Source organism: Microbacterium hanjuni (assembly GCF_043556395.1).
In the GTDB taxonomy this organism is placed as follows: domain Bacteria; phylum Actinomycetota; class Actinomycetes; order Actinomycetales; family Microbacteriaceae; genus Microbacterium.
In genome coordinates, this window is record NZ_JBIGIK010000001.1 from 56,741 (window position 1) to 112,311 (window position 55,571).

Genomic DNA, 55,571 nt, shown 5'->3' on the forward strand with positions numbered 1-55,571 from the left:
AAGCTGGGTCCTTCGACGACGCCCGAGACCGTGCTCCAGCTCATCAAGAAGCTCGATCCCGAGCGAGAGCCCGGTCGGTTGACCTTCATCACGCGCATGGGTGCGGGCAAGATCCGCGACGCCCTGCCGCCGCTGCTCGAGGCCGTGCGCGACTCCGGAGCGACTCCGCTCTGGGTCACCGACCCCATGCACGGCAACGGCATCACCACGCCGACCGGGTACAAGACGCGTCGTTTCGACGACGTCGTCGACGAGGTGCGCGGCTTCTTCGAGGCCCACCGCGCCACGGGCACGTTCCCCGGCGGCATCCACGTGGAACTCACCGGCGACGACGTGACGGAGTGCCTCGGCGGTTCGGAGCACATCGACGAAGCGAGCCTCGCAACGCGCTACGAGAGCCTCTGCGACCCGCGCCTCAACCACATGCAGAGCCTCGAGCTCGCCTTCCTCGTGGCTGAGGAGCTCGAGAAGCTCTGAGGCCTCGCGCCCACTGAGAACCGGAAGATCGCCGGGATCAGGCCGATTGCACGAAAATCGTCCTGATTCGGGCGATCTTCCTGTTTCAGGGTGAGCGGATGCCGGCGCGACGCCGGGGTCAGCCGGTGACGGTGAGCTGCAGGTAGACGTTCGTGCCTTTGACGCGCTGCGCGCCGGCGGCCGGGTCTTGGCTCGTGACTTTGGTCAGCCCATCGGGCGCGGCGTTCCAGAACAGCGCCCACTCCACGGTGAACCCGTCGCGCTCGAGGGCGGCCTTGGCCGCGTCGCGGCTCATGCCCACGACGTTCGTCACGGGGAACAGCGGCGGTCCGAGCGAGACGGTCAACGTCACGGTGTCACCGGGGCGCCAGTTGCCGCCGCCGTCGCGGGAGACGATACCGATGACCTCGCCCTTGTCGACGCTGTCGCTGTACTCCTGGCGCGTGTCACCCGAAACGGTGAGACCGACGCCGGTCAAGGCGTCGGTCGCCCCGCTCACGCTCATGCCGCGCACTCCGGGGACCGATCCGCTCGACACGAGGAAGGTGACCGTGTCGCCCTCGAACGCGGAGCAGCCGGGGGTGCAGTCGATGGGAGCGCCGCCGGAGCGCGGCACCAGCGAGGCCGACACGATCGCCCCCGCGTCGCTGTCGGTGAACTCGCGCTGCTCTTCGCCCGCGACGAGGTTCTTGCCGACGAGGATGCCCTTGGCCTGGTCGATGTTCATACCCCCGAGTGCCTCCACCTGCTGCGGCCGGGGGCCCTGTGACACCTGTACGGTGACGGAGGCGTCGCGGTCGAGGCGTTGGCCGGGGTCGGGGTCGGTGCCGACGACGATGCCGGCGGCCACGTTCAGGGCGTACACGTCCTCCTGAACGGCGACGAGCGATTGCGCCTGCAGAGCGGCCTGCGCGTCGGCGAAGGGCAGACCGTTGACGGCCGGCACGGCGACGAGGGAGCCGGGACCCGAGCCGAACCACCACCCGGTGCCCCCGGCGACGCCGGCGAGCACGAGCACCAGCACGAGCAGCCACGCGCCGCGAGCGGTGCGCCGGCGCGCGCGCACGCGCAGCTGAGCGGCGTTGTCGACCTCGTCGACGGATGCTGTGGGCCCGGTCGAGTTCGAGGGGAGCACCTTGGTGAACTCGCCCGAGTCGAGGGTGTCGTCGTCCACGGCGGTGCCGACCGAGACGGCGCGGGCCACCTGGGGTGCCACGCCGAGCTCGCGCTCGATGTCGCGCAGGCGCTGGAGCATGACCGAGGCGTCGAGCGGCCGGTCGTCGGGCACCTTCTCGGTCGACCACAACACGAGCTCGTCGAGCTGCTCGGGCACGCCGGGGTTCTTGGCGCTGGGCCGCGGCACGGATTCGGTGGCGTGTTGGAAGGCGATCTGCATCGGCTGCTCGCCCTGGTAGGGCTGCTCGCCGACGAGCATCTCGTACAGCAGGATGCCGAGGGAGTAGATGTCGCTGCGCGCGTCGGCGGTGCCGCGGGTGACCAGCTCGGGTGCGAGGTACGCGATCGTGCCCATGAGCATCGCGCCGCTCGCGGTGTTCGCCGTCGTCGCGCGGGCGAGGCCGAAGTCGCCGATCTTGATGCGTCCGTCTTCGGCCAGCAGCACGTTCTCGGGCTTCACGTCGCGGTGCACGATGCCGGCCCGGTGCGCGGCAGCGAGGCCCGAGAGCACAGCATCCATGATCGTGATCGTCTGGGCGACGTTCAAGCGCTTCTGCTCGCGCATCAGCTCGCGCAGCGTGATGCCGGGCAGGTACTCCATGACCAGGTAGGCCATATCGCCGTCCTGGCCCTGGTCGAACACGTTGACGACGTGCGGGTCGGCGAGCCGGGCGGCCGAGCGGGCCTCCTGGATGAACCGGCTCTGGAACACGGTGTCGTCGCTGAGGTGGCCGTGCATGACCTTGAGCGCGACCCGGCGTTCGAGACGCAGGTCGGTCGCCACGTACACGGTCGCCATACCGCCGCGCGCAATGCGCGCGCGAACCCGGTATCGGTCGTCGACGAGACGGCCGATCAGCGGGTCGGTCTGCTGACTCGTGCTCACGCTCCGAGTCTACGGAGAGGCCCCTGTGAGCCGGGGGAGCGGCTCACCCCCGTTATCCAGCTGTTCCCGAGTGGATGCTGCCGCTCAGCCGAGTGCCGCGAGCCACAGCGCGGCGGGGGCTTCCCACTGCGCGTAGCGCTCGGGATAGGCGGAGATCTGCACGGACTGGGCAGCGTCGGCGTAGGCCATCGCCTCCCAGCCGGGGATGTCCAGCAGTCCACGCGTGAGCGCGCCGTTGGGATCACCGGCGCCGCCGAAGAAGGCGCGAGTGGCGCGGACGGGGTCGCTCACTTCGGCCTCCGTGCCCCATCCGCTGCTCGGACGCTGTTGGAAGAGTCCGAGCGAGTCGCGGTCGCCCCAATCGAGGTTGCGCAGCCACGACTCCTGCATCGCGGTGCCGAGGGCGATCTGGATGCCGCGGGAGGACACGCCCAGTTCGCGGCCGACGCGCACGATGACCTGGGCGTTCGCGATCTGCTCGGCGTCGAGGCCCGCCACGACCGGGGTGACGGCGGCGGCCGGTGCGAGCGCGGCCGGGAGGGCGATCGTCTGCCCCGGGTAGATGATCGACGAACGATCGAGCCCGTTCGCCGCGAGGACTGCGTCGGTGGTGGTGCCGTGGGCGCGGGCGATCGCGCTGATCGTGTCGCCCGCTTGCACGGTGTAGCCGGTGGGAGCCGCCGGCGGCGCGGGCGCCGCGGGCGGGGGAGTCGGGGCGGGCGCGGCCGCGGCCGAGCCGACCAGGCGGATCGTCTGACCGGGGTGGATGACGCTCGACCATCCGAGCGCGTTGCCGGCGAGGATGTCGACCGTGCGCAGCCCGTGACGGGCGGCGATCGCGCTCACGGTGTCGCCGGGCTGCACGGTGTAGTCCTCGGCGGCGTGGGCGGCCTCGGGCAGGGCGGTCAAGGCGAGGGCGCCGACGAGGGCGACGGGCAGGCTCGTACGGGCGCCTCGCAGGGCAGGACTGATCGCGTGTCGACGCATGGGGGGGACATCCGTTCTTCCGACTCCGGCCACCGTGTCACGGATGTATACCTCTGTCAACGAAAGTGGCTGGTGTGACAGATGGGACGAGCCGGGGCCGCCGAGCGGTGAGATAGTGGCAGGGTGACCGGCAACACCACTGAAACCACCTGGCTGACCCTTCCCGATCTGGCGGAGGTGCTGGGCGAACCGCTCGGACGCGTCCGCCGACTGCTCGACGATCACTACCTGATCGGTTCCCGCCGGGAAGGTCCGGTGAAGGTGCCCGAGGTCTTCCTCCTCGACGGCGAGCCGTTGACCTCGCTCCGCGGCACCATCATCGTGCTGCTCGACGCCGGATTCACCGACGACGAGGCGATCGACTGGCTGCTGAATACCGACGACATCATCGGGATGCCCCCGATCGAAGCCCTCCGGGCCGGACGCAAGTCCGAGGTCCGCCGGGTCGCGCAGGCTCTGGCCTGATGGCCTGACCCTGCCGCGCGGTTCAGGCCGTGCGAGCGGTCGCGGCGCGTGCCAGGTCGCGCAGCTCGCCCACCGCGGCGTTGCCCAGTCGAGCACCCGACAGCGAGCGGTCCGCCGTGTGCGCGTATTGGGAGATGAGCTCCTCGACGCGGGACAGCGCGCCGGTGTCGACGATGGTCGACTGCAGCGAGGCGATCTGAGCGTCGTCGAGGGTCGGGTCGCCGACCAGTTCGTCCACGACGCGCCGTGAGCCGGCCGGCATCGCCTCGCGGGCGTAGGCGATCAGCACGGTGCGCTTGCCTTCGCGCAGGTCGTCGCCGGACGGCTTGCCGGTGACGGCGGCATCGCCGAACACCCCGAGCACGTCGTCGCGCAGCTGGAACGCCATCCCGACGGGATGACCGAACGCCGACAGCGCAGCGCTCTGCGTGTCGTCGGCACCCGCGAGGGCGGCTCCGATGAGCAGGGGCTGCTGGATGCTGTAGCGCGCCGACTTGAGCGACGCCACCCGCAGCGCCCGCTCGGCGTGCACGTCGTCGGGTTGGGTGGCGAACGCCGATTCTTCGGCGATGTCCAGGAACTGACCCACCGTGACATCGCGCCGCATGCGTGCGTATTCGGCGCGGGCCGCTGCTGCCTGAACGGGTGCGGTTTCGGTGAGGCCCTCCTCGAGCAGGTCGTCGCTCCAGGCGACGAGCAGGTCACCGAGGAGGATCGCTCCCGAGCGGCCGAAAGCCGCGGGGTCACCGCGCCACCCGCGGGCGCGGTGCGCGGCCTCGAGAGCGCGGTGCGCTGCCGGGCGACCGCGGCGGGTGTCGGAGTTGTCGATGACGTCGTCGTGCACGAGGGCCGCGGCGTGGAAGACCTCGAGCGCGGCCGCAGTCGCCACGACGCCGTCCGGCACGGGAGAGACGCGACGGCCGTCGGCCTCCGAAACGGCTCGCCACCCCGTCAGGCAGAAGCGCGCGCGGAGGCGTTTGCCGCCGCGCAAGGTCTCGGCGGCAAGGGAGGCGACGAGTTCCGCCTCCTCGCCCATTTCGCGGGCGTCGGCCAGTCGGGCGGCGAGGAAGTTGTCGAGTCGCTGGGAAACAGCCTCGATGGGATCCGGGGAAGGCTGCACGGGCCTAGCCTAGTGATCAGCCGCGCGCGTAGAATCAACGCCACAAGTCACCCGAGGGGGATGCATGCCACTGTCCGAACAGGAGCAGCGTCTGCTGGACGAGATGGAACGTCATCTCATGCGCAACGACGCCGATGTCGTCACGACCCAAGGTCGTGCCCTCAGCTATCGCAACATCGTCTACGGCACGATCCTCGTGCTCGTGGGTCTCGGTGGTCTCATCGCCGGCGTGACGATCGGCGCAGACGTCCTCGGCATCATCGTCGGCGTCGTCGGGTTCCTGGTCATGGTCGGTGGCGTGATCCTCGCGGTCACCCCGCTGAGAGGTGCGGTGCCGACGGTTCCGTCCGCCGCCAAGCGCCCCGCAGCGTCCCGTGCCGGTTCGTCGTTCATGGATCGCATGAACGACCGCTGGGACCGCCGCCACGAAGGCCCCTGACCCCACTTCGCATTCCTGAAAAGCGCCGACTCTTGCGAGTCGGCGCTTTTTCGTTGCGCGGGCGATCCTCCACTCGCCCCCACCGCGGCCTTCGCTGCGCCCGCAGCATCCCGTCCCCGCAGGGATCACGCCCCCTCCGCGACGAGCTCGCAGGCCAGCACCTTCGGGGAGGGGAGCGGCGAATCCCCGGGTTTCGGGGGCAATAGCGCGCAAATGATGGTGAAGTGGAGGAGTGTGGAGTAAAGTGGGGCTTACTTCGCAGGCCGGACGAAGGGGGGAGAGCGGATGCTGCTCGGCACGCACACCCCCAAGCTCGACGACAAAGGGCGAGTCATCCTGCCGGCCAAGTTCCGCGATGACCTCGGCGCCGGTGTCGTCATCACCCGCGGTCAGGAACGCTGCCTCTACGTCTTCAGCGAGGCCGAGTTCGAGCGGGTGCACGAGCGGATCCGGGAGGCCCCGCTCAGCAACAAGCAGGCCCGTGACTTCCTGCGCATGTTCCTCTCGGGGGCCAGCGCTGAGAAGCCCGACAGCCAGAACCGCATCACGGTTCCCCCGGCGCTGCGTTCCTACGCCGGCCTCGAGCGCGAGCTCGTGGTCACCGGCGTCGGCGCCCACGCCGAGATCTGGAACGCCGACGCGTGGAACACCTACGCCGACGACAACGAGGAGTCGTACTCGGAGATGGAGCAGGAGGTGATTCCGGGCCTGTTCTGATCCTCGGCCGTGATTCCCAGCCGCTCGCCCTGACACACTTCCCCGGTGCCAGGTCGATGCGGAGGGGGATCAGGGTCCGGGATCGCGAAGCCCCCTCATCATGGAAGCCCGCGACCTCCACACTCCCGTGCTGCTCGAGCGATCCGTCGAGCTGCTTGCCCCCGCTCTGCAGCGTGAGGGCGCCGTCTTCGTCGACGCCACGCTCGGCATGGGCGGGCACTCCGAAGCGTTCCTCGAGCGGTTCCCCGGTACGCGCCTCGTCGGTCTCGACCGTGACACCGACGCCCTGCGCATCGCGGGCGAGCGCCTCGCGCCGTTCGGGGATCGAGTCACCCTCGTGCACACCGTCTACGACGGCATCGCCGAAGCCGTGGCCTCGGCCGGTGTCGATCGCGTCGACGCCATCCTGTTCGACCTCGGCGTCTCGTCGCTGCAGCTCGACGTCGCCGACCGCGGCTTCGCGTACGCGCAGGACGCGCCACTCGACATGCGTATGGATCAGACCGGCGGCGTAACGGCCGAGGAGATCCTCGCCACCTACGGCGAGGGCGACCTCCGCCGCATCTTCGAGCGCTACGGCGAAGAGAAACTCGCCGGGCGCTACGCCCGGGCCATCATCGCCGCCCGCCAGGTGGAGCCCATCGTGCGCTCCGGCCGGCTGGTGTCGATCCTCCACGACGCCACCCCGGCAGCGCTGCTGCACTCGGGCCACCCCGCCAAGCGCGTCTTCCAGGCGTTGCGCATCGAGGTCAACCGCGAACTCGCCGTACTCGAACGAGCCTTGCCCGCGGCGCTCAGCGTGCTCGGCGTGGGCGGGCGCATCGTCGTGCTGGCCTATCAGTCGCTCGAGGACCGCCTCGTCAAGCGCGTGCTTGCCGAAGCCACATCGTCCACGGCTCCTGCCGGGCTGCCGATCGAGCTGCCCGAGCACACGCCCCGCTTCAAGCTCCTGGTCAAGGGGGCCGAGCTCGCCGACGACGACGAGCGCGCGATCAACCCCCGAGCCACCCCGGTGCGCCTGCGCGCCGCCGAACGTGTGAAGGCGGCGGCATGACCGATCTGGCTTACGACCTCTTCCCGGCGTCCCCGCGCCGGGACGACGCACCCGGGCGCCGACTGCACCCGGTCGAAGCGCCCGCGCGTCGCCGACCGAAGCTCGCCTACGGCGTGATCGCCGTCGCCGGCGCGGTTGCGATCGCCCTTGCACAGATGCTCCTGTCGATCCTCACCACCCAGGGTTCCTTCGAGGTCGCCGCCCTCAGCCAGCAGCAGCGTGACCTGAGCTACGAGAAGCAGATGCTCTACGACGACGTCGCCGGTCTCGGTTCCCCGCAGTATCTCGCGGCCAACGCCGCCGCGCTCGGCATGGTCGTCGCCGACGCCCCCTCGTACCTGCGCCTCAGCGACGGCGCCGTCATCGGATCGAGCCAGCCGGCGACGGATGCCTCGTCCATCGACGCGATCGGACGCGCGGCCGTCGGAAACGCCCTCATCACCGACACCCCGCTGGTCACCGACCCCGACTCCACGATCCAAGGAGCCCCGATGGCCGAGACACCCGCCGGCGCGGATTCCGCGACACCCCCGCCGATCGCCGACGGTCTGCCCACGCCGGCGACACGATAGCCCCATGACGACGCGCAGCACTCGCAGCCCCCGCCGTCGCACCGTCGTCGCCCTCGCGGTCGTCCTCGCCGTGCTGGCGGGATTCGTCGTGCGCCTCGTCGACATCCAGGTCGTCAACGCGCGCGAGCACATCGACGATTCCCTTTCGCTCGGACTCGCCGGATCGCAGAAGCTTTACGGCGCGCGGGGCGCGATCGTGGATGAGAACGGCGCGACCCTGGCCGGCAGCATCCTGCTCTACGACGCCCAACTCGACCCGAAGCTCGCGAAGGACGGTCTGGCGCGCGACGACGCCGACGGCGTGCGGGTGGAGGTCACCTGGCCCGAGCTCGCCGCGCAGATGGCCCAGATCACGGGTCAGGATGCGGCGGAGGTCGAGAAGATCGTCACCGACGCCCTCGCTGAGAACCCCGACTCGCGCTTCGCGTACCTGAAACGCGGCGTCACCACCGAGCAGTTCCAGGCTCTCCAAGCCCTGAAGATCCCCTACCTCTCGTTCGTGCCGCACCCCGCGCGCACCTACCCCGATGGTGCCGTCGCCGGCAACCTCGTCGGTTTCGTCGGCAGCGACGGCACGCCCCTCGCTGGTATCGAGAAGATGGAGGACAGCTGCCTGCAGTCCTCCGACGGCGAGCGCACCTACCAGCGGGGCAAGGACGGCGTCGTGCTGCCCGGCACCGAGACCGAAGCTCCCGCCGTCGACGGCGGCACGGTGCAGCTCACGATCAACCGCGACCTGGAGTGGTACCTCCAGCAGTTGATCGCCGAGCAGGCGCAGAACGTCGGCGCGAAGTCGGGCAATATCACCGTGGTCGAGGTCAAGACCGGCAAGGTGCGTGCGGCCGCGGAGTGGCCGAGCGTCGACCCGAACGCCGTGGACGCTTCGGCCGACGGCGACCGGTACAGCCGCATCTTCACGAGCACCTTCGAGCCCGGTTCGACGTTCAAGGCCCTGACGGCGTCCACCGTGATCGATGCCGGGGGTCAGACCCCGCAATCGACGGTGATGGCCTCGAGCAGCGAGACGATGTCGAACGGGGCGCGGCTCCGCGACGCGTTCGTGCACGGGGTGAACAAGTACACCCTCACCGGGGTGCTCATCGATTCCTCCAACGTCGGTATCGCCAAGTTCAGCGACACCGTCCCCGCGGCGACCCGCTACGACTACCTGCAGAAGTTCGGCATCGGCCAGGGGAGCTCGATCGGCTTCATCGGCGAGGCGAAGGGACAGTTGTACCCCGTCGAGCAGTGGGACAACCAGACGCTGTACAACACCGCCTTTGGGCAGGGCCTCACGACCACCGTTCCCGAGCTCGCCGGCGCCTATCAGGCGATCGCGAACAACGGCGTGCGGGTACCGCTCTCGCTCGTCGAAGGCTGCACGGCCGCCGACGGCACCGTGACGGACGTTCCCGACGCGGCCGGTGTGCAGGTCGTCTCCGAGCAGACGGCCGATCAGGTCTCGCAGATGCTCGAGAACGTCGCCACCCAGGGATCCCTCGCCAAAGAGGTCGCCATTCCCGGGTACCGCATCGCGATCAAGACCGGTACGGGTGAGAAGACCGACGGTCAGGGCGGCTACAAGGCCGGCGTGTATTTCACGACCATGATCGGGTTCGCACCGGCCGAAGACCCCGAATACGTCGTCGCGGTCACGCTCGACGAGCCGGCGACGGTAAAATCGTCTGCGGCCAACGCTCCGGCGTTCCAGAAGGCCATGACACAGGTGCTCAAGACGTACCGCGTCATGCCGTCGGACTCCGCCTCACCCGAACTGCCCAAGTTCGGCTGACCAGCGCCGGCCCCTCACACATGATCCCCCTCACTCTCGCCCAGCTCACCGATGCCGTCGGCGGCACCCTCGTGCTCGCCGACCTCGACACCCCCGACACGATCGTCTCCGGGGCGGTCGACACCGACTCCCGCGCCATCGCGGCGGGAGGGGTGTTCGTCGCCAAACCCGGAGAGCACACCGACGGGCACCGCTTCGTCGATGCCGCCGTCGCCAACGGCGCCGCCGTCGTGATCGTGGAACACACGGTCGAGACGCCCGTCTCGCAGGTGATCGTGCCCGACGCTGTCGGCGCCCTCGCCGACCTCGCCCGCGTCGTCGTCGCCCGGGTCCGCGAACGTGGCGACCTGCGGGTGGTGGGCATCACCGGCTCCAACGGCAAGACCACGACCAAGAACCTGCTCGCGCGGATCCTGCAGGACGAGGGCGAGACGATCGCCCCCCGCGCCTCGTTCAACAACGAGGTCGGCGCTCCGCTCACGATGCTGCGCGTCACCGAGAACACCCGCTTCCTCGTGAGCGAGTTCGGTGCGAGCGGTCCCGGCGAGATCGCCCGCTTGGCCGGCCTCGTCACCCCCGACATCGGCGTCGTGCTCATGGTCGGCATGGCGCACGCGGGCGGCTTCGGCGGTATCGAGGCCACCTTCGCCGCGAAGAGCGAGCTGGTGCACGCCGTCCGCGACGGCGGACTCGCCGTGCTCAACGCCGACGATCCTCGGGTGGCCGCCATGGCGCCGCTCGGAGCGCACCGCGACGTGGCCGTCCGCTGGTTCGGACGATCGGATGCTGCCGACGTCCGAGCGACCGATGTCGAGGTCACCGCCTCGGGAACCCGCGCCGAGATCCTCGTCGACGGCGTGGCGCTCACCCTGCATCTGCAGGTGCTCGGCGCCCACCATGTCATGAACGCACTGGCCGCGATCGCGGCGGCGACCGCGCTCGGAGTCGACGCAGCATCCGCCGTTCGACGACTCGAGACCGTCGAGCTCGCCGAACGCTGGCGCATGCAGCCCCTCGGCTCGGAGCGGGTGCGCATCATCAACGACGCCTACAACGCGAGCCCCGATTCGATGGCCGCGGCCCTGCGCACCCTCGCGCAGATCACGACGCCCGAGCAGCGCACCGTGGCCGTGCTCGGCGCGATGAGCGAACTGGGGGAGTACGCCGAAGAGGAGCACGACCGGGTCGGGCTGCTCGCCGTGCGACTGGGCATCCAGCGCATCGTCGTCGTGGGCGCCGATGCCCGACGGATGTACCTCGAAGCGATCGCCCAAGGCTCGTGGGATGCCGAGGCGGTCTTCTTCGCCACGGCCGACGAGGCCTACGACTACCTGATGGGCGAGCTGCGCGACGGCGACAGGGTACTGGTCAAATCCTCCAACTCGGCGGGCCTGCGTTTCCTCGGAGATCGTCTGGGAGACTCGTTCTCGTGAGATCACTCCTGACCGCGGCGGCGATCTCGCTGGCTTTCACCCTCTTCCTCACTCCGGCGTTCCTGCGCCTGTTCCGTAAGTGGGGCTGGGGCCAGGTCATCCGTACGCCCGAGAACGTGCACAACCCCTCGCACGGTGAGAAGCGCGGCACCCCCACCATGGGCGGGACGATCTTCATCGTCGGCACCATCGTGGGTTACCTCGTCGGCTCGTTCACCGGCAACAACCCCCCGACCATCTCCGGCCTGCTCGTGCTGTGGATGATGGTCGGCTTCGGCGCGGTCGGTTTCATCGACGACTACATGAAGGTGCGCCGCCAGCAGAGCCTCGGGCTCGAGGGATGGCCGAAGGTTATCGGGCAGATCCTCGTCACGATCCCGTTCGGCATCGTCGCGCTGAATCTGCCCAACGCGGTGGGACAGACCCCCGCGTCCGCGTACATCTCCGTGTTCCGCGACGTGCCCGGTCTGTGGTTCATGGCGCTCGGCCCCATCATCGGCTGGCTGCTGTACCTCGCGTGGATCTCGCTCATCGGCGTCGCGGCGTCCAACTCGGTCAACGTGACCGACGGCCTGGACGGCCTCGCCGCAGGTTCCGGCATCTTCGTGGTCGGCGCCTATACGCTCATCGCCTTCTGGCAGGTGCAGCAGGTCTGCACGAACGTCGCCTCCGCCGTGTCCACCGCCTGCTACGGCACGCGCGATCCCTTCGACCTCGCGATCATCTCCGCCTCGTTCGTCGGCGCGCTCGTCGGCTTCCTCTGGTGGAACGCCCCGAAGGCCAAGGTCTTCATGGGCGACGTGGGCTCGATGTCCATCGGCGGCGTCATCGCCGCGATGGCGATCCTCACGCGCACCGAGCTGCTGCTCGTGCTGGTGGCCGGCGTCTACGTCATCGCATCCGGCTCCGTCATCCTGCAGCGGCTGTACTTCAAGATCACCCGCGGCAAGCGGCTGTTCCTCATGAGCCCGCTGCACCACCACCTCGAGATGCGCGGGTGGTCGGAGATCACGATCGTCGTGCGCATGTGGATCATCGCCGGCCTCCTCGCCGTCTCGGGTGTGGGCTTCTTCTACGTCGAATGGCTCGTCAACGCATGAGCGCCGAGCGCCTCGACACGCTGAACAGCTGGCGCGCTGACTGGCGCGGCCTGCGGGTGGCCGTGCTCGGCCTCTCCGTCACCGGTTTCTCGGCCGCCGACACCCTCGCCGAACTCGGCGCCGAGGTGCTCGTGGTGACCGAGAAGGCCGAGGATGAGTACGCGCGCCTGCTGCCCGTCATCGGCGCTCGGCTGCACGTCGGACCCCTCGACATCGTGCCGACCGAGCTGGAGGACTTCGCGCCCGAGGTGGTCGTGGCCTCGCCGGGCTTCTCTCCCCGGCATCCGCTCATCGTCTGGGCGCTCGAGAACGGCATCGCCCTGTGGGGCGACATCGAGCTGGCCTGGCGGGTGCGCGACAAGGTGGTGCGCGCCGACGGTACGCCGGCCGACTGGGTGCTCGTGACCGGTACGAACGGCAAGACCACCACCACGCGCCTCGCGGCGACGATGCTCGTGGCGGGCGGTCTGCGGGCAGCGCCCGTCGGCAACATCGGCGTGCCCGTGCTCGATGCCGTGCGTGATCCTGCGGGCTTCGACGTGCTGGTCGTCGAGCTGTCGAGCCACCAGCTGTACTACCTCGGGTTGCAGAGTGGCCCGCAGCCGGTGTCGCCGTGGGCGGCCGTCTGCCTCAACCTCGCCGACGACCACCTCGAGTGGCACGGGTCGTTCGCGGCCTACCGCGATGCCAAGGCCGTCGTCTACAACCACACCCGCGTGGCATGCGTCTACAACAAGGCGGATGCGGCGACCCGGGCAATGGTCGAGAACGCCGACGTCGTCGAAGGTGCCCGCGCGATCGGTTTCGACCTCGGGGTTCCGGGCCCGAGCGACCTCGGGGTCGTCGACGGGATCCTCGTCGACCGCGCCTTCCTCGCCGAGCGCGCCACGTCTGCTCTCGAGCTCACGACCGTGGCCGATCTCGCGGCCGAGAACCTCGCCGCACCTCACGTCGTCTCCAACGTGCTGGCCGCTTCCGCCCTTGCGCGCTCGCTCCACGTGACTCCCGAGGCGATCCGCTCGGCGCTGGCGGATTTCACCCTCGACCCGCACCGTATCGAGATCGTCGCGGTCGCCGACGGGATCACCTGGGTCGACGACTCCAAGGCCACGAACCCCCACGCCGCGGCCTCCTCGCTCGCGGCGTTCCCGGGCGCGGTCTGGATCGTGGGGGGCCTCCTCAAGGGCGTCGACATCGCCGCACTCGTCCAGGCGCGGGGCGCCGGGGCGAAGGCCGCCATCGTCATCGGCGCCGACCGCAGCGAGATCGTGTCCGCGTTCGCGCGACACGCCCCCGCGGTGCCGCTGTTCGAGGTGGACGACGCCGAGACTGAGAACGTCATGGCACGGGTCGTCGAACTGGCGGCCGACGTCGCTGAAGACGGGGACGTGGTTCTTCTCGCCCCCGCAGCGGCATCGTTCGATCAGTTCGCCTCCTACGCAGACCGCGGCCGGCGTTTCGCCGAGGCCGTCACCACCCGGATCGCCGGGCAGCCGCAGGGGGAGGGATCGCGTGACGACGACGACGCCCCCGACGCGGGCCACCCCCGATCTTCCTGAACCGCCCCGCGGCGGCCTCGCCGCCCGCGTGTCCCTCGGGCGCGTCTTCGCGCCGGTGCCGAGCGAGTTCCTCCTCATCGCTTCGACCGCCCTGCTGCTGACGGGCTTCGGTCTCGTGATGGTGCTGTCGGCCACGTCGGCTTTCGGCGGCGGTGAGAATCCCTACGAGCACGTGATCAAGCAGGGTGTCTTCGCGGTGATCGGCGTGCCGCTCATGTTCGTCGCGAGCCGCATGCCCGTGGTGTTCTGGCGCAAGATCGCGTGGGTCACCCTCATCGGGGCGACGGCGTTCCAGTTGCTGGTGTTCGTGCCCGGGCTCGGCATCGAGTCGAATGGAAACCGCAACTGGGTGCAGATCGCCGGTTTCCAGTTCCAACCGGCCGAATTCCTGAAGATCGCCCTCGCCCTGTGGATGGGCGCCGTGCTGTACCGCAAGCGCACGCTGCTGACCAAGTGGGCACACGTCTTCATCCCCGTGGTGCCGGTCGCGATCATGGTGATCGCCACGGTGCTCGGCGGTAAAGACCTCGGTACCGCGATGATCCTCGTGCTCGTGGTGCTCGCCGCCCTGTTCTTCGCCGGCGTCCGCCTCCGCATGTTCCTCCTGCCGGCGATCGGTGCGGTCGTCGCCGTCGTCGCCCTCGCGGTGACGAACGAGAACCGCCTCGCTCGCATCATGAGCTTCCTCAACGCCGGCACGCTCGACTGCTACTACGACGACTGCTATCAGGCGCTGCACGGCATCTGGGGTCTCGCCTCCGGGGGAGTGTTCGGCCTGGGCCTCGGCAACTCCAAGGAGAAGTACGACTGGCTGCCCGCCGCCGCGAACGACTACATCTTCGCGATCGTCGGCGAAGAGCTCGGCCTCATCGGCTGCGCGGTCGTGCTCGCCCTCTTCGCCCTCTTCGCCGTCGGCGCGTTCCACATCATCCGCAAGACCGACGACACCTTCGTGCGCATCGTCGCCGGCGCGATCGCGATCTGGATCGTCGGGCAGGCCCTCATCAACATCGGCGTCGTGCTGCGCGTGTTCCCCGTCCTCGGGGTGCCGCTGCCGTTCATGTCGCAGGGCGGCACCTCGCTGCTGTCGGTGCTGCTCGCTTCGGGCGTGCTGTTGTCGTTCGCGCGTTCCCTGCCCGTGCGCTCGCGCTGACAGCATCCGACCGCTCGCGAACTAGGGTCGGAGGGTGACGACCTACCTCCTCGCCGGCGGCGGCACCGCCGGGCATGTGAACCCTCTGCTCGCGGTCGCCGACGGGCTGCGCGCCCGCGACGCGGCGGCCGACGTGCTGGTGCTCGGCACCGCGGAGGGTCTCGAGGCCCGGCTCGTTCCGCTGCGGGGCTACGAGCTGCTCATCGTCGACAAGGTGCCCTTCCCGAGACGACTGGATGCTGCGGCCGCGGCGTTTCCGGCTCGGTTCCGCCGTGCGATCGCCCAGGTCAGGGGCCACCTCCGCGAGCGCGGCGTGGACGTCGTGGTCGGCTTCGGCGGCTACGCCTCGGCCCCGGCCTACGTGGCGGCGCGGCGCGCGGGCGTGCCGTTCGTCGTGCACGAGGCGAACGCGAAGCCCGGACTCGCCAATGTGCTCGGCGCGCGCGCCGCGTCGGCGGTGGGCGTGGCGTTCGCGGGCACCGCGCTTCGCGGCTCGAGCGTCGTGGGCATGCCGCTGCGACGGGAGATCGTCGAGCTCGACCGCGCCGGGTTGCGCGCCGAAGCGGCCGCGCACTTCGGACTCGACCCCGACCGCCCGACGCTGCTGGTGTTCGGCGGCTCGCTCGGCGCGCTGCGGCTCAACGAGGCGTTCGGGGGAGCGTGGAGCGAGGTGCTCGATGCGGGGTGGCAGCTGCTGCACGTCACGGGGGAGCGTTCGGAGCTGGCCGATCCCGGCGTCGCCGGGTACGCCCTCCGTCGCTACGTCGACCGGATGGACCTGGCCTTCGCCCTCGCCGACGCGATCGTGTCGCGTTCGGGGGCGGCGACGGTGAGTGAGATCAGCGCGCTGGGCATCCCCGCGGTGTACGTGCCGTACGCGGTCGGCAACGGCGAGCAGCGACTCAACGCGGCCTCCGCCGTCGACGCCGGGGCCGCGGTGCTGCTGGACGACGCCACCTTCGACGCCGAGCGGGTGCGGGAGCAGGTCATCCCGCTGCTGCAGGACGCGCAGCGCCTCGCGCAGATGCGCGAGGCTGCAGCATCCGTCGGCACCCGCAGCGGCACCGAGAACGTGATCGGCCTCATCGACGCCGCCCTCGCCGCCGCGCGCTGACCTTTTTCACCTGCTCCCCTGTCACGAACTGCGGGTGGCACCCGCGTTTTGCGACAGGGGAGCTGCGGCCGCGCGCTGAGCCGCGCGCCGAAGCCGGGCTCGGAGGCGGGCGTCTTAGGATTGACGCGCCATGATCAGACCCGACCTCACTCTTCCCCTCCCCGAGAACATCGAGGCCGCACACTTCATCGGCATCGGCGGATCGGGCATGTCGGGCCTGGCACGGATGTTCCTCGCCCGCGGTATCCGCGTCTCGGGGTCGGACCGCGCCGACAGCCCAGGGCTGCGAGAGCTGGCGGCACTCGGCGCGACGGTGCACGTCGGACACGACGCCGCGCACCTGGGCGATGCCGACACGGTCGTTCACACCGGTGCGATCTGGCCCGAGAACCCCGAGTTCGTCACCGCGAAGCAGCGCGGTCTTGCTGTGATCCACCGCTCGCAAGCCCTGCACTGGCTCATCGGGGGCCGTCGCCTGGTGTCCGTCGCCGGCGCCCATGGCAAGACGACCTCGACGGGCATGATCGTCACCGCGCTCCGCGAGCTCGACCTCGATCCCACCTTCGTCAACGGCGGCGTGATCGCCGATCTCGGTGTTTCGAGCGCCACCGGATCCGACGAGCTGTTCGTCATCGAGGCCGACGAGTCCGACGGCACGTTCGAGCTGTACGACACCTCGATCGCTCTCATCACGAACGTCGATCCCGACCACCTCGACCACTACGGCTCGAACGACGCCTTCGACGCCGCCTTCGCCCGCTTCGCCGACGCCGCCCGCGAGGGCGTCGTGATCTCCGCCGACGACGCGGGAGCTCAGCGCGTGCGCGAACGCCTCACGCACGAGAACGTGCTGACTTTCGGGGAGGCCACGGACGCCGACCTGCGCGTGGGAGATCTGCGCACCGACGGGTTCGTCACCTTCTCGCTGACCTACCGGGGCGAGAGCGTGTCGGCGGGGCTGCGCATCCCCGGCGCGCACAACGCCCTGAATGCCGCGGGCGCTGTCGGAGTGCTGCTGCAGCTCGGGATCGCGCTGGAACCGGCGGTCCGCGCGGTCGAGAGCTTCGGCGGCACCGCGCGCCGCTTCGAACTGCATGCCGTCGAGCGCGGCGTCAGCGTCTACGACGACTACGCCCATCACCCGACCGAGGTCGCGGCCGCGCTGTCCGCCGCCCGCACGGTGATCGGCGGAGGTCGCCTCATCGCGTTGCACCAGCCCCACACCTACTCGCGCACGCAGGCGATGTACCGGGAGTTCGCCGACGTGCTGGAGTCGCTCGCCGACCACACCGTCGTGCTCGACGTGTACGGCGCGCGCGAAGACCCGGTGCCCGGAGTGACCGGCGAACTCGTCAGCGGCGCCTTCGCCGACCCCGAGCGCGTGCATTTCGTCGCCGACTGGCAGGCCGCCGCCGACTACACCGCCTCCGTCGCCCGCGCGGGCGACTACGTCGTCACGCTCGGCTGCGGCAACGTGAACCTGATCATCCCGCAGGTCGTCGACGCGCTCGCGCGCATCGACGCTCCCGACGGCGAGGACTGACCCGGGTGCGCCGGCCCTCGCCGCTGCCCGCGCCGGCGAAGCCCCGTCCGCCCGCGCCCGTCCCCGAGATCGCTCCGGACGCCGTTTCCGGCACGCCGGTGCTGCCTTTCGTCGCGCCCTCCGATCGCCTCCCCGCGACATCGGACCGCGAGCTCGGCATGCGAGATGTCTGGCGGGCCTCCCGCGCTCGACGCCGGGCGCTGCGCGCCGAGGTGCGCCGCTTCACCGTGCGCCAGAGGCGACGTCGGATGCTGTGGCTCACCGTGCTCATTGCTTTCGTCGTGCTCGTCGCGGGCACCGTGGGAGCGGCGTACAGCCCGCTCTTCGCGGTGCAGCGCATCGAGGTCGTCGGCACCAGCCAGCTCGATGCCGCCGCGGTGTCGGACGCGCTGTCGGATCAGCTCGGCACCCCGTTGCCACTCGTCGATGAGAGCGCCGTGAAGGCGGCGCTGGTGCAGTTCCCGCTCGTGGAGTCGTACACGCTCGAGGCTCGACCGCCGAACGACCTCGTGGTGCGCATCGTCGAGCGTCAGCCCGTCGGTCTGATCGAATCCGGTGCCGGTTTCACCGTGGTGGATGCGGCGGGCGTCGCCCTCGCCACGACACCTGACGCGCCCGCCGGGCTCCCGCTCTTCACGGTGCAGGGCGGCGCGCGATCGGATGCCTTCCGCGCCGCGGGGCAGGTCGTGCGGTCGCTTCCGGAGGAGGTGCGTTCGCAGGTGACGGCGGTCACAGCATCCACCCCCGACGACGTGGCCTTCACCTTCGGCTCCACCAATGCCCAGGTCATCTGGGGGAGTGCGGAGCGATCCGCTGACAAGGCTCTGCGCCTGCAGGCGATGATGGTCGGCAGTCCACCCGACCGCGTGAGCCGGTACGACGTGTCGTCGCCCGACGCGGTCATCGTCGGCTGAATGCCGGGTCGAAAACCCGTCTCGCAGGCGATGTCGCGACACGCCCAGGATGCTGCGGCCTGGGCGCACCGCGCCGCATACCTTCGGAATCAGGAATTGCATACTGCGCAATTCTTTAACCCTCTAGATGAGGTTTAGAGTTTCAGGTTCGAACGACGGAGGCCGGCATGAGCCAGAACCAGAACTACCTCGCCGTGATCAAGGTCGTCGGTGTGGGTGGCGGCGGCGTGAACGCCGTCAACCGCATGATCGAGCTCGGTCTGCGTGGCGTGGAATTCATCGCCATCAACACCGATGCGCAGGCGCTGCTGATGAGCGACGCGGACGTCAAGCTCGACGTGGGTCGCGAACTGACGCGCGGACTCGGAGCGGGCGCTGACCCCGAGGTCGGACGCCGCGCGGCCGAAGACCACGCCGAGGAGATCGAAGAGGCGCTCTCGGGCGCCGACATGGTCTTCGTCACCGCCGGCGAGGGCGGCGGCACGGGCACCGGCGGCGCGCCGGTGGTAGCCCGGATCGCCAAGTCGATCGGCGCCCTCACGATCGGTGTCGTCACGAAGCCGTTCTCGTTCGAGGGACGTCGCCGCCAGAGCCAGGCCGAGGCGGGTGTCACCAAGCTCAAGGAAGAGGTCGACACCCTCATCGTCGTCCCCAACGACCGGCTCCTGGAGATCAGCGACCGCGGCATCTCGATGATCGAGGCGTTCGCCACGGCCGACCAGGTGCTGCTCGCCGGTGTGCAGGGCATCACCGACCTCATCACCACCCCGGGCCTCATCAACCTCGACTTCGCCGACGTGAAGTCGGTCATGCAGGGCGCGGGCTCCGCGCTCATGGGCATCGGCTCGGCGCGGGGTGCTGACCGCGCGATCAAGGCGGCCGAACTCGCCGTCGAATCCCCGCTCCTCGAGGCCTCGATCGAAGGCGCGCACGGCGTGCTGCTGTCGATCCAGGGTGGCTCGAACCTGGGCATCTTCGAGATCAACGACGCCGCCCAGCTGGTGAAGGAAGCCGCGCACCCCGAGGCGAACATCATCTTCGGTACGGTCATCGACGACACGCTCGGCGACGAGGTGCGCGTCACGGTGATCGCCGCCGGTTTCGACGGCGGCGAGCCCTCGCTGCGTCTGGACGCGGTCGGTGCGCAGCAGCGCACTCCCGTGCCGCCGGCCCTGCCGCCCGTGCCCGTCGACGAGACCCCGCGCGAGCGCGATGTCGTCGCCGAGCGGCGCGAGTCGGTTCCGGTCGCCGCCGCTCTGCCCGAGCCCGCGTACGACTCGGCCTTCGGCGACGACGATCTCGACATCCCCGACTTCCTGAAGTGATCCCCGTGCGGGGGTGGGCGCCACAGCCCGCCCCCGCATCGGAGAAGGAGTGACGTGGACGCGCAGCTGGCCGATCGCCTGGCATCCGTCGATGCGCGCATCGCCGACGCCGTCCGCGCCTCCGGGAGGTCGAGCTCGGACATCACGCGCATCGTCGTCACCAAGTTCCACCCCACCACCCTCATCGAGGAGCTGTACCGGCTCGGCGTGCGCGACATGGGGGAGAACCGACAGCAGGAGCTGACCGCCAAGGTCGACGCCCTGGGTGACTACGCCGACGTGACGTGGCACTTCATCGGTCAGGCTCAGACGAACAAGGCGCGCGCGATCCGCGCCGCCGCCGACGTCGTGCACTCCGTTGATCGCGCCAAGCTGGCCGACGCGCTCGACGCGGCGGCCGCGGACGACGTGCTCGATGTGCTGCTGCAGGTCAACCTGACGGACGACCCCGATCGCGGGGGTGTACCCCCCGCCGAGGTCGACGCCCTCGCCTCCCACGTCGCGGCTCTCGCGTCGCTGCGGATCCGCGGCGTCATGGCCGTGGCGCCCCTGCACGACGACCCCGCGCGTGCCTTCGAACGACTGGCCGATTCTGCACGCCGAGTGCGTGCCGTCGTGCCCGACGCGAGCTGGATCTCAGCCGGAATGACCGCCGATTTCTCCGAAGCGATCGCCATGGGCGCGACACACCTTCGGATCGGATCGGCAATCACGGGTCCGCGCCCTACACGCGGATAACCTCAAACCACACGAGCGAACGGAGGATGCGATGTCGAACCCGCTCAAGAAAACCATGGTGTACCTGGGCCTCGCCGATGAAGAGGAGACGTTCGATGAGCCGGCACCGCAGCCCTCGAGCCGCAAGCAGCCGCAGGTCGTCGAGAAGACGGCAACGGTGACCCCGTTGCATCGTCCGACCGTCGTGCGTCAGCCGACCGCCGGGCCGGTGAGTGAGATCCTCACCGTGCACCCGAAGCAGTACCGCGACGCGCAGACCATCGCGGAGAACTTCCGTGACGGCATCCCGGTCATCATCAACCTGTCGCAGATGTCGGACGCCGACGCCCGTCGACTGATCGACTTCGCGAGCGGCCTGTCGCTGGGCCTCTACGGACGGATCGAGCGGGTCACCAGCAAGGTGTTCCTGCTGTCGCCCGAGAACATCGCGGTCTCCGGAGAGGGAGCGGTCGCACAGGCCGACCCCGACTCGGCGCCCTTCTCGCAGCCGTAACCGATCGTGGACGTGCTCCGCCTCGTCGCCTCGGTTCTGAACGTCCTGCTGTTCCTGTACGTCCTCGTGCTGCTCGTGCGCCTCGTGCTCGAGTACATCCCCATGTTCAACCGATCATGGCGACCCAAGGGCCCAGGCCTCATCGCGGCAGAATTCGTGTACACGGTGACGGACCCGCCCATCAAGCTGTTCCGTCGCTTCATCCCGCCGCTGCGCATCGGACCCGTGGCCATAGACTTCGCGTTCGCGTTGACGATGTTGCTGTGCTTCCTGCTGCTCAGCGTCACCCGCGCACTGTCTTAGGACGAAGCACGCTCGCCGCTCCTTCGTGCGGCGAGCGTGCTTCGACATGCCGTAGAGGCTGAGACTATGCTTGTCCGGAGCGGCACGCCCCGGTGTGCCACCCCGGACATCGGCCCGCGATCAGATCGCTCGAAAGAGGAACCACCATGGCATTGACTCCCGATGACGTCGTCACCAAACAGTTCCAGCACGTCCGCTTCAAAGAGGGTTTCGACCCCGACGAGGTCGACGACTTCCTCGACGAGATCGTGGTCGAGTGGCGCAAGACGATCGCCGAGAACGAAGAGCTGAAGGCCAAGCTCGCCGCCGTCGAGTCGGGCGAAGCAGCCCCGGTCGCCGAGAGCGAGCCCGAGGTCGTCGAAGCCGCCGTCGTCGATGAGGTTCCCGCATCGACTCCCGCTCCTGCCCCCGCAGCCAGCGCCTCCGAGCCCGTCGCGGCGTCCGCCGGCATCATCGAGCTGGCTCAGCGCCTGCACGACGAGCACGTCGCCGAGGGTAAGGCCCAGCGCGACCAGCTCGTCTCCGACGCCCAGGCTCAGGCCGCCAGCATCCTGGCCGACGCCGAGGCCAAGGGCCGCGACGAGATCGCGCGTCTCGACAAGGAGCGCACGGTTCTCGAGGCTCGCATCACCGAACTCCGCAACTTCGAGCGCGACTACCGCTCGCAGCTGCGCAGCTACATCGAGGGCAAGCTCCGCGACCTCGACACGACCGCCACGCCGTCGGGTTCGACCCCGGTCTCGGCGATCGGCCTCTAGGCCGGGTCGGTGCCACGCCGAGTCCCCCTGCATAAGGCGGCGGCCGGCGCCATCATCGCGATTCTCGCGGTGCTGGTGCTGGCCGCCGACCAGTTCGCCAAGTACCTCGCGATCGAGAACCTTCCTCCGGAAGAACCGGTCGAGGTACTCGGCGATTTTCTGCAGTTCTACCTGATCCGAAACCCCGGAGCGGCCTTCTCGCTCGGCGAGAACGTCACCTGGGTCTTCACCATCGCCCTGTTCGCGGTCGCCGTCGCGATCGTCTGGATCGCGGTCACCCGCCTGCGCTCACGCGCGTGGGCGATCGTGCTGGGTCTGCTGCTCGGCGGGGTGCTCGGCAACCTTACCGACCGCCTGTTCCGCGAGCCCGGCTTCCTCGTCGGACACGTCGTGGACTACATCTCCACCCCGTGGATGATGCCGGCGATCTACAACATCGCCGACATGTTCATCGTCACGATGATGATCGGCGTCGCCCTCCTCGTGCTGATCGGGCTCCGCTTCGACGGCACCCGTGAACCGCGTAAAGAAGACGTCGAAGACGCGGATGCAGCTCCCGCAGCGGACGAGCACGACGCCGAGCCGTCAGCATCCGCCGGTCGCCTCGACGCGTCGGCGGAGCCCGGCGAGACTCCCGAGCGCTGAGCATGGAATCGCGCTCGCTTCCCGTCCCCGACGGGCTCGAAGGCACACGTGTCGACGCGGCACTCGCGAAGATGCTCGGCTTCTCGCGCACCTTCGCCGCCGAGGTGGCGGACGCGGGCGGGGTCGAACTCGACGGACGCACGGTGGGACGCTCGGACCGCCTGCGCGCGGGCAGCTGGTTGAGCGTCTCGTGGACCCCGCGACGCGAGCCCGAGATCGTGCCGATGGCGGTGCCCGATCTGTCGATCGTGCACGATGACGACGACCTGGTCGTGGTCGACAAGCCCGCCGGCGTCGCCGCTCACCCCTCCGTCGGCTGGGAGGGTCCGACGGTGCTCGGTGCCCTCGCGGCCGCCGGATTCCGCATCGCCACGACGGGCGCTGCCGAGCGTCAGGGCATCGTGCACCGCCTCGACGTGGGCACGAGCGGCCTCATGGTGGTGGCCAAGAGCGAGAGCGCGTACACGGCGCTCAAACACGCGTTCAAGGAGCGCGAGGTGGAGAAGATCTACCACGCCGTCGTGCAGGGCCACCCCGACCCGCTCGCCGGCACGATCGACGCGCCCATCGGGCGCCACCCCACGCACTCGTGGAAGTTCGCGGTGACGCCCACGGGCAAGGATTCCGTGACCCACTACGAGACGCTCGAGGCGTTCCCCGGCGCCTCGCTGCTGGAGATCCACCTCGAAACCGGCCGCACCCACCAGATCCGGGTGCACATGGCCGCGCACCGCCACCCGTGCGTCGGCGACCCGCTCTACGGCGCCGACCCGACGCTGTCGGCCCACCTCGGGCTCACTCGTCAGTGGCTGCACGCGCACCAGCTGTCGTTCACCCACCCCGGCACGGGGGAGTGGTCGACGTTCCTCTCGCCCTATCCCGCCGATCTGGCCCACGCCCTCGAGGTGTTGCGCTCCGAGTAGGCCGCGGGACGCAGCATCCGCTCACCCCCGTCGGAGAATCGCGCCCATGTCGGACGATCCGCCCGGAATTCTCCGACCTGGGTGCGATTCTCCGACGCGGGTGCGGCAGGGTGGGGGGATGGACATCGACGTTCGGGCGGCCAAGTCGTTCGCGGATGTGCGCACCCTCGTCGGGCCCAAGCGCCCGGACGCCAACGTCTGCTGGTGTCTGAGTTACCGCATCCCCGGCTCGCTTAACCGCGAACTCGTCGGCCCCGCCCGGGGTGAGTACGTCGAGAAGCTCTGCCGACGCACCATCGCGCCCGGGGTGCTGGCGTACGAGGGCGACGAGGTGGTCGGCTGGGCGGGGGTCGCTCCCCGGGCGGACACCACGTTCGCGAACAGCCGTCGGATCCCGCGGGTCGATGACCTCGACGTGTGGTCGGTGTGGTGCATCCGCGTGCGCCCCGGCCACCGCGGTCACGGGATCTCTCATGCCCTTCTCGCCGGGGCCGTCGCGTTCGCACGCGAACACGGTGCGCCCGCGGTCGAGGGGTATCCCGTGGACAATCGCGGCGAGAAGGTGGACCTCACGATGGCCTACGTCGGCACGAAGGCGCTCTTCGAGAAGGCGGGCTTCGCTCAGGCGGCTGTGACGAGCTCGGTACTGGCGGGCTTCCCGCGGGTGCTCATGCGTCTCGATCTGGGATGAGCCGCAGCATCCGCTCACCCGCGTCGGAGAATCACGCCCCCGTCGGATGATCCGCCCGGAATTCTCCGACCCGGGTGCGATTCTCCGACGTTCGTGTCAGGAGCCCTGGGCGAAGCGGGCCTCGCCGCGCTCGTCGAGGGCCGAGGCGATGCGTGCGCGCATCTCCTCGTCGACGTCGGTGAGATCGTCGAGGGGATACCAGCCCACCTCGGTCATCTCGCCGTCGGCGGGGTAGGGCTCGCCGGAGACCCAGGTGCACCGGAAGGTGAGGTCGAGGTAGTCGCTCTGATCGCCGTTGTCGTAGGTGACCCGGGGGATCGGATGCACCCAGGTCAGGCGGTCGGCGCGCACGACGACGTCGGCTTCCTCGAGCGCCTCACGGCACGCAGCATCCGCCGGTTCCTCTCCCGGATCGACGATGCCGGTCACCGGCGTCAGCGCGCCGTTGTCGGATCGACGCCCGAGCAGCACCTGGCCGTCGCGGATGATCACGGCGGTCACGCCGACGAGGGGGAGCGGGCGGGTGCCGACGAGCTCGCGCAGCGCAAGGACGAAATCGGGTGTGGGCATGCAGCCACGCTAGCGTCACACCGAGCCGGTGTCGGTGCTCGAACGTAGACTCGGCACGTGGCAGCCGACTCCTTCGTTCACCTTCACGTGCACAGCGAATACTCGATGCTCGACGGTGCCGCGCGTATCGCTCCGATGGTGCAGGAGGCCGCTCGCCTCGGCATGCCGGCGATCGCTGTGACCGACCACGGCAATACCTTCGCGGCGTACGAGTTCTACAAGACGGCGAAGGATGCCGGCATCAAGCCGATCATCGGCATCGAGGCGTACGTCACCCCCGGCACGCACCGCTCCGACAAGGCCCGCGTGCGCTGGGGCTCTCCGGAACAGAACAGCGACGACGTCTCCGGCTCGGGCGCGTACACGCACATGACCCTGCTGTCGGAGTCGACCGAGGGCATGCACAACCTGTTCCGACTCTCCTCGAAGGCGAGCATCGAGGGCTACTACTTCAAGCCCCGTATGGACCGCGAGCTGCTTCAGACCTACTCGAAGGGGCTCATCGCGACGACGGGCTGCCCCTCCGGCGAGGTGCAGACCCGTCTGCGTCTGGGCCAGTACGACGCGGCGAAGGCGGCCGCCGCCGAGTTCCAGGACATCTTCGGCCGAGACAACTACTTCGTCGAGTTGATGGACCACGGGCTGTCGATCGAACGGCGCGTGATGGGCGATCTGCTCAAGATCGCGAAAGAACTCAACATCCCGCTCGTCGGCACGAACGACCTGCACTACACCCACCAGCACGACGCCACGTCTCACGCGGCGCTGCTGTGCGTGCAGTCCGGATCCACCCTCGACGACCCCAAGCGCTTCAAGTTCGACGGCGACGGCTACTACGTCAAGTCGGCCGCAGAGATGCGCCAGGTCTTCCGCGACAACCCCGAGGCGTGCGACAACACCCTGCTCATCGCCGAGCGGTGCGAGGTCGAATTCGACACCTCCGCGAACTACATGCCGCGCTTCCCGGTGCCCGCGGGCGAGACCGAAGAATCGTGGTTCGTGAAGGAGGTCGAGAAGGGCCTCGAGTTCCGCTACCCGGGCGGCATCTCGGCCGAGGTGCGCGCACAGGCCGAGTACGAGACCGGGGTCATCGTGCAGATGGGCTTCCCGGGCTACTTCCTGGTCGTCGCCGACTTCATCAACTGGGCGAAGGAGAACGGCATCCGCGTCGGACCCGGCCGTGGGTCGGGCGCGGGTTCGATGGCGGCCTATGCGATGCGGATCACCGACCTCGACCCGCTGCAGCACGGGCTGATCTTCGAGCGGTTCCTCAACCCCGACCGCGTCTCGATGCCCGACTTCGACGTCGACTTCGACGACCGCCGCCGCGGCGAGGTCATCCAGTACGTGACCGACAAGTACGGCGACGAGCGGGTCGCCCAGATCGTCACGTACGGCACGATCAAAGCCAAGCAGGCGCTGAAAGACGCCGGGCGCGTGCTCGGTTTCCCCTTCAGCATGGGTGAGAAGCTCACGAAGGCGATGCCGCCGGCGGTGATGGGCAAGGACATGCCGCTGGAGGGCATGTTCGACAAGGACCACCCGCGCTTCAAAGAGGCGGCGGAGTTCCGCACCCTGATCGAGACCGATCCTGAGGCCAAGACCGTCTTCGACACGGCGGTGGGGCTCGAGAACCTGAAGCGCCAGTGGGGCGTGCACGCGGCGGGCGTGATCATGTCGAGCGAACCGCTGATCGACATCATCCCCATCATGAAGCGCGAGCAAGACGGCCAGATCGTCACGCAGTTCGACTACCCCGCCTGCGAGTCGCTCGGGCTGATCAAGATGGACTTCCTGGGGCTTCGCAACCTCACGATCATCAACGACGCGCTCGACAACATCTCCGCCAACCGCGGTCACCCCCTCGTGCTCGAAGAGCTGCCGCTCGATGACCGTGGCGCGTACGAACTGCTCACGCGCGGCGACTCGCTCGGTGTCTTCCAGCTCGACGGCGGCCCGCTGCGCAGCCTCATGCGCCTCATGCGCCCCGACAACTTCGAAGACATCTCGGCGCTCATCGCGCTGTACCGGCCCGGCCCGATGGGTGCGAACTCGCACATCAACTACGCGCTGCGCAAGACTGGTCAGCAAGAGGTCACGCCGATCCACCCCGAGCTCGAAGCGCCGCTCGCCGACATCCTCGGCACCAGCTACGGCCTGATCATCTACCAGGAGCAGGTGATGGCGATCGCCCAGCGGGTCGCCGGGTTCACCCTCGGTGAGGCCGACATCCTGCGGCGGGCGATGGGCAAGAAGAAGAAGTCCGAACTCGACAAGCAGTACGCCGGCTTCGAGGGCGGCATGAAGAAGAACGGCTTCAGCGAGGGAGCGGTCAAGACGCTCTGGGACATCCTGCTGCCGTTCTCCGACTACGCCTTCAACAAGGCGCACTCGGCGGCGTACGGGATGATCTCGTACTGGACCGCCTACCTCAAGGCGCACTACCCCGCGGAGTACATGGCCGCGCTCCTCACGAGCGTGGGCGACTCCAAGGACAAGATGGCGGTCTATCTGAACGAGTGCCGACGCATGGGCATCAAAGTGCTCCCCCCCGACGTCGGTCAATCGATCCGGTACTTCGCGGCCGTCGGCGAAGACATCCGCTTCGGTCTGGGCGCGGTGCGCAACGTCGGTGCCAACGTCGTCGACGGCATCGTCTCCTCGCGCGCCGAGGCGCCGTTCACGTCTTTCCACGACTTCCTGACCAAGGTGCCCGCTCACGTGGCCAACAAGCGCACCGTCGAGTCGCTGATCAAGGCGGGGGCTTTCGACAGTCTCGGCTCCACGCGCCGGGCGCTGCTCGAGATCCACGAGGACGCCACCGAGCAGGCCGTGCTCGACAAGCGCCGCGAGGCCAACGGTGAAGTCGGCTTCGACTTCGACTCGCTGTGGGACGAACCCCAGCAGAGCATCAAGGTGCCCGAGCGTCCGGAATGGACGAAGAAGGACAAGCTGGCGTTCGAGCGCGAAATGCTGGGGCTCTACGTGTCCGACCATCCCCTGTCGGGGCTGGAGGTGCCGCTCGCGAAGCACGCCTCCATCGGCATCCACGATCTCCTCGCCTCCGACGACCTGCCCGACGGGGAGCAGGTCACGGTCGCCGGCCTCGTCACCAGCGCCCAGCATCGGGTGGCGAAGCAGAGCGGCAACCCGTACGGCATGATCACGATCGAGGACTTCGACGGCGAGGTCACCGTCATGTTCATGGGGAAGACGTATCAGGAGTTCCAGCCCATCCTGAAGCAGGACTCGATCCTGGTCGTGCGCGGCCGGATCTCCCGGCGCGACGACGGCTTGAACCTGCACGCCGTCTCCGCGATGACGCCCGACCTCGGCAACCTCGACGAGTCGAGCGGGCTGGTGCTCGTGGTGCCCGAGCGGCGGGCGGGCGAGATGGTCATGGGCGAGCTGCTCGAGACGCTTCACCGGCACCGGGGGAGCACCGAGGTCACGATGAAGCTGATCGCCGGTTCCACGGCGAAGGTGTTCGAAGTGCCGCATCCGGTGCGCGTCACGGCCGACCTGTACGGCGAGTTGAAAGGTCTGCTCGGACCGAACTGCCTCGGGTGATGTCCCCGCTGAACACGGCGCACGAACCGCGCCGCACGCCGTGTCAAGTGTGACGCGGCACGCGGGCACCGCACGGTGCCCCCGCTAGGATCGGACCGCGCGCGCACCCCGGGCGCGGCATCGGAAAGGACCATCGTGACCGACGCGAATCTGAACGACGACAGGGCTGAGCAGCTCACCCCCCACGATGTCGCGGCTCCCGCGACATCGCCCGCGGAGGCTCCCGCCGATGGCACCGACAGCTTCGGCGACGTGCAGGCGCCGGCGACCGCAACGCAGGGAACGCCGCCCCAGTACGGGATCGGCCCCTTCTCGGTGCGCGAAGTCATCCTGGGCGGCGTGTGGCTGGTCGCGTTCATCGTGTCCTTCTTCCCGATCAACCTGCTGGCACAGCCCGAGGCCACCCTCATCGGCGGTACGAACGTCTGGGTGTCCGGCCTCTCCTGGGTGCTGACCATCGGCCTCCCCACCGTCGCCGTCTTCCTCATCGCGCTCCGTCGGTTGTCGCCGACGGGCATCCGTCGCTTCGGATCGCTCGGCATCGACCAGTTCGCCTCCGTCGCGTTCGCCGTCTCGGCGATCGTCTGGCTGCAGCTCGTCTGGGAGACGGTCGCCGTCTCGCTCGAGGTCGGCGTCTGGGTGCGTTCGTGGGTCATCTGGGTGGAGCTCGTCCTGATGCTCGCCGGGGTCGTGCTCACCGTCTTCGCCCCGTTCATCCCGGGCCTCGAGCAGGACTTCCAGGACCGGCCCGAAGAGCCCGCCCACCGCAACGCGCGCCCCGTGCGCGCTGTCGTCGCCCGTCCGAAGACCGAGCGTCCGCGGCCCGTCCCCGCCCCCGCGGCGGCCGACACCTCCAGCGTTCCCGCTCCGTACGGGGCTCCGTACGACGCGGCTGCCGCTCCGGTCGCGACCGAGACCGGCGCGCACGAAGCCGCACCCGCCGCCGCACCCGTCACGGCCGCCGAGCCGCAGCCCACGACCGGCGACACCGGGTCGTACGACACCGACATCTTCGCCCCGCTCGGCGCGACGGGTTCTGTCGACCAGTGGGCCCCCACCGACGACACCGTGCGCACCACCGCGATGCCGACGCAGGACGATCCCGATCCCGAGCCGGCACCGGCGCCCCAGGCCTTCTGGGCCCTCGTCCCCGTGGAGCGCGACATCGTGGACGACTACGGTCGCCCGCTCTTCCGCATCGGTCCGACAGCCTGGGCGCTCGTCATCGAGGACCGGGGTCAGGCCTTCGTCGTCCGCCACGAAGACGGCCGCGTGGGCTTCCTGCACGACACCTCCGGAGTCACCCGCGGCTGAGGGGCGCCGGCGCATCAGCCGGTAGCCTGGAAGGATGCTTCGCACCATCGATCTGCGCGGACGCCGGCTCTCATCCGCCGAGTTCCTCGCCGCGGTACCCCGGGCGACCGGGGCCCGTGACCACGCTGTCACCACCGCCGCGGCCATCGTCCAAGACGTGGCCGCGCGCGGGGAGACGGCTCTGCGTGAGCAGGCCGAGCAGTTCGACGGTGTGTCCGGGCACGCGGTGCGCGTTCCTGCAGCCCACCTGGACGAGGCGCTCGCCTCGCTCGACCCCCGGGTGCGATCAGCCCTCGAAGAGGCGATTACGCGCGTCCGGCGCGCGTCGGCCGCACAGGTGCCGCCGCCGGTCGTGACCGAGCTCGCCCCGGGCGCCCGCGTCGCACAGCGGTGGCAGCCGGTGCGTCGTGTCGGTGTCTACGTACCCGGTGGAAAAGCCGTCTATCCCTCCAGTGTCGTGATGAACGTCGTGCCGGCCCAGGTCGCGGGCGTTCAGGAAGTGGCCCTCGCGTCGCCGCCGCAGCGCGGTTTCGACGGTCGGGTGCACCCGGTGATCCTCGCCGCAGCGCGCCTGCTCGAGGTGAGCGAGGTCTACGCCATGGGCGGTGCCGGGGCGATCGGTGCCTTCGCCTACGGGGTGGACGAGCTCGGCCTCGAGCAGGTCGACGTCGTGACCGGACCGGGCAACAACTTCGTCGCGGCCGCCAAACGCGCCGTCGCCGGGCGCGTCGGAACCGACTCCGAGGCCGGGGCGACGGAGATCCTGGTGGTGGCGGATGCTTCCGCCGACCCCGCGCTCGTCGCCGCCGATCTGGTCAGCCAGGCCGAGCACGATGAGCAGGCCTCGGCCGTGCTCGTCACGGATTCCGCTGCGCTGGCCGCCGCCGTGTCCGAGGCCGTCGATGCCCGCGCAGCGCGGACCCGGCACAGTGTTCGCGTCGCCGCGGCCCTGACGGGACCGCAGTCCGCGATCGTGCTCGTCGATGACATCGCCGCGGCCACCGCGTTCAGCAACGCGTACGCCCCGGAGCACCTCGAACTGCAGCTGGCCGAGCCTCGCCCGGAGGACTTCGTGCACGCGGGCGCCATCTTCGTCGGGCCCGACACACCGGTGAGCCTCGGCGACTATCTCGCCGGCAGCAACCACGTGTTGCCGACCGGAGGCCAGGCGCGCTTCGAACCCGGCCTCTCAGCCGCCACCTTCCTCCGACCGCAGCAGGTCATCGAGTACGACCACGCCGCGCTCGCGCAGGTGCGCGACGCCATCGTGGCGCTGGCGGAAGCCGAGGCGCTCCCCGCGCACGGTGAGGCCGTCACCGCTCGTTTCCCGGCGTAGTCTTTCCGTGCCATGCACTGCCCTTTCTGTCGTCACTCCGATTCCCGCGTCATCGACTCCCGTACCAGCGACGACGGCCTCAGCATCCGCCGTCGCCGTCAGTGCCCAGAGTGCGGCGGCCGGTTCTCCACTGTCGAGACGGCCAGCCTGAACGTGATCAAGCGCTCCGGCGTCGTCGAGCCGTTCAGCCGGGAGAAGGTCATGTCGGGGGTGCGCAAAGCCTGCCAGGGGCGACCCGTGACCGACGCCGACCTGGCGATGCTCGCGCAGTCGGTGGAGGAGTCGGTGCGTCAAACCGGTTCGGCTCAGATCGACGCCAACGAGATCGGTCTCGCGATCCTCGGCCCGTTGCGCGAACTCGACGAGGTCGCCTTCCTGCGATTCGCCAGCGTGTACCAGGCGTTCGAGTCACTCGAAGACTTCGAATCGGCCATCGACCAGCTGCGGGTCGATCACCACGATCGCCACACCGGCGCCGAGCACGACAGCGCCGGTGAGTAATCTGGCGGGGATGTATCCCTTCCTCTTCCGCACCGTGCTGTCGCGGATCGACCCGGAGCGGGCGCACCATCTCGCGATCCCGGTGATCCGGTTGCTGGGCGTCCCGCCCTTCTCCTGGGTGACCCGTCGCATCGCGGCCCCGGGCCGCGCGCTCTCGACCACGGCTTTCGGCCAGGAGTTCGACTCGCCGTTCGGCGTGGCCGCCGGGTTCGACAAGGACGTGCGCATGGTGTCCGGCCTCTGGGCGCTCGGGTTCGGCCACGTCGAGGTCGGCACCATCACCGCACGCGCGCAGCCGGGTAATCCCCGGCCGCGGCTGTTCCGCCTCGTCGCCGACCGCGCGGTGATCAACCGGATGGGCTTCAACAACGCGGGAGCAGAGGCCGCCGCCCGACGACTGAAGCGCGTTCGGCGCCGCCGTTCGCTGCCCGTCATCGGGGTGAACATCGGCAAGAGCCGCGCCGTCGAGGTCGCCGACGCGACGGCCGACTACGTCTACAGCACGCGGCTGCTCGCACCGCTCGCCGACTACCTCGTCGTCAACGTCTCATCTCCCAACACCCCGGGCCTGCGCGGCCTGCAAGCGGTCGAGACGCTGCGTCCCCTGCTGGAAGCCGTGAAGGCCGCCGCCGGAACCGCGCCGCTGCTCGTGAAGATCGCGCCCGACCTCAGCGATGACGAGATCGCCGACATCGCCGCTCTCGCCGTCGACCTCGGCCTCGCCGGGATCATCGCGACGAACACCACCCTCTCGCGAGCGGGCCTGCGCAGCTCTGCCGCCCTCGTCGCCACCGCCGGTGACGGGGGACTGTCGGGAGCACCGCTCGGCGCGCGTTCGCTCGCCGTGCTCCGGGTGCTGCGCGCCGCTGTGCCGGCGGAGTTCGCCATCGTGTCAGCCGGGGGAGTGGAATCCGCCGCCGACGTGCGGGCGCGCCTCGATGCCGGCGCGACGCTGGTGCAGGGCTACACCGGTTTCCTCTACCGCGGTCCGCTCTGGGCGCGACAGATCAACCGGGGCCTCGCCGCAGCATCCGATCGCTGACGAGACGCCCCGAGAGGGCCGATCGCTGACAAGACACCCGGAGAGGGCGCGCGCCGCGTCAGGCGGGGCGCTGACCGCGCTTGACCTGAGGCTTGGGCAGACGCATGAACCGCATCTGCACGGTGCGCATCGCGGCGTACCAGCCGAGACCCTTCTCGAGGCGGGCCTCACCGAACTTCGCCCGGACGAGGCGCTTCACGCGCACCGACGACCAGACCATGTCGGCGACGACCAGCAGCACGAACGCCATCAGCACCGGGTAGGCGAGGTACTGCACGTAGACGTTCGGGATCAGGGTCGCCACGATGACGATGATCGCGAGGGGCATGAGCGCCTCGCCGAGGTGCCAGGTGGAATCGACCCAGTCGCGCACGTACCGGCGCTGCGGACCCTTGTCGCGCAGGGGGAGATACTTCTCCTCGCCCGCGGCCATGCCGATGCGGGCCTTGTCGCGGGCAGCCGCGATCTCGGCACGAGCACGGGCTTTCGCCTCTTTCGTATCGGCGACCAGGGGGCGCTTGCGCGCGGCCTCGCGCTCGGCCCGGGTCGGGGTGGCGCGCCCCTTTCCGCTGGCGGTCACGAGCGCCTCCTGGGGCGCTTCGTTCGATGCGGGAGTGGGGGTCTTGGCCACGGTGAACCTCGGGGATGTCGATGCTGGAGCCTTAAGATTACCCGCATGACCTCCGATCCACACCGTCAGGACGCTGTGCGTGACGCCGCGACCGCGGGCATCCCCACCGCTCTCGCCGATCTGGGTGCGCTCGTGCGCATCCCCTCCATCGCCTGGCCGGCCTTCGATCAGACACAACTGGTGAAGAGCGCCGAGGCCGTCGCCGACCTGGCCCGCGGCACGGGTGTCTTCGACGACGTGCAGATCGCCCGAGCCGGCATCCCCGGAACCGACGAGCTGGGCCAGCCGGCCGTGCTGGCCGTCCGCCGCGCGCGCAACGGGCGCCCCACCGTGCTGCTCTACGCCCACCACGACGTGCAGCCTCCCGGCGACGAGGCGCTCTGGCAGTCGCCGCCCTTCGAGCCGACCGTGCGCGACGGCCGCCTCTATGGACGCGGCGCCGCCGACGACAAGGCCGGCGTGATGGCCCACATCGCGGCGCTGCGCGCGGTCAAGGAGGTGCTGGGGGATGACTTCGACCTCGGTGTGGCGCTGTTCATCGAGGGGGAGGAGGAGTACGGCTCCCGGTCGTTCTCGACCTTCCTCACCGATCACGCCGACGTGCTGCGCTCCGATGTCATCGTCGTCGCCGACTCCGGCAACTGGGACGAACGCACTCCCTCGCTCACGGTGTCGCTGCGTGGCAACGCGCACTTCACCCTGCGCGTGCGCACGCTCGAGCACGCCTCGCACTCCGGCATGTTCGGGGGAGCCGTCCCCGACGCCATGCTCGCGACCGTCAAGCTGCTCTCGAGCCTCTGGGACGAGAGCGGCGCCGTCGCCGTCGAGGGGCTGCGGGAACGGGATGCTGAGACGCCGGCATATTCGGAGGAGACCCTCCGCTCCGAAACGGGGCTGTTGCCGGGAGTCACCCCGATCGGTACCGGGTCGATCATCGGGCGGATCTGGAACAAGCCGGCGATCACGGTCACCGGTATCGACGCCACGAGCGTGGCCGCAGCATCCAATACCCTCCTGCCGGAGGTGTCGGTCGTCATCAGCGCCCGCGTGGCTCCGGGCCAGGACGCCCGCGACGCCTACGCCGCAGTGGAAGCGCACCTGCGCGCGCACGCGCCGTTCGGTGCCGAACTCACCTTCACCGACGTCGACTACGGCCAGCCGTTCCTCGTGGACACCAGCGGATGGGCCGTCGAAGACGTGCGCGCCGCATTCCGGGAGGGCTATGGCGTGGAGCCCGTGGATGCCGGTATCGGCGGGTCGATCCCGTTCATCGCCGACCTGGTGCGCGAGAACCCCGGCGCACAGATCCTGGTCACCGGTGTGGAAGACCCGCACTCCCGCGCGCACAGCCCCAACGAGTCGCTGCACCTCGACACGTTCCGAAAGGCCGTCGTCTCCGAGGCCCTGTTGCTGGCGAAGCTCGACGCGCGCACCGTGTGACCAGCCGCCCGCACCGCTCGGCGGCGTACAATCAGAGAATTCGTCCGCACCACGTCTGAAGGAGAGTCATGACCGATACCGCCCTGTCGACCGACCAGATCGTCCGTGACCACGGCGTGGGTCTGACGGACGCCGCAGCCGAGAAGGTCAAGAACCTGCTCACCCAGGAAGGCCGCGACGACCTGCGTCTGCGCGTCGCCGTCCAGCCCGGCGGATGCTCCGGCCTCATCTACCAGCTCTACTTCGACGAGCGCTTCCTCGACGGCGACAAGGCCGTCGACTTCGACGGTGTCGAGGTCATCGTCGACGACATGAGCGTGCCCTACCTCGATGGCGCGACCATCGACTTCAAGGACACCATCTCCGAGCAGGGCTTCACGATCGACAACCCCAACGCAGCCGGCAGCTGCGCGTGCGGCGACTCGTTCCACTGACGCCCGACGCCGGGTGATTATCACGCCCGGAAGGTTCGACGTCGAGAGACATCAAACCCGCGGGACCACCGGTTTTTCCGGTCGGTTCCGCGGGTTTCGTCGTTGTGAACCTGGGTGCTTGGCCCGAGAACCATAAGAGGTTGCTCTAGACTGAGCGAGCAATATTCTCGACCCGGAAAGGTGCACTGTGCCTCCGAAACGCCGTATCCGTTGGGCCGCCCTTCCTGTCGGGATCGCCGCAGCGGTCGTCCTGGCGGGGTGCACCACGTCGCAACTGCACGGGTACCTCCCCGGCTTCACCGATGACGGTGTGCCCGCGACCGACCGTGTCGACATGGTGGCCGGCCTCTGGGTGAACTCCTGGATCGTTCTGCTCGTCGTCGGCATCGTGACGTGGAGCCTGCTCCTGTTCGCCGTCATCACGTACCGCCGCCGGAAGGGCCAGTCCGGCCTGCCGGTGCAGCTGCGCTACAACATGCCGATCGAGATCTTCTACACGGTGGTTCCGCTCATCCTGGTGCTCGGCCTCTTCGCTTTCACCGCACGCGACCAGACCGTGCTCGAGACCCAGTACGACGACCCCGAGGTGTCGATCACCGCGTACGGCAAGCAGTGGGCCTGGGACTTCCAGTACAACGGCGAAGATGACGAGAACACCGACGCCGTCTGGACCATGGGCGTCCAGGCTCAGCCGGATGCCGACGGCAACTTCGACGCGGACACTCTGCCGACGCTGTACCTGCCGGTCAACAAGACCGTGCAGATCCAGCTCAACTCCCGCGACGTCATCCATTCCTTCTGGATCATCGACTTCCTCTACAAGAAGGACATGTACATCGGGCGCGAGAACCTCTGGTCGTTCACGCCCACCCGCGAGGGCACCTACGCCGGCAAGTGCGCCGAGCTGTGCGGGGAGTACCACTCCGCCATGTTGTTCAACGTCAAGGTGGTGAGCGAGGCGGAGTACGAGAACTACCTCGACTCGCTGCGCGACGCCGGGCAGACGGGCGACATCAACGAGACCTACAGCCGGTTGCAGAACAACACCGGATTCGGACAGGCAGTGGAAGGCGACAGCGAATGACCACCACGCTCCCCCCGAAGGAGACGGGCGCTTCCATGCCCCTCCCGCCTCGACAGGCCGCCCTGCTGACCGCTTCGCGCGTCGATCAAAAGGGCAACATCATCGTCAAGTGGATCACCTCCACCGACCACAAGACGATCGGGTACATGTACCTCATCGCCTCCGTGATCTTCTTCTGCCTGGGCGGCGTGATGGCGCTGATCATCCGCGCCGAGCTGTTCGAGCCCGGCATGCAGATCGTGCCCACGAAAGAGCAGTACAACCAGCTCTTCACGATGCACGGCACGATCATGCTGCTGATGTTCGCGACCCCGCTGTTCGCGGGCTTCGCCAACGCGATCCTCCCGCTGCAGATCGGTGCGCCGGACGTCGCGTTCCCCCGTCTGAACGCCTTCGCGTTCTGGCTCTTCCTCTTCGGCTCCACGATCGCCGTGTCCGGCTTCCTCACCCCTGCCGGTGCTGCCGGGTTCGGGTGGTTCGCCTATCAACCTCTGGCGAACGCGAGCTTCTCACCGGGCGTCGGAGGAAACCTCTGGATGCTGGGACTCGGCATCAGCGGTTTCGGAACCATCCTCGGTGCCGTGAACTTCATCACCACGATCATCACCATGCGCGCACCGGGTATGACGATGTGGCGCATGCCGATCTTCACGTGGAACACGCTGATCACCAGCATCCTGATCCTGCTGGCCTTCCCGGTGCTCGCCGCCGCCATCTTCGCCGCCGCGGCCGACCGCGTGCTCGGGGCCCACATCTACGACCCGCAGAACGGTGGCGTGCTGCTCTGGCAGCACCTGTTCTGGTTCTTCGGTCACCCCGAGGTGTACATCATTGCGCTGCCGTTCTTCGGCATCGTGTCGGAGATCTTCCCGGTCTTCAGCCGTAAGCCGATCTTCGGGTACAAAACCCTCGTCTACGCCACGATCGCGATCGCGGCCCTCTCGGTCGCAGTGTGGGCGCACCACATGTACGTGACCGGTGCGGTGCTGCTGCCGTTCTTCGCGCTCATGACGATGCTCATCGCGGTGCCGACGGGTGTGAAGATCTTCAACTGGATCGGCACCATGTGGCGCGGCTCCGTGACATTCGAGACGCCGATGGTCTTCGCCCTCGGCTTCCTCATCACCTTCGTCTTCGGTGGCCTCACCGGCGTCATCCTCGCCTCGCCCCCGCTCGACTTCCACCTCTCCGACTCCTACTTCGTCGTGGCGCACTTCCACTACGTGGTGTTCGGCACGGTCGTGTTCGCGATGTTCGCCGGGTTCTACTTCTGGTGGCCGAAGTGGACCGGTCGCATGCTGAACGAGCGACTCGGAATGGTGCACTTCTGGATGCTGTTCATCGGCTTCCACATGACCTTCCTGATCCAGCACTGGCTGGGCGTGGACGGAATGGTGCGTCGTTACGCCGACTACTCGGCCGCTGACGGATGGACCTGGCAGAACCAGGTCTCCACGGTGGGTGCGATGATCCTCGGCGCCTCGATGATCCCCTTCTTCCTCAACGTGTGGCTCACGTCGCGGAAGGCTCCGATGATCACCGTCAACGACCCGTGGGGTTACGGCGCATCGCTCGAGTGGGCGACGTCCTGCCCGCCGCCGCGACACAACTTCACCTCGATCCCGCGCATCCGCAGCGAGCGTCCCGCGTTCGACCTCAACCACCCCGAAGCCGGCGTGCCGGTCGGTGTGGGACCGGCGAAGGACGCCCCTGACGCGCCCGTGGCGGATGCTGCCGAGGGGAAGGTCAAGTAATGCGCACCAATGTCGGACTCTGGTGGCTGCTGGCGGCGTTCTTCTTCCTCCTCGCGCTGGTCTACACCGGCTGGTCGCTCATCTTCTACGAAGGCCCCGCCGTGCAGCGCGTCGAATGGGTGGGCTCGATCGCCCTGTTGTTCGCGGCCTTCATGGCGGCGCTCATCGCCTTCTATGTGCAGCGGGTGCACCGCGTGCAGGGCGGCGAGCTGCCCGAAGACCGCCTCACGGCCGACATCGACGACGGCGACCCCGAGATGGGCGAATTCAGCCCCTGGTCGTGGTGGCCCATCGTGCTCGCCTTCTCCGCCGCCGTCGCCGTGCTCGGCCTCGCGGTCGGAACCTGGTTGCTCCCCATCGGTATCGGTATCTTCGTCGTCGCGATCGTCGGCTGGGTGTACGAGTACTACCGCGGATACTTCGCGCGCTGATCCGTGCCGATCCGGCTGAGAGCAGCCGCCGTCTCCGACGTCGGCGTGCATCGTGAGACGAATCAGGATGCTGCCTTCACTGCGCCCTGGGGCGCGGCGGTCGCCGACGGCGTCGGCGGCGGCCCCTCCGGGGATCTCGCGTCCGCCGCGCTGGTGCATCGACTCGTCGCAGCGGGGGCGATGATCCCCGACCCGGAAACCCTCGTGGTGCGCATCCGAGAGGCGAACTGGGACCTCCGGGCGCAGGTCGAGCGCAATCCCGCTCTGCGCGGCATGGCGACCACGTTCACGGGACTCTTCCTCGGCGCCTCAGGCGACCTCCTGGTCGCGCACACCGGCGATTCCCGCGCGTACCTGCTGCGGGACGGATGGTTCACGCGCGAAACCCGGGACGATTCCTACGTGCAGGCACTCGTCGACCGGGGTCTGCTCGCGCCCGAGGCTGCAGCATCCCACCCCCGCCGCAACATCATCACCGCCTCCCTCGGCGGCGGCGAGGACGACACCATCTCGGTGCAGGAGCGTCAGCCGGTCGTGGGCGACCGCTGGCTGCTGTGCAGCGACGGGCTCACCGACTACGTGCCCGAGCTCGACGTCGTGGAGCTGCTCACCTCGACCTCGACCTCGGCGGAGGCCGCCGCGGCGATCGTCGCCCTGGCGCTCGAGGCGGGCACCCGTGACAACGTGACGGCCGTCGTGTGCGACGTCGTTGATCAGGACAGCGTCGATGAGGACAGTGGCGATGAGGACGAGGTCGACGAGCGACCGGTGTTCTACGGTTCAGCCGCCCGCTACTTCACCGAGGACGTCGAGACCGCCTGAGCGTCGTCCTTCTCACGGACGATCATCACCAGGGGGTCGAAGATGCGGGGGAGGGGACCAGCGGCGCTCTCGGCGGGCTGACCTTCGCGCACCCAGTACTCGTAGCCGCCGATCATCTCCTTCACCTCGTATCCGAGACGGGCGAACGCGAGCGCACCGCGCACGCCGCCGTTGCATCCGGGGCTCCAGCAGTACACGACGACCGGCAGTGCGGGATCGATCTCCGCACTCGCGCGGTCGGCGATCTCGGCGTGGGGCAGGTGGACGGCGCCGCGGACGTGCCCTTGGTCCCACGCCTCGCGGTTACGGACGTCGACGAGGGTGAACGGCTCGCCGGCTCGCTGCGCGGCGTAGACGTCGGAGGGGTCGGTCTCGTGTGCGAGGCGGGCGGCGAAGTACTCGGGGTCGGTCATACCATTCACGCTACGGCCGTGCATCACCGGCGACGAGGGAGAGGGCGGACGGGTCTCGTACGAATTCCGCCAAGCTTGCGGCCCTCGGGCAGCGAAGAGAAATGCCCCGGTCCGAACCTCGTGAGAGGTCGGCCGGGGCATTTCGTCTGACTTACTTGGTGTCGTCGTCCCGCGGCTCGGCGGTCTCGTCGCGCAAGCCCTTCGGGGTGGGGAACTCCACCTCGGCGGGCAGATCGTGCGGGGCGTTGATCGGCTGATCGTCGGCCTCGGCCCGCTTGACCGCGCCTTCGACCTCTGCGGTCTCGGCGTGAGCGTCTTCTTCGAGGGTGTGACGCTGGTGGGCGTCGGCTGCGACGATCTCCGCCTGCGTGAGCGGGGCGAGGCGGTCTTCGAAGAACCAGCGGGAGACACCGGCGCGCAGGTGCTCGCTCCAGGGGATCTGTCCCTTGGCATTCGGGCGCACGATCAACGGGGCGTAGTTCTCGTTGTCGATCAGGCGCCAGCGGTCGAAGGAGTCGACCGGCTGGTGCACCTCGATGTACTCGCCACCGGGGAGGCGCACGATGCGACCGGACTCGTAACCGTGCAGCACGATCTCGCGGTCCTTCTTCTGCAATGCGAGCGCGATCCGCTTGGTGACGAAGTAGGCGATGATCGGCCCGATGATGAGCAGTGCCTGCAGGGTGTGGATGACGCCCTCCATCGTGACCCAGAAGTGCGTCGCGATGATGTCGGAGGAAGCCGCTGCCCACAGGACCGCGTAGAACGTCACGCCGGCGGCGCCGATGGCGGTGCGCGTGGCGGCGTTGCGAGGACGCTGGGTGATGTGGTGCTCCCGCTTGTCGCCGGTGACCCACGCCTCGATGAAAGGGTAGATGAGCACGAGCAGGATGAAGAGCCCCAGCACCGACAGCGGCAGCAGGATGTTCCACGAGTAGGTGTGGCCCCACAGCACGGTCTCCAGGTGCGGCGGCACGAGGCGGAGCGCGCCGTCGGCGAAGCCGATGTACCAGTCGGGCTGCGTTCCCGCGGACACCGGAGACGGGTCGTAGGGTCCGTAGCTCCAGATCGGGTTGATCGTGAACAACGCCGCGATGAGGACGATGACACCGAAGACGATGAAGAAGAAGCCACCGATCTTCGACGCGTACACCGGCAGCACCGGGTAGCCCACCACGTTGTTGTTGGTGCGTCCGGGACCCGCGAACTGGGTGTGCTTGTTGACCACCAGCAGCAGGAGGTGCGCTGCGAGGAGGGCGACGAGGATCGCCGGCAGCAGCAGGATGTGCAGCGTGTACAGACGTCCGACGATCGCAGTACCCGGGAATTCGCCGCCGAAGAGCAGGAACGAGGTCCACGTGCCGACCAGCGGGATCCCCTTGACCATGCCGTCGATGATGCGCAGGCCGTTACCGGAGAGCAGATCGTCGGGCAGGGAGTAGCCGGTGAAGCCTTCGCCGAGCGCCAGGATGAACAGGATGAACCCGATCACCCAGTTGAGCTCGCGGGGCTTGCGGAACGATCCGGTGAAGAAGACGCGCAGCATGTGCACGCCGATGCCCGCGATGAACGTCAGCGCAGCCCAGTGGTGGATCTGACGGACGAGGAGGCCGCCGCGGAGGTCGAACGAGATGTGGAGGGCGGAATCCATCGCCGCCGACATGGCCACACCGCGCAACGGCTCGTACGCGCCGTCGTAGTGCGTCTCGACCATGGAGGCCTGGAAGAAGAAGGTGAGGAACGTTCCCGAGATCAGGACGACGACGAAGCTCCACAGAGCGACTTCACCGAGCATGAACGACCAGTGGTCGGGGAAGATCTTGCGACCGACCTCTTTGATGAGGCCCGAGATGCTCGTGCGCTCGTCGAGGTAGTTGGCCGCCGCGCCGACGAAACGGCCGCCGAGCGGCTTGCCGTCGCGCCCGGTGGGCGCTGGGGCTTCCGAGACCGCCGGTTCAGAGGTGACGTTCTCAGTGGGGTGGGTGCCGGTGCTCAATGACGCTCCCAGAAGCTCGGGCCGACGGGCTCATGGAAATCGCTGCGAGCGACGAGGTAACCCTCGTCATCGACAGTGATCGGAAGCTGCGGCAGGGGACGGGCAGCCGGGCCGAAGATGACCGCCGCGCCATTGGCGACGTCGAACTGCGACTGGTGGCAGGGGCACAGCAGGTGGTGGGTCTGCTGCTCGTACAGGGCGACGGGACACCCGACGTGGGTGCACACCTTCGAGTAGGCGACGATGCCGTCGAAGGACCAGTCCTTACGGTCTTCCGCCTCGTTGATCTGCTCGGGAAGCATCCGCATCAGCAGGACGATCGCCTTGGCCTTCTCTTCGAGGTAGCCCTCGTCGTGGCCGAGACCGGCGAGGTCTTCGGGGATCACGTGGAACGCCGAACCGATCGTGACGTCCGCCGCGCGGATGGGACGGCCCGAGGGGTCGTGCGTGAGGCGGGTGCCTTCCTTCCACATCGTGTGGCTGAGGAGGGCGACCGGGTCACCGGCCAGCGGGTTCTCTTCCGAGCTCTGCGGCGCGAGGCCGCGGAACAGCGTGATGCCCGGGATGACGGAGGCGACGAGTGCGGCGAAGAGGGAGTTGCGGATGACTTCGCGACGACCGAATCCCGACTCCTCGTTCGCGTCGGTGAAGATCTGGACGACGGCTGCGCGGGTCGATTCCTTCCCGCGGGTGGGATGGCGCGGTTCGGCGTACTCCTTGTCCGACATGATCGCCTTGGACCAGTGGATGGCGCCGATGCCGATGGCCAGCAACGCGAACCCGATGCCGATACCGATGAACAGGTTGTTGTTGCGAATGTCCATCATGTTGCCCGATTCGATCGGGAAGATGATGTAGGCGATGCTCGCCCAGATGCTGGCGGCGACCGACAGGTAGAAGAGCGTGTACACCGTGCGAACCGCCCGGCGCATGGCCTTCGGGTCCTGATCGGTGACCCGCTCGCGGTGGGCCGGCAGTTCCGGGGTCTGCACGGGATCGGGAACCGCAACAGCGAGCCCGGGGGAGGGCTGGTAGGCCCCCTCGTGCTCGAGTGCGTCTTCCTCGTGTGCCATGGTGCTCCTCGTGCGTGTCTGAGTTCGGTCTGCGGGCGGTGACGGCTAGTTGGCTTTGGCCGTGACCCACACGGTGAGCGCGATCAGCGAACCGATCCCGAACACCCAAATGAAGAGGCCCTCGGAGACGGGACCGAGCGAACCCAGGTCGAAGCCTCCGGGCGACGGGGTCTCCTGCTGATACATCAGGTAGGAGATGACGTCGCGCTTGTCCTCGGGGGTGAGGTTGAGGTTGTTGAAGACCGGCATGTTCTGCGGGCCGGTCACCATCGCGGCGTAGATGTTCAGCGCGCTGGTGGTGTGCAGGCTGGGGGCGTACTTGCCCTCGGTGAGCGCGCCACCGGCGCCGGCCACGTTGTGGCACATCGCGCAGTTGATGCGGAACAGCTCGGCTCCGTGAGCCAGGTCGCCGTCGCCGTCCAGGACCTCGTCGGAGGGGTAGGTCGGTCCGGGGGACGTGGACTGCACGTAGGCCGCGATCGCCGCGGTCTGCTCCTCGGTGAACTGCACAGGCTTCTGCGGGGCCTGCGGCGCCTGGGCCTGAAGCGGCATGCGGCCGGTCGAGACCTGGAAGTGAACGGAGAGCTCACCGACGCCGTACAGCGACGGCCCGGACTCGCTGCCCTGCAGGTCCATGCCGTGGCAGGTGGCGCAGTTGGCCTGGAACAGCTTCTGGCCGTCTTCCACCGTGAGGGTGGAGGAGGCGGCGGAGTCGTCTCCGGTTGCGGCCATCGCGGCGGATGCGCCGGCGTAGATGCCGCCGGTGAGCAGCAGACCGATACCGATCAGCGCGGTGGCGGCCAGGGGGCTTCGGCGGCCGCGCGAGCGAGGCTTCTTCTCTCGTGCCATGTCGGGGTGCAGCTCCGCTCTATTTCAGGAAGTAGATGACGAGGAACAAGGCGATCCAGACGACGTCGACGAAGTGCCAGTAGTACGACACGACGATCGAGGTGGTCATCTCCTTGCGCCCGAAGTTCTTGACGGCGTACGCACGACCGATCACGAGAAGGAAGGCGACGAGCCCGCCCGTGACGTGGAGGGCGTGGAAGCCGGTGGTGAGGTAGAAGGCCGAGGCGTAGGCGTTCGCCGTGATCGGCATGCCCTCCGTGACCAGCTGCGCGTACTCCCAGACCTGGCCCGACACGAAGATCGCGCCGAGGGCGAAGGTGAGGAAGAACCACTCGACCATGCCCCACCGGCGGAAGAACGAGGTGTTCCTGACGGTGTAGGGCTGGTAGCGCTCAGCGGCGAAGACGCCCATCTGGCAGGTGAAGGACGACAGCACCAGGATGATCGTGTTCACGAGCGCGAACGGCACGTTGAGCAGCTGGCTTTCCTGTGCCCACAGATCGGCAGAGGTGCTGCGGAGGGTGAAGTAAATGGCGAAGAGGCCCGCGAAGAACATCACTTCACTGGCCAGCCAGACGATCGTCCCGACGGCGACCGGATCCGGCCGCTTCACGGATCGCAATGCCTGGGGGTAAGTCGCTGGGGTCGTCACCTGTCCATTATGGACGATTCCGGCTCACTAGTTTCGCATCCGGGGCAGGAGAAAGACCCTGCGTCGAACTAAGCATCGCCTAAGAATCGGCTCGGAGTTCGCCGCAGGTGCGCTGTGCGCCGGGTCCGCGGGCGGCGGCGGAGCCCCTCGCTAGGATCGAGGCATGGCGGAGCGGTATTCCTGGCCCGAGATCCTCACGATGCTCCTCGACGGACGTGATCTCAGCGTGTCCGAGTCGACGTGGGCGATGCAGCAGGTGATGGCGGGCGCGGCGACCCCGTCGCAGCTGGCGGCGTTCCTCGTGGCGTTGCGGGCGAAGGGCGAGACGGTCGACGAGATCGTCGGCTTCCGCGACGCGATTCTCGAGGCGGCGGTGGCCCTCCCGGTGAAGGCCGAGGTGCTCGACATCGTCGGTACCGGCGGTGATCGCCACCGGACGGTGAACGTCTCGACGATGTCGGCGATCGTGGCGGCGGCGACCGGGATCCCGGTGGTCAAGCACGGCAACCGCGCGGCCAGTTCGTCGTCGGGCTCGTCGGATGTCTTGAGCGAGCTGGGCATCGATCTCACCCTGTCTCCGGGAGCGGTCGCCGAGACCCTGGAGCGCACGGGCCTGACTTTCGCCTTCGCGACCGCTTTCCACCCTGGTTTCCGCCACGCCGGAGCGACGCGTTCCGAGCTCGGCATCCCCACCGTCTTCAACTTCCTCGGGCCGCTCTGCAACCCCGCGCGGGCCGAGGCCAACGCGGTCGGCGTCGCTCAACTCGATCGCGTACCCCTGATCACCGGCGTTTTCCGCACTCGCGGTGCGACCGCTCTGGTGTTCCGCGGGGATGACGGACTCGACGAGCTGACCACCACGGGCCACAGCCGCCTGTGGGAGGTCAGCCGCGGCGACATCCACGAGCATGACCTCGATCCCCGAGACCTGGGCATCCGCTTCGCCGACCTCCACGATCTGCGCGGCGGCTCCCCGGCGCAGAACGCCGAGGTCGTGCATCGCGTGCTCGCCGGTGACGCGGGACCCGTCCGCGACATCGTGCTGCTCAACACGGCCGCCGGCATCGTCGCGTTCCGACTCTTCCAGGACCCGACCGAGGTGCAGCGCCCGATCCTCGACCGCCTCGCTGAGGCCATGGGCGAGGCGAGGGCCGCGATCGACGACGGCCGCGCCGCGGCGAAGCTCGCCACCTGGGTGGAAACGACGCAGGCGCTGGCGCAGTGACCGCATGGACCCGATCGATGCGCTGAACGAGATCGCGTACCTGCTCGAGCGAGAGCGGTCGTCGCGGTACAAGTCGAAGGCGTTCCGCACTGCAGCCCACGCCATCGCCGACCTCGATGACGCCGCCCTCCGCGATCCGGCTCTCCGGCGACGGAAGGGCATCGGCGAGACCACCTTCGCCGTCATCTCCCAGGCGGTCGAGGGCCGCGTGCCGGACTATCTGGCCGAGCTGCGAGCGAAGACGCAAGCGGCGGCGGACTCGGAGCTCCGGGGCCTGCTGCGCGGCGACCTGCACAGCCACAGCGAATGGTCGGACGGCCTCACCCCGATCGAGCTCATGGTGGAGGCTGCGCGCGGGCTCGGGCATGAATACCTCGCGTTGACCGATCATTCGCCGCGCTTGCGGGTGGCCAACGGGCTGTCCGCCGAGCGGCTGCGCGAACAGCTCGAGGTCGTCCGCGGCTTCGACCACGACGACTTCACCCTGTTGAGCGGTATCGAGGTCGACATCCTCGACGAGGGCGCGCTCGACCAGGACGACGCGCTCCTGGATGAGCTGGGCGTCGTCGTAGCATCCGCTCATTCCCAGCTGCGCATGGAGAAGGGGCCCATGACACGGCGCCTGGTCACGGCCCTCGCGAACCCGCGCGTCGACGTTCTCGGGCACGTCACCGGCCGGCTCGTGGAGGGCGCGCGTGGCACGAGGCCGCCCTCGACGTTCGACGCGGGGGCCGTGTTCGAAGCGGCGGCGGCGCACGGGGTGGCGGTCGAGATCAACTCGCGCCCCGAGCGTCAGGATCCGCCCGACGACCTCATCGCGATCGCCTTCGAGGCCGGGTGCCTGTTCTCGATCGACTCCGACGCGCACGCGCCGGGGCAGCTCTCGCTCATCGACTACGGCGCCGCCCGTGCCGAGCGGGCCGGGATCCCGCCCGAGCGGATCGTCACCACCTGGCCGCTCGACCGCCTGCGCGAGTGGCTCACGCGCGAGCGCTGACACGGGATCCCCGCCGCAGCGGCGGTCTCAGCGCGCGAGGGCGGCGATCGCCCGATCCATCGAACTGCCGAGCGCCCAGCGCTCGGCGAGTGCGCGCGCAGCATCCTGTTGCTCGTCGTTCAGCGGCGTGAGCTCGTCGGGCGGCACGGTCAATTCGAGCGTGCGCACCACCTCCACCACGGTCGGGGCCACGGCGAGGTAGTCGAGCGCGGCGAGCACCTTGGCGCGCTGAGCCGCCGTCATGCCCTCGCCCTCGCGGGCGGCCGCGATGATGCCGTCGAGGGTGTCGTGGGCGGAGAGAAGAGTGGATGCTGTCTTGTCGCCGATCCCTGCGACTCCGGGCAGTCCATCGGAGGAATCGCCTCGCATGACGGCGAAATCGGCGTACTGACGCGCGTGCACGCCGTATTTCGAGAAGACCGTGTCATCGGTGAGCACCTCGAGATTGCTCATGCCTCGAGCGGTATAGACGACGCGCACGTCGCGGTCGTCGTCGATGAGCTGGAACAGGTCGCGGTCGCCGGTGACGATGTCGACGGGCATGCTCGCCGTGCTCGCGAGGGTTCCGATGACATCGTCGGCCTCGTGCTCGGGCGCGCCGACGACCGCGATCCCGAGGGCAGAGAGGGTTTCGAGGATGATCGGCACCTGCACCTCGAGCGGGTCGGGCACGACCTCGACGTCGGGTGCGTCCTCGACCACCTCCGCGACGCGGTGGGTCTTGTAGCTCGGGATGAGGTCCACCCGCCACTGCGGCCGCCAGTCGTCGTCCCAGCAGGCGACGAGGTGCGTGGGCTCGTACATCGTGACCAGCTTCGCGATGATGTCGAGGAAACCGCGGGCCGCGTTGACCGGCGTTCCGTCCGGCGCCTTCACTGTGTCGGGCACGCCGTAGAAGGCGCGGAAGTACAGCGACGCGGAATCGAGCAGCATGAGGCGGTCAGGCATCGGGTGACCTTTCGCGGTCGGTCGGCTGCCCGGCATCGGGCGCGTCGTGGTCCATGAGCCCGATTCTGTCGCACCGACCCCGAGACGCGAAGGGCGGTTCAGGCGTCGAGCGCTCGCGCGAGCAGGTGCACGGCCTCGAGCCAGGCCTCGTTGCCGCATTCCTCCCACGTCAGTGCGAGGTCGCCGTCCGGATCGCTCGCGCGTTCGACGGCAGCGATCGCCAGCGCCACGATTTCGTCCGACGGAGCGGACGCGCGGGAGACGAACGCGCTCAACTCGCCCGTGTAGGCGTCGTCCTGGGTGGGTCGGCCGAGCCCGTGCGCGACGACCTCCGCCGCGGCGAGCGCGATGACAGCCGTACGCTCGTCGACCGCGTCGGGAGTGATGGCATCCTCGAGGGCCGTCCGGACGAGCGTCCAGTCGTCGGCCTCTTCGAGATCCCAGGCCCAATCGGCCGCGACGTCGTTACCGAACGGCTCGCCGCTCCATGCACCCATAGGTGGACGCTACGGTCGTCATCCGTCGCCGGGATGGACGCCGGATGACCACTGGGGGTCGAGCGGACGTCGCTGTGGCGTCAGCATCCGGGACCGGACGGATTCTCCCCGCACGTGCGGTCGACGAGCGCCGTGCGCGCTTCGTAGACGGTCACGGGTGTCGTGCCCCCGGGGGTGGTCACCGCCCCGATGACCGGAAGCCAGCCGTTGCCGAAATCCACGGCCGCCGCATACTCGACGGCCACGGAGGCGGAATACGTGCCGCGCGCGCCGTACGCATGGCTGGTCGGTGTGGCTGTGAACTGCGGTTGCCCGAGGCTGGTCCACGAGGCCCCGCCCGTGTTCGAGCGGGCGATCGCGCCGTCGCCGTAGTCGAACAGGTAGGCCGTCGGCACGAAACGCACGCTCACGGGACGGTCGAACAGGGTGCCCGCCAAGACCTGGGCGCCCGCCTGCGCGACGAAGTTGGTCGGCATGCCGACGATTCCGACCCCACCGGGCTCGACCTCGAACGCGGGATCAGCCGGGCGGAACGACGAGAGGTCGGATGCTGTCACCGCCGGCAGCTCATCGACGTCCGGCTGCATCAGCTCGACCGTGTAGCCCTCGCGACAGAGGACGCCGCTGGGACCGCAGTCTGCGGGTGGCTGCCAGCCGGATTCCTCCGGCTCGGGTTCCGTGGTTCCTCCGCCGCCGCCGCCCCGGCCGGGTCCGCGGTCGGGCGTCGTCCCGCCGCCGCCTGATCCCGGGGTGGTTTGCGTGCCGCCCACGGTGATGCCGGAACCGTTGTTCGTTACCACTGGGCAGCTAGTCCACGCTGATTCCAAGCCGCAGCCCGCCTCTCCTGGGCTTGCTGCCAGGAAGCTAAACACAAATGCCGCGATTACAGCGTGCACACTCCGCCTTCGCTCGCTTCGCTCGCTTGGATCACTAGCGTTCCTGGGAGAGTGCCTTCGGAGAACGTCACCCTTACCGGCTGACGGTCCAGCCTGTCTGGTCCGACCATCGAGGTGCCAGTGGAGTCCGTCACCTCAACCTCCGTGACGTCGAGGCAGAGGTCAACTTTGACGCCGACCCCTGGGTCGAACGATGCCGGGGTGAAGTTGTCATAGCGGCTCACACCGCTCACAATCCACCCGTCGGCGTTCATCTGACTAAAGGTCTTGCGCGCACTGGCGTTCGCGTCGCCAGTAGTGAGGGCGAAGACCGGCTCGAAGGTCTCCGGATCGCTTAGATCGACCTGATTCAGCGCGTCGACGTAGGCGCGGTACGTCTCCTCCGCGGCGGCGTACGCCTCTTCCTCCGAGGAGAACGCCGGGGTTGTCTCTGTGGGCGTGGGTTCGCCGACGCATCCGCTCATCAGACCGATAAGCCCAGCCAGGGCCACCGCGACGATGAGGCGAGTCTTCACGGCACCAGGCTACGAGCCCCGCGATTTCGGCGCCGGGGTTTTCCACAGCCCGCTCTCATCGCGCGGCCGGCGCCAGCATCCACCTCTCTCCCGGAGTGCATAACGGAGGGGATGTCCGTTCGGGAGGGTGTTTGAGCCCTAAACGCCCTCCGGAATGCACATCTCCTCCCTGACGAACGCAGCGAAAGCCCGGCGTCATCGCGCGGCCGGCGCCAGCATCCACCTCCCGGCGTGCATAACGGAGGGGATGTGCGTTCGGGAGGGTGTTTGAGCCCTAAACGCCCTCCGGAATGCACATCTCCTCCCGAGTGAACGCGGGCGGCGAGGCCGGCGTGTAACCGGGGCGACACATCCATGGGGGAGCATGTGAGCATGACCCTCGCGACCGCGTTCTCCGCTGCCCTGCCCGATTGGCTCCTCGCGGAGCTTCCGACGCTGCCCGAGGCGCTGCCCACCCTCGAGGAGCGGATGGACCTCGTCAACGCGCTCGCCGACCGCAACTGGCGCGAGGGCAACGGCGGTCCGTTCGCCGCGATCGTCGTCGAGTCCGAGACCGGCCGCATCGTCTCGGTCGGCGTGAACGTCGTGCTGAGCTCGGGCCTGAGCTCGGCCCACGCGGAGGTCACCGCCCTCAGCCTCGCCCAGACGGGACTCGGCCGCTGGGACCTCGGCGCCGGCGACGCCGACCTGCAGCTCGTCGTCAACTGGCGCCCGTGCGTCATGTGCTACGGCGCCACGATGTGGAGCGGCGTGCGCTCGCTCGTCATCGCCGGCGACGGCCCCGAGCTCGAGAAGCTCAGCGGATTCGACGAGGGCCCGATGGTGTCGGACTGGGCGGCGCAGTTCGAAGCCCGCGGGATCGCGGTGACGATCGGGGTGCGCACCGACGAGGCGATCGCCGTGTTCCAGGCCTACGGTGACTCGGACTCGACGGTCTACAACGCCCGCGGCGCCGTCGACTGAACCGCCCGGACGCCGACGAACAACGGCCCTACGGGGCGACCGCCGACCAGTGGATGCGCTGGCCGGACACGAGGTCGAGCTGCACGATGCCGCTCGTGGCCACCTCGGGGCGCGCATCGAAGACCTCGTAGTACGTCACCGTCTCGCCCGGGGCCACCTCGCCGACCTCCCACGCGGTCGGGTAGAGCGCGCCATCGCTGATGATCGCGATGTCGGCTCGACCGCCGTCGCCCGTGATCAACGAGGCGTAGGGCACGTAGTCGTACTGGACGCTGAGATCGATCGCCGCATCCGACACGTTGGTCAGTTCGACCGGGGCAGCGATGAAGGCCCCGAAGACCGGCTCGGTCATCGAGGAGGTCGTCGCCGTGATGTCCTGCAGCGGTCGCACCGTGAGTTGCCACACGTCGCGGTCGTTCGTGTCGTCGTGCAGCAGCACCGGTGTGCCCGGAGCGAGCGGGTCGGTGACCTCCGTGCCCAGCGCATCGAGTTCGGGCGCGCGGAGGGCGGGGCTGCCGTAGTAGGGATACTCCTCCGGCGTAGCGGAAGGCTCGGTCTGGGAGTAGTCGGGATACTCGGGGTTGTCGGGGTCATCCGGCCAGAGCTCGATCGAGAACAAGGCCGCCAGGAGCGCGAGCACGGCCCAGACCATCGCGAGTGCGGCGAGGATGAGCGCCGAGATGGCCAAGCCCTTCCCCGCAGCGCGGCGAGCGAGTGACACGACCGCGAGCACCACGGCCGTGATGAGGATGAGGAAGGCGACGAAGCCGCCGCCCAACACGAACACCAGCAGGATTCCGAGGACCGCCGCGATCAGTGCGAGCACGGCGAGCGTGATCGATCCGGTCGATGGCGGACGGAAGGATGCCGGCGGCGGACCCCACGTGGGCGGGGCGCCCGGGTACTCCTGGCGCGGCACGCCGTACTGCTGCGGCGCGCCCGCTGCGGCTTGCGGCCACGCGCCGGGGTACCCGCCACCGGGATAGCCCGCGCCCGGGGCCGACCCCGCTGCCGGGTACGGCGGCCCGGCCGCGGGAAACGGCGGCCCCGCCGCGGGAAACGGCGGCGCCCCCGCAGCGGCAGGGACGGGATCGGGCTGTTCACCCTCGGTGGGGCGGGGGCCGTCGGTCATGCCGTCTCCTGTCGCTCGTGCGCTGCCCCATGCTACGGACAACTCACCCGCGCGAGCGGGAGCTGTGCACATGCCGCGTTAGGGTGTCGAGCGTGTCTTTCGGTGCGGCGGCGGTTCCGGCTTTCCCGCGGATCGGGGCTGCGGACGCCTGTCCGTGCGGGGGCGGACGTTTCGACGGATGCTGCGGCCCGATCCTCGGCGGAACCCCCGCGCCCTCCCCGGAGCGTCTCATGCGTTCGCGGTACACCGCGTTCGTGATCGGAGACGCCGCATACCTGGCCCGCACGTGGCACCCCGCCACCCGCCCCGCCGACCTCGATCTCGACCCCGCGACCACGTGGCTCGGCCTTGAAATTCGCGAGGCAGGCGAGATCCTCGAGGCGGGCGAGATCCTCGACGCCGCGGCGGATCCCGAGACGACGGCGGATCCCGAGATGGCGGAGGCGTTCGTGGCCTTCCACGCGCGGTGGCGCAGCGGCGCGGAATACGGCGTCCTCGCTGAACGCAGCCGCTTCGTGCGCCGTGGCGGGCGCTGGGTGTACGTCGACGGTGTCGTCGCCTGAACGCCGGCGCGTCTCGCGGAATACCCGCATGGCGGCCGAGGTTTCGTCGACCGTGACGAGCGATCCACCCCGCGACGTCGACGTCGTGGTGATCGGCGCCGGCCAGGCCGGCCTGTCCACGGCGTACCACTTGCGCCGGAAGGGGTTCGTGCCCGCACCGGCGGCGACAGCATCCGACCGGTCCTTCGTCGTGCTCGACGCCGACGCCGCGCCCGGGGGAGCGTGGCAGCACCGCTGGGACTCGCTGCGGATGGGCACCGTCAACGGTATTCATGAGCTACCGGGCTTCGACGTGCCGCCGGCCGACCCCGCCGCCCGCGCCCGCGACGTGCTTCCGGCGTACTTCGCCGAGTACGAGCAGCGTTTCGACCTACGGGTGCAGCGCCCCGTGCTCGTGCGCGCCGTGCGCCGGGTCGATGACGACCCGCACGGCAGACTTCTCGTCGAGTCGGATCAGGGCACGTGGGCGGCGCGGTACGTGGTGAGTGCAACTGGCACCTGGACGCGGCCGTTCTGGCCCCACTATCCCGGGCAGGAGAGCTTCGAGGGTCGCCAGCTGCACACCGCCGGCTACGTCGCCGCCGAGGAATTCGCCGGACAGCGGGTGATCGTCGTCGGAGCGGGCGTCTCGGGCGTGCAGCTGCTCGAGGAGATCTCGCACGTCGCCGACACCGTCTGGATGACGCGGCGGGAACCCGACTGGATCGACGCCGACTTCGACACCGCCGCGCGGGTCGCCGCGATCGCGGGCGTCGATGCCAAGGTGCGGCAGGGCCTGCCGCCGGGGAGCGTGATCTCGGTGACCGGCATGCACTGGACGCCGTGGGCACGCAAGGCTCAACAGCGCGGGGTGCTGGAGCGCCGGCCGATGTTCACCCGGATCGAGCCGCACGGGGTGCGCATGCCGGACGGCACGTTCCTGCCGGCCGACGTGATCCTCTGGGCGACCGGCTTCCGACCGGCGCTCGACCATCTCGCGCCGCTGAAGGTTCGCACCCGAGAGGGCGGCTTCCGCGTGGCGGACTCCCGATCGCTCGATGAGCCCCGCCTGTTCTTCGTCGGCTACGGCCCGTCCGCGTCCACCGTCGGGGCCAATCGTGCAGGGCGCGCCGTCGTCAACGCGATCGTCCGCGAAGAACGGGGCGCCGAGGCACCGGCACGCGTTTCCGCGTCAAGCCCGCAGACGTCCACCGGGGCGATGCGTACCGTGAGGGAAGAAGGAAAGGAGAGCACATGATTCCGGACGACCTCCGCGACTTGCTCGAAAACCCCAACTACGGCGCTCTCGGCACGGTGCGCCCCGACGGCTCGGTGCAGGTGAACCCGATGTGGTTCGAGCTGGACGGTGACCGACTGTTGTTCACGCACACCACGACGCGGCAGAAGTTCCGCAACCTCGAGGCGAACCCGTCGATGAGCCTCATGGTCTTCGATCCTGCCGACCCCTACCGCTACATCGAGGTGCGCGGTCGCCTGGTCGCGGCGACCCCCGACACAGCGGGCGACTTCTACGTGCGCCTCGGCAAACGCTACGGAAACCCCGAGCAGCAGCCCCCGCCCGACATTGCGAACCGGGTGGTTCTCGCCATGTCCATCGAACGCATCGGAAGGCACTGACATGCAGGTACTCATCTTCGGCGGCCACGGCAAGGTGGCCCTCCTCCTCGCCCCCCTCCTCGTGGAGCGCGGCGACACGGTGGCATCGGTGATCCGCAAGCCCGAGCAGGCTGCCGACATCGAGGCCCTCGGCGCACGACCCATCGTGCTCGACGTTGAAACGGCAGACGAGGCGACGCTGCTCGACCTGGTCGCCGACTACGACGCCGTGGTGTGGTCGGCGGGCGCCGGTGGCGGCGGGGCCGAGCGCACGTACGCGATCGACCGCGATGCCGCGATCCGGACGATGGATGCTTCCGCTGCGGCGGGCGTGCAGAGGTTCGTGATGGTGTCGTGGATCGGTTCGACCCCCGAGCACGGCGTCTCGCCGGACGACGACTTCTACGCCTACGCCGACGCGAAGCTCGCCGCCGACGACCACCTGCGGGCCACGGCGCTCGACTGGACGATCCTGGGCCCCGGCACTCTCACGCTCGACCCCGGCACCGGGCTGATCCAGCTCGACCCCGAGGGTCAGGGCAAGGTGCCGCGCGCCGACGTCGCCGCCGTCATCGCGGCCTCGCTGGCCGACGAGCGCACGGTCGGCCGCTTCATCCGCTTCGGCGGCGGAGACCGCCCGATCGCCGAGGCGCTCGCCGAGTGATGCGCACTCAGGGCTCGTCGTCGGGGCGATAGCCCCGCACGGCGAGCAGCTCCTCGGCGGCGACGGTGAGGTCGATCGTCGCGCTGAGCAGCGCGCCGATCGAGGTCGTTCGGAGGAGGGCGAGTTGATCGAGCGCGCCGAGCGGCGCGATCGCGGCGACCTGCCAAGCACGGGCGAGGCGGTCCTCGGCGAGCTCGACATCGGGATCCCACCGGGTCGAGCCGTATTCGCCCGAGCGGGCGAGCACCCGCCGGACGATCGCCTCGGCCTGGTCGAGCAGCGGGTCGAGCGCGTCGTTCCACTCCAGGTCGGGCAGGAGTCGCACCCGGGCGCGCGGATAGGGGTCATCGCTCAGCCACTCGACGACCTCGAACCGCGACCCGCCGCGAGCGAGCACCGATACCACTCCCTCTTGGGGGATCACCCTCTCGAGGGTGGCCATCGTGCCGAGGTCGAAGCGCTGTTCGCCGCCACCCGTTTCGCGGCCGCGTTCGATGAGGACGACACCGAACTCTCCGGGAGGGGTGTCCAGCAGCATCCCGAGCATCATCAGGTAACGCGGCTCGAAGAGGCGCAGCGCGAGGGGGGTGTGGGGGAAGTGGACGGCGCCGAGGGGGAACATCGGCACCTCGATGATTCGATCGCTCATGCTGCCGCCGTCTCTCCCAGGGTCTCGTGGATGCGATGCAGGTCGACCAGGAGGGATCCGACGAGGATCCAATGATCGGACGAGGGGGGACCGACCTGCAGGGGGCGCGTCAGGGCGGGCGGTTCGAGGGGGGCGGATGCTGCGGCGTCGCCCGCCGTCGGAGCGCCGCCGGTCGCGGGCAGACCGCGTGACACGACCAACCGCACATCGTGGGCGGCGCGGCGCAGTTGCTCGGCGATCGCGCGGACGGTCGGCTCGTTCGTGATCGAGGGGTCGTACCGGTCGTAGACCGCACGCGTCATCCCGATGACCTGCGTGGAGATCGGGGTGAAGATGTCGAGCAACCCTTGGAGACGGTCGAGCTCCGCACGGTGCTTGCGACCGCGCGGGTTCAGTCCCAGCGACTCCGCCCCGGTGACGAGGGCGGCCTCGGCCGCATCCCGCATAGGACGCAGCAGTCGCGCTTCGAGCAGCAGCTCTTCCAGGGAGGCGGCCGTCTGGGCGGTTTCGAGGGCGTCGGCGAGCCGGTCGAGCGCGTCGCCGAGCTCGCCGCCCAGCGCGTCCACCTTCTCCCGAGCGGGGGCGAGGGCGACGGGCGGCACGAGCGCCAGATTCACGATGACACCGATCAGCGCGC

The 55,571-nt window shown here is 69.1% G+C and carries 57 protein-coding genes (2 of these 57 running past the window's edge); 40 read left to right on the plus strand and 17 right to left on the minus strand.

What is annotated here, in order from left to right; genetic code table 11:
• Positions 1–477, plus strand: the 3' end of a protein-coding gene (locus ACFXP5_RS00280) for a class II 3-deoxy-7-phosphoheptulonate synthase (protein ID WP_394543025.1). The gene continues 861 nt to the left of window position 1, outside the view; 477 of the gene's 1,338 nt are visible here — the last part of the coding sequence; its start codon lies beyond the left edge, outside the window; the stop codon is at positions 475–477.
• Between the two features lie 118 nt (positions 478–595).
• Here ACFXP5_RS00280 and pknB read toward each other — a convergent pair whose 3' ends face one another.
• Together pknB and ACFXP5_RS00290 are read right to left on the minus strand one after the other, a co-directional pair.
• Complete coding sequence (pknB, locus tag ACFXP5_RS00285) at positions 596–2,539, minus strand: Stk1 family PASTA domain-containing Ser/Thr kinase (protein ID WP_394543026.1); 1,944 nt, start codon at positions 2,537–2,539, stop codon at positions 596–598.
• 84 nt (positions 2,540–2,623) lie between these two features.
• A complete protein-coding gene (locus ACFXP5_RS00290) occupies positions 2,624–3,526 on the minus strand; it encodes a LysM peptidoglycan-binding domain-containing protein (protein WP_394543028.1) in 903 nt (300 codons plus the stop codon).
• A 123-nt stretch (positions 3,527–3,649) separates the two neighbouring features.
• Between ACFXP5_RS00290 and ACFXP5_RS00295 the strand changes: the two genes are divergently transcribed.
• Entirely contained in the window at positions 3,650–3,991 is a 342-nt protein-coding gene (locus ACFXP5_RS00295) for an Rv2175c family DNA-binding protein (protein ID WP_394526009.1), read from the plus strand.
• A gap of 22 nt (positions 3,992–4,013) precedes the next feature.
• Here the strand turns inward: ACFXP5_RS00295 and ACFXP5_RS00300 are convergent, their stop codons facing one another.
• Positions 4,014–5,111, minus strand: coding sequence for a polyprenyl synthetase family protein (locus tag ACFXP5_RS00300; RefSeq protein WP_394543029.1), 1,098 nt, complete (start codon positions 5,109–5,111; stop codon positions 4,014–4,016).
• Between the two features lie 64 nt (positions 5,112–5,175).
• On the opposite strand from ACFXP5_RS00300, the gene ACFXP5_RS00305 reads away from it, so the two are divergent.
• The 20 genes from ACFXP5_RS00305 to ACFXP5_RS00400 all read left to right on the plus strand — a co-directional run bounded on the left by ACFXP5_RS00305 (position 5,176) and on the right by ACFXP5_RS00400 (position 24,377).
• On the plus strand, positions 5,176–5,550 hold the full coding sequence (locus ACFXP5_RS00305) for a DUF3040 domain-containing protein (protein ID WP_394526013.1): 375 nt from the start codon (positions 5,176–5,178) through the stop codon (positions 5,548–5,550).
• A 285-nt stretch (positions 5,551–5,835) separates the two neighbouring features.
• Entirely contained in the window at positions 5,836–6,267 is a 432-nt protein-coding gene (gene mraZ / locus ACFXP5_RS00310; RefSeq protein WP_394526015.1) for a division/cell wall cluster transcriptional repressor MraZ, read from the plus strand.
• 100 nt (positions 6,268–6,367) lie between these two features.
• Complete coding sequence (gene rsmH / locus ACFXP5_RS00315) at positions 6,368–7,321, plus strand: 16S rRNA (cytosine(1402)-N(4))-methyltransferase RsmH (protein WP_394543030.1); 954 nt, start codon at positions 6,368–6,370, stop codon at positions 7,319–7,321.
• On the plus strand, positions 7,318–7,893 hold the full coding sequence (ftsL, locus tag ACFXP5_RS00320) for a cell division protein FtsL (protein WP_394526017.1): 576 nt from the start codon (positions 7,318–7,320) through the stop codon (positions 7,891–7,893). Before rsmH ends, ftsL begins: the two co-directional genes overlap by 4 nt.
• A 4-nt stretch (positions 7,894–7,897) precedes the next feature.
• Complete coding sequence (locus tag ACFXP5_RS00325; protein ID WP_394543031.1) at positions 7,898–9,685, plus strand: peptidoglycan D,D-transpeptidase FtsI family protein; 1,788 nt, start codon at positions 7,898–7,900, stop codon at positions 9,683–9,685.
• A gap of 20 nt (positions 9,686–9,705) precedes the next feature.
• Positions 9,706–11,118 carry a UDP-N-acetylmuramoyl-tripeptide--D-alanyl-D-alanine ligase gene (locus ACFXP5_RS00330; RefSeq protein WP_394543032.1) on the plus strand — a complete coding sequence of 471 codons (1,413 nt, stop codon included), beginning with the start codon at positions 9,706–9,708 and terminating at the stop codon, positions 11,116–11,118.
• Positions 11,115–12,218 (plus strand): phospho-N-acetylmuramoyl-pentapeptide-transferase, encoded by a 1,104-nt coding sequence (gene mraY / locus ACFXP5_RS00335; RefSeq protein ID WP_394526022.1) that lies wholly within the window; start codon positions 11,115–11,117, stop codon positions 12,216–12,218. The genes ACFXP5_RS00330 and mraY overlap by 4 nt, the downstream gene beginning before the upstream one ends.
• Positions 12,215–13,777 (plus strand): UDP-N-acetylmuramoyl-L-alanine--D-glutamate ligase, encoded by a 1,563-nt coding sequence (gene murD / locus ACFXP5_RS00340; protein WP_394543033.1) that lies wholly within the window; start codon positions 12,215–12,217, stop codon positions 13,775–13,777. Before mraY ends, murD begins: the two co-directional genes overlap by 4 nt.
• Positions 13,731–14,930 carry a putative lipid II flippase FtsW gene (gene ftsW / locus ACFXP5_RS00345; RefSeq protein WP_394543034.1) on the plus strand — a complete coding sequence of 400 codons (1,200 nt, stop codon included), beginning with the start codon at positions 13,731–13,733 and terminating at the stop codon, positions 14,928–14,930. Before murD ends, ftsW begins: the two co-directional genes overlap by 47 nt.
• Positions 14,931–14,964: 34 nt before the next feature.
• On the plus strand, positions 14,965–16,044 hold the full coding sequence (locus ACFXP5_RS00350) for a UDP-N-acetylglucosamine--N-acetylmuramyl-(pentapeptide) pyrophosphoryl-undecaprenol N-acetylglucosamine transferase (protein ID WP_394543035.1): 1,080 nt from the start codon (positions 14,965–14,967) through the stop codon (positions 16,042–16,044).
• A 130-nt stretch (positions 16,045–16,174) separates the two neighbouring features.
• A complete protein-coding gene (gene murC, locus ACFXP5_RS00355) occupies positions 16,175–17,587 on the plus strand; it encodes a UDP-N-acetylmuramate--L-alanine ligase (RefSeq protein WP_394543036.1) in 1,413 nt (470 codons plus the stop codon).
• Positions 17,588–17,592: 5 nt separating this feature from the next.
• The gene (locus ACFXP5_RS00360; RefSeq protein ID WP_394543038.1) at positions 17,593–18,501 is read left to right on the plus strand and encodes an FtsQ-type POTRA domain-containing protein; all 909 of its coding nucleotides are present in this window, start codon (positions 17,593–17,595) and stop codon (positions 18,499–18,501) included.
• Positions 18,502–18,668: 167 nt separating this feature from the next.
• Complete coding sequence (gene ftsZ / locus ACFXP5_RS00365; protein ID WP_394526033.1) at positions 18,669–19,826, plus strand: cell division protein FtsZ; 1,158 nt, start codon at positions 18,669–18,671, stop codon at positions 19,824–19,826.
• Between the two features lie 54 nt (positions 19,827–19,880).
• Positions 19,881–20,564 (plus strand): YggS family pyridoxal phosphate-dependent enzyme, encoded by a 684-nt coding sequence (locus ACFXP5_RS00370; protein WP_394543039.1) that lies wholly within the window; start codon positions 19,881–19,883, stop codon positions 20,562–20,564.
• Between the two features lie 31 nt (positions 20,565–20,595).
• On the plus strand, positions 20,596–21,057 hold the full coding sequence (locus ACFXP5_RS00375; RefSeq protein WP_394526037.1) for a cell division protein SepF: 462 nt from the start codon (positions 20,596–20,598) through the stop codon (positions 21,055–21,057).
• 6 nt (positions 21,058–21,063) lie between these two features.
• Positions 21,064–21,360 carry a YggT family protein gene (locus ACFXP5_RS00380; RefSeq protein ID WP_394526039.1) on the plus strand — a complete coding sequence of 99 codons (297 nt, stop codon included), beginning with the start codon at positions 21,064–21,066 and terminating at the stop codon, positions 21,358–21,360.
• A 146-nt stretch (positions 21,361–21,506) separates the two neighbouring features.
• Positions 21,507–22,118, plus strand: a complete 612-nt coding sequence (locus ACFXP5_RS00385) for a DivIVA domain-containing protein (protein ID WP_394543040.1) — start codon at positions 21,507–21,509, stop codon at positions 22,116–22,118.
• Positions 22,119–22,127: 9 nt separating this feature from the next.
• The gene (gene lspA, locus ACFXP5_RS00390) at positions 22,128–22,763 is read left to right on the plus strand and encodes a signal peptidase II (RefSeq protein WP_394543041.1); all 636 of its coding nucleotides are present in this window, start codon (positions 22,128–22,130) and stop codon (positions 22,761–22,763) included.
• A 2-nt stretch (positions 22,764–22,765) separates the two neighbouring features.
• Positions 22,766–23,686: an RluA family pseudouridine synthase gene (locus tag ACFXP5_RS00395; protein WP_394543042.1), complete on the plus strand. Its 921-nt coding sequence runs from the start codon at positions 22,766–22,768 to the stop codon at positions 23,684–23,686.
• A 118-nt stretch (positions 23,687–23,804) separates the two neighbouring features.
• Positions 23,805–24,377: a GNAT family N-acetyltransferase gene (locus ACFXP5_RS00400; RefSeq protein WP_394526044.1), complete on the plus strand. Its 573-nt coding sequence runs from the start codon at positions 23,805–23,807 to the stop codon at positions 24,375–24,377.
• Positions 24,378–24,473: 96 nt separating this feature from the next.
• Here ACFXP5_RS00400 and ACFXP5_RS00405 read toward each other — a convergent pair whose 3' ends face one another.
• The gene (locus ACFXP5_RS00405; RefSeq protein WP_394543043.1) at positions 24,474–24,947 is read right to left on the minus strand and encodes an NUDIX hydrolase; all 474 of its coding nucleotides are present in this window, start codon (positions 24,945–24,947) and stop codon (positions 24,474–24,476) included.
• Between the two features lie 105 nt (positions 24,948–25,052).
• Between ACFXP5_RS00405 and dnaE the strand changes: the two genes are divergently transcribed.
• The 5 genes from dnaE to ACFXP5_RS00430 all read left to right on the plus strand — a co-directional run bounded on the left by dnaE (position 25,053) and on the right by ACFXP5_RS00430 (position 32,710).
• Positions 25,053–28,517 (plus strand): DNA polymerase III subunit alpha, encoded by a 3,465-nt coding sequence (gene dnaE, locus ACFXP5_RS00410; RefSeq protein WP_394544156.1) that lies wholly within the window; start codon positions 25,053–25,055, stop codon positions 28,515–28,517.
• Between the two features lie 135 nt (positions 28,518–28,652).
• Positions 28,653–29,831: a hypothetical protein gene (locus ACFXP5_RS00415; protein ID WP_394543044.1), complete on the plus strand. Its 1,179-nt coding sequence runs from the start codon at positions 28,653–28,655 to the stop codon at positions 29,829–29,831.
• A 34-nt stretch (positions 29,832–29,865) separates the two neighbouring features.
• The gene (gene hisD, locus ACFXP5_RS00420; RefSeq protein ID WP_394526047.1) at positions 29,866–31,167 is read left to right on the plus strand and encodes a histidinol dehydrogenase; all 1,302 of its coding nucleotides are present in this window, start codon (positions 29,866–29,868) and stop codon (positions 31,165–31,167) included.
• 12 nt (positions 31,168–31,179) lie between these two features.
• Entirely contained in the window at positions 31,180–31,668 is a 489-nt protein-coding gene (gene nrdR, locus ACFXP5_RS00425; protein WP_394526049.1) for a transcriptional regulator NrdR, read from the plus strand.
• A 10-nt stretch (positions 31,669–31,678) separates the two neighbouring features.
• Positions 31,679–32,710: a quinone-dependent dihydroorotate dehydrogenase gene (locus tag ACFXP5_RS00430; RefSeq protein ID WP_394543045.1), complete on the plus strand. Its 1,032-nt coding sequence runs from the start codon at positions 31,679–31,681 to the stop codon at positions 32,708–32,710.
• Between the two features lie 58 nt (positions 32,711–32,768).
• Here ACFXP5_RS00430 and ACFXP5_RS00435 read toward each other — a convergent pair whose 3' ends face one another.
• A complete protein-coding gene (locus ACFXP5_RS00435; protein ID WP_394543046.1) occupies positions 32,769–33,341 on the minus strand; it encodes a DUF3043 domain-containing protein in 573 nt (190 codons plus the stop codon).
• A gap of 45 nt (positions 33,342–33,386) precedes the next feature.
• On the opposite strand from ACFXP5_RS00435, the gene ACFXP5_RS00440 reads away from it, so the two are divergent.
• The 6 genes from ACFXP5_RS00440 to ACFXP5_RS00465 all read left to right on the plus strand — a co-directional run bounded on the left by ACFXP5_RS00440 (position 33,387) and on the right by ACFXP5_RS00465 (position 39,306).
• The gene (locus ACFXP5_RS00440) at positions 33,387–34,781 is read left to right on the plus strand and encodes a dipeptidase (RefSeq protein ID WP_394543047.1); all 1,395 of its coding nucleotides are present in this window, start codon (positions 33,387–33,389) and stop codon (positions 34,779–34,781) included.
• Between the two features lie 68 nt (positions 34,782–34,849).
• Positions 34,850–35,215 carry an iron-sulfur cluster insertion protein ErpA gene (gene erpA, locus ACFXP5_RS00445; protein ID WP_394526054.1) on the plus strand — a complete coding sequence of 122 codons (366 nt, stop codon included), beginning with the start codon at positions 34,850–34,852 and terminating at the stop codon, positions 35,213–35,215.
• A gap of 187 nt (positions 35,216–35,402) precedes the next feature.
• Positions 35,403–36,299, plus strand: a complete 897-nt coding sequence (ctaC, locus tag ACFXP5_RS00450; RefSeq protein WP_394543048.1) for an aa3-type cytochrome oxidase subunit II — start codon at positions 35,403–35,405, stop codon at positions 36,297–36,299.
• Positions 36,296–38,053: an aa3-type cytochrome oxidase subunit I gene (gene ctaD / locus ACFXP5_RS00455; protein WP_394526058.1), complete on the plus strand. Its 1,758-nt coding sequence runs from the start codon at positions 36,296–36,298 to the stop codon at positions 38,051–38,053. Before ctaC ends, ctaD begins: the two co-directional genes overlap by 4 nt.
• Positions 38,053–38,484, plus strand: a complete 432-nt coding sequence (gene ctaF, locus ACFXP5_RS00460; RefSeq protein ID WP_394526060.1) for an aa3-type cytochrome oxidase subunit IV — start codon at positions 38,053–38,055, stop codon at positions 38,482–38,484. The genes ctaD and ctaF overlap by 1 nt, the downstream gene beginning before the upstream one ends.
• A 3-nt stretch (positions 38,485–38,487) precedes the next feature.
• Positions 38,488–39,306, plus strand: coding sequence for a PP2C family protein-serine/threonine phosphatase (locus tag ACFXP5_RS00465; RefSeq protein WP_394543049.1), 819 nt, complete (start codon positions 38,488–38,490; stop codon positions 39,304–39,306).
• Here ACFXP5_RS00465 and ACFXP5_RS00470 read toward each other — a convergent pair.
• From ACFXP5_RS00470 to ctaE, 5 genes are all read right to left on the minus strand, one after another.
• Positions 39,276–39,719 (minus strand): rhodanese-like domain-containing protein, encoded by a 444-nt coding sequence (locus tag ACFXP5_RS00470; RefSeq protein WP_394543050.1) that lies wholly within the window; start codon positions 39,717–39,719, stop codon positions 39,276–39,278. The two genes, ACFXP5_RS00465 and ACFXP5_RS00470, sit on opposite strands and share 31 nt — an antisense overlap.
• 151 nt (positions 39,720–39,870) lie before the next feature.
• A complete protein-coding gene (gene qcrB, locus ACFXP5_RS00475) occupies positions 39,871–41,715 on the minus strand; it encodes a cytochrome bc1 complex cytochrome b subunit (protein ID WP_394543051.1) in 1,845 nt (614 codons plus the stop codon).
• Complete coding sequence (gene qcrA, locus ACFXP5_RS00480) at positions 41,712–42,788, minus strand: cytochrome bc1 complex Rieske iron-sulfur subunit (RefSeq protein WP_394543052.1); 1,077 nt, start codon at positions 42,786–42,788, stop codon at positions 41,712–41,714. Before qcrA ends, qcrB begins: the two co-directional genes overlap by 4 nt.
• Before the next feature lie 45 nt (positions 42,789–42,833).
• Positions 42,834–43,637 (minus strand): cytochrome bc1 complex diheme cytochrome c subunit, encoded by an 804-nt coding sequence (gene qcrC, locus ACFXP5_RS00485; RefSeq protein ID WP_394526068.1) that lies wholly within the window; start codon positions 43,635–43,637, stop codon positions 42,834–42,836.
• A 19-nt stretch (positions 43,638–43,656) separates the two neighbouring features.
• Positions 43,657–44,289 carry an aa3-type cytochrome oxidase subunit III gene (gene ctaE, locus ACFXP5_RS00490; protein ID WP_394543053.1) on the minus strand — a complete coding sequence of 211 codons (633 nt, stop codon included), beginning with the start codon at positions 44,287–44,289 and terminating at the stop codon, positions 43,657–43,659.
• 163 nt (positions 44,290–44,452) lie between these two features.
• On the opposite strand from ctaE, the gene trpD reads away from it, so the two are divergent.
• Positions 44,453–45,514 (plus strand): anthranilate phosphoribosyltransferase, encoded by a 1,062-nt coding sequence (gene trpD / locus ACFXP5_RS00495; protein WP_394543054.1) that lies wholly within the window; start codon positions 44,453–44,455, stop codon positions 45,512–45,514.
• Between the two features lie 4 nt (positions 45,515–45,518).
• Positions 45,519–46,511, plus strand: coding sequence for a PHP domain-containing protein (locus ACFXP5_RS00500; protein ID WP_394543055.1), 993 nt, complete (start codon positions 45,519–45,521; stop codon positions 46,509–46,511).
• Positions 46,512–46,538: 27 nt separating this feature from the next.
• Here the strand turns inward: ACFXP5_RS00500 and ACFXP5_RS00505 are convergent, their stop codons facing one another.
• The 4 genes from ACFXP5_RS00505 to ACFXP5_RS00520 form a co-directional block, all read right to left on the minus strand.
• Positions 46,539–47,459, minus strand: coding sequence for a 5'-3' exonuclease (locus ACFXP5_RS00505; RefSeq protein ID WP_394543056.1), 921 nt, complete (start codon positions 47,457–47,459; stop codon positions 46,539–46,541).
• Positions 47,460–47,557: 98 nt separating this feature from the next.
• On the minus strand, positions 47,558–47,956 hold the full coding sequence (locus ACFXP5_RS00510; protein ID WP_394543057.1) for a DUF4259 domain-containing protein: 399 nt from the start codon (positions 47,954–47,956) through the stop codon (positions 47,558–47,560).
• 80 nt (positions 47,957–48,036) lie between these two features.
• The gene (locus ACFXP5_RS00515; RefSeq protein WP_394543058.1) at positions 48,037–48,756 is read right to left on the minus strand and encodes a hypothetical protein; all 720 of its coding nucleotides are present in this window, start codon (positions 48,754–48,756) and stop codon (positions 48,037–48,039) included.
• Positions 48,757–48,839: 83 nt separating this feature from the next.
• Positions 48,840–49,367 (minus strand): hypothetical protein, encoded by a 528-nt coding sequence (locus ACFXP5_RS00520; protein ID WP_394543059.1) that lies wholly within the window; start codon positions 49,365–49,367, stop codon positions 48,840–48,842.
• 372 nt (positions 49,368–49,739) lie between these two features.
• Here ACFXP5_RS00520 and ACFXP5_RS00525 point away from each other — a divergent pair, with 372 nt between their 5' ends.
• Positions 49,740–50,330, plus strand: coding sequence for a nucleoside deaminase (locus tag ACFXP5_RS00525; RefSeq protein WP_394526080.1), 591 nt, complete (start codon positions 49,740–49,742; stop codon positions 50,328–50,330).
• Positions 50,331–50,358: 28 nt separating this feature from the next.
• Here ACFXP5_RS00525 and ACFXP5_RS00530 read toward each other — a convergent pair whose 3' ends face one another.
• Entirely contained in the window at positions 50,359–51,462 is a 1,104-nt protein-coding gene (locus ACFXP5_RS00530) for a DUF4190 domain-containing protein (protein WP_394543061.1), read from the minus strand.
• A 230-nt stretch (positions 51,463–51,692) separates the two neighbouring features.
• Here ACFXP5_RS00530 and ACFXP5_RS00535 point away from each other — a divergent pair, with 230 nt between their 5' ends.
• From ACFXP5_RS00535 to ACFXP5_RS00550, 4 genes are read left to right on the plus strand one after another with little or no spacing between them, the layout of a single operon-like run.
• The gene (locus ACFXP5_RS00535; RefSeq protein WP_394543062.1) at positions 51,693–52,025 is read left to right on the plus strand and encodes a YchJ family protein; all 333 of its coding nucleotides are present in this window, start codon (positions 51,693–51,695) and stop codon (positions 52,023–52,025) included.
• 28 nt (positions 52,026–52,053) lie between these two features.
• Positions 52,054–53,262, plus strand: coding sequence for an NAD(P)-binding domain-containing protein (locus tag ACFXP5_RS00540; RefSeq protein ID WP_394543063.1), 1,209 nt, complete (start codon positions 52,054–52,056; stop codon positions 53,260–53,262).
• The gene (locus ACFXP5_RS00545) at positions 53,259–53,642 is read left to right on the plus strand and encodes a PPOX class F420-dependent oxidoreductase (protein ID WP_394543064.1); all 384 of its coding nucleotides are present in this window, start codon (positions 53,259–53,261) and stop codon (positions 53,640–53,642) included. Before ACFXP5_RS00540 ends, ACFXP5_RS00545 begins: the two co-directional genes overlap by 4 nt.
• A gap of 1 nt (position 53,643) precedes the next feature.
• On the plus strand, positions 53,644–54,285 hold the full coding sequence (locus tag ACFXP5_RS00550; RefSeq protein ID WP_394543066.1) for an SDR family oxidoreductase: 642 nt from the start codon (positions 53,644–53,646) through the stop codon (positions 54,283–54,285).
• Between the two features lie 7 nt (positions 54,286–54,292).
• Here the strand turns inward: ACFXP5_RS00550 and ACFXP5_RS00555 are convergent, their stop codons facing one another.
• Entirely contained in the window at positions 54,293–54,934 is a 642-nt protein-coding gene (locus ACFXP5_RS00555; RefSeq protein ID WP_394526091.1) for an LON peptidase substrate-binding domain-containing protein, read from the minus strand.
• Positions 54,931–55,571: the 3' portion of an FUSC family protein gene (locus ACFXP5_RS00560; RefSeq protein WP_394543067.1), read on the minus strand. 427 nt of this gene lie beyond the right edge of the window; only the last 641 of its 1,068 coding nucleotides appear in the window; its start codon lies off the right edge, out of view — the gene reads right to left on this strand; the stop codon is at positions 54,931–54,933. Before ACFXP5_RS00560 ends, ACFXP5_RS00555 begins: the two co-directional genes overlap by 4 nt.

Excerpts from the sequence above, each read along its gene's own strand:
- ACFXP5_RS00535 (WP_394543062.1), top strand. The coding sequence starts at position 51,693 with ATGCGTTCGCGGTACACCGCGTTCGTGATCGGAGACGCCGCATACCTG.
- murD (WP_394543033.1), top strand. The coding sequence starts at position 12,215 with ATGAGCGCCGAGCGCCTCGACACGCTGAACAGCTGGCGCGCTGACTGG.
- dnaE (WP_394544156.1), top strand. The coding sequence starts at position 25,053 with ATGCTCGACGGTGCCGCGCGTATCGCTCCGATGGTGCAGGAGGCCGCT.
- ACFXP5_RS00325 (WP_394543031.1), top strand. The coding sequence starts at position 7,898 with ATGACGACGCGCAGCACTCGCAGCCCCCGCCGTCGCACCGTCGTCGCC.
- ACFXP5_RS00395 (WP_394543042.1), top strand. The coding sequence starts at position 22,766 with ATGGAATCGCGCTCGCTTCCCGTCCCCGACGGGCTCGAAGGCACACGT.
- trpD (WP_394543054.1), top strand. The coding sequence starts at position 44,453 with ATGGCGGAGCGGTATTCCTGGCCCGAGATCCTCACGATGCTCCTCGAC.
- ACFXP5_RS00430 (WP_394543045.1), top strand. The coding sequence starts at position 31,679 with ATGTATCCCTTCCTCTTCCGCACCGTGCTGTCGCGGATCGACCCGGAG.
- ACFXP5_RS00500 (WP_394543055.1), top strand. The coding sequence starts at position 45,519 with ATGGACCCGATCGATGCGCTGAACGAGATCGCGTACCTGCTCGAGCGA.
- ftsZ (WP_394526033.1), top strand. The coding sequence starts at position 18,669 with ATGAGCCAGAACCAGAACTACCTCGCCGTGATCAAGGTCGTCGGTGTG.
- mraZ (WP_394526015.1), top strand. The coding sequence starts at position 5,836 with ATGCTGCTCGGCACGCACACCCCCAAGCTCGACGACAAAGGGCGAGTC.
- qcrA (WP_394543052.1), bottom strand. The coding sequence starts at position 42,788 with ATGGCACACGAGGAAGACGCACTCGAGCACGAGGGGGCCTACCAGCCC.
- ACFXP5_RS00510 (WP_394543057.1), bottom strand. The coding sequence starts at position 47,956 with ATGGGTGCATGGAGCGGCGAGCCGTTCGGTAACGACGTCGCGGCCGAT.
- ACFXP5_RS00530 (WP_394543061.1), bottom strand. The coding sequence starts at position 51,462 with ATGACCGACGGCCCCCGCCCCACCGAGGGTGAACAGCCCGATCCCGTC.
- ACFXP5_RS00330 (WP_394543032.1), top strand. The coding sequence starts at position 9,706 with ATGATCCCCCTCACTCTCGCCCAGCTCACCGATGCCGTCGGCGGCACC.
- ACFXP5_RS00525 (WP_394526080.1), top strand. The coding sequence starts at position 49,740 with ATGACCCTCGCGACCGCGTTCTCCGCTGCCCTGCCCGATTGGCTCCTC.
- ACFXP5_RS00540 (WP_394543063.1), top strand. The coding sequence starts at position 52,054 with ATGGCGGCCGAGGTTTCGTCGACCGTGACGAGCGATCCACCCCGCGAC.
- ACFXP5_RS00505 (WP_394543056.1), bottom strand. The coding sequence starts at position 47,459 with ATGCCTGACCGCCTCATGCTGCTCGATTCCGCGTCGCTGTACTTCCGC.
- murC (WP_394543036.1), top strand. The coding sequence starts at position 16,175 with ATGATCAGACCCGACCTCACTCTTCCCCTCCCCGAGAACATCGAGGCC.
- ACFXP5_RS00305 (WP_394526013.1), top strand. The coding sequence starts at position 5,176 with ATGCCACTGTCCGAACAGGAGCAGCGTCTGCTGGACGAGATGGAACGT.
- ACFXP5_RS00290 (WP_394543028.1), bottom strand. The coding sequence starts at position 3,526 with ATGCGTCGACACGCGATCAGTCCTGCCCTGCGAGGCGCCCGTACGAGC.
- ACFXP5_RS00440 (WP_394543047.1), top strand. The coding sequence starts at position 33,387 with ATGACCTCCGATCCACACCGTCAGGACGCTGTGCGTGACGCCGCGACC.
- ACFXP5_RS00555 (WP_394526091.1), bottom strand. The coding sequence starts at position 54,934 with ATGAGCGATCGAATCATCGAGGTGCCGATGTTCCCCCTCGGCGCCGTC.
- ACFXP5_RS00550 (WP_394543066.1), top strand. The coding sequence starts at position 53,644 with ATGCAGGTACTCATCTTCGGCGGCCACGGCAAGGTGGCCCTCCTCCTC.
- hisD (WP_394526047.1), top strand. The coding sequence starts at position 29,866 with ATGCTTCGCACCATCGATCTGCGCGGACGCCGGCTCTCATCCGCCGAG.
- ACFXP5_RS00470 (WP_394543050.1), bottom strand. The coding sequence starts at position 39,719 with ATGACCGACCCCGAGTACTTCGCCGCCCGCCTCGCACACGAGACCGAC.
- ACFXP5_RS00385 (WP_394543040.1), top strand. The coding sequence starts at position 21,507 with ATGGCATTGACTCCCGATGACGTCGTCACCAAACAGTTCCAGCACGTC.
- rsmH (WP_394543030.1), top strand. The coding sequence starts at position 6,368 with ATGGAAGCCCGCGACCTCCACACTCCCGTGCTGCTCGAGCGATCCGTC.
- ACFXP5_RS00400 (WP_394526044.1), top strand. The coding sequence starts at position 23,805 with ATGGACATCGACGTTCGGGCGGCCAAGTCGTTCGCGGATGTGCGCACC.
- ctaD (WP_394526058.1), top strand. The coding sequence starts at position 36,296 with ATGACCACCACGCTCCCCCCGAAGGAGACGGGCGCTTCCATGCCCCTC.
- nrdR (WP_394526049.1), top strand. The coding sequence starts at position 31,180 with ATGCACTGCCCTTTCTGTCGTCACTCCGATTCCCGCGTCATCGACTCC.
- qcrC (WP_394526068.1), bottom strand. The coding sequence starts at position 43,637 with ATGGCACGAGAGAAGAAGCCTCGCTCGCGCGGCCGCCGAAGCCCCCTG.
- ftsL (WP_394526017.1), top strand. The coding sequence starts at position 7,318 with ATGACCGATCTGGCTTACGACCTCTTCCCGGCGTCCCCGCGCCGGGAC.
- ctaF (WP_394526060.1), top strand. The coding sequence starts at position 38,053 with ATGCGCACCAATGTCGGACTCTGGTGGCTGCTGGCGGCGTTCTTCTTC.
- ACFXP5_RS00545 (WP_394543064.1), top strand. The coding sequence starts at position 53,259 with ATGATTCCGGACGACCTCCGCGACTTGCTCGAAAACCCCAACTACGGC.
- erpA (WP_394526054.1), top strand. The coding sequence starts at position 34,850 with ATGACCGATACCGCCCTGTCGACCGACCAGATCGTCCGTGACCACGGC.
- ACFXP5_RS00375 (WP_394526037.1), top strand. The coding sequence starts at position 20,596 with ATGTCGAACCCGCTCAAGAAAACCATGGTGTACCTGGGCCTCGCCGAT.
- ACFXP5_RS00405 (WP_394543043.1), bottom strand. The coding sequence starts at position 24,947 with ATGCCCACACCCGATTTCGTCCTTGCGCTGCGCGAGCTCGTCGGCACC.